50 protein-coding genes (2 of these 50 only partly in view) are annotated in these 55986 nt (G+C 73.6%); 33 read left to right on the plus strand and 17 right to left on the minus strand.

The genetic code is table 11. The annotated features are described in order from the left end of the window. Positions 1–752, minus strand: partial view of a helix-turn-helix domain-containing protein gene (locus tag ACIPSC_RS04735; protein WP_400822953.1) — the 5' portion only. 97 nt of this gene lie to the left of the window's left edge; the window shows 752 of its 849 coding nt (coding positions 1–752); the start codon lies at positions 750–752; the stop codon falls past the left edge of the window. A gap of 28 nt (positions 753–780) precedes the next feature. Further along, entirely contained in the window at positions 781–1305 is a 525-nt protein-coding gene (locus ACIPSC_RS04740; RefSeq protein ID WP_400822954.1) for a DUF6879 family protein, read from the minus strand. Between the two features lie 540 nt (positions 1306–1845). Between ACIPSC_RS04740 and ACIPSC_RS04745 the strand changes: the two genes are divergently transcribed. The 5 genes from ACIPSC_RS04745 to ACIPSC_RS04765 all read left to right on the plus strand — a co-directional run bounded on the left by ACIPSC_RS04745 (position 1846) and on the right by ACIPSC_RS04765 (position 6630). Continuing rightward, positions 1846–3234 (plus strand): efflux RND transporter periplasmic adaptor subunit, encoded by a 1389-nt coding sequence (locus ACIPSC_RS04745; protein WP_400822956.1) that lies wholly within the window; start codon positions 1846–1848, stop codon positions 3232–3234. Then, positions 3234–4070, plus strand: coding sequence for an ABC transporter ATP-binding protein (locus ACIPSC_RS04750; RefSeq protein ID WP_400822958.1), 837 nt, complete (start codon positions 3234–3236; stop codon positions 4068–4070). Before ACIPSC_RS04745 ends, ACIPSC_RS04750 begins: the two co-directional genes overlap by 1 nt. Continuing rightward, positions 4067–5278, plus strand: coding sequence for an ABC transporter permease (locus ACIPSC_RS04755; RefSeq protein WP_400822960.1), 1212 nt, complete (start codon positions 4067–4069; stop codon positions 5276–5278). The genes ACIPSC_RS04750 and ACIPSC_RS04755 overlap by 4 nt, the downstream gene beginning before the upstream one ends. Before the next feature lie 17 nt (positions 5279–5295). Continuing rightward, complete coding sequence (locus ACIPSC_RS04760; protein ID WP_400822963.1) at positions 5296–6006, plus strand: hypothetical protein; 711 nt, start codon at positions 5296–5298, stop codon at positions 6004–6006. Positions 6007–6204: 198 nt separating this feature from the next. Continuing rightward, complete coding sequence (locus ACIPSC_RS04765) at positions 6205–6630, plus strand: hypothetical protein (RefSeq protein ID WP_400822964.1); 426 nt, start codon at positions 6205–6207, stop codon at positions 6628–6630. A gap of 121 nt (positions 6631–6751) precedes the next feature. On the opposite strand, the gene ACIPSC_RS04770 is transcribed toward ACIPSC_RS04765, so the two are convergent. Together ACIPSC_RS04770 and ACIPSC_RS04775 are read right to left on the minus strand one after the other, a co-directional pair. Then, positions 6752–7399, minus strand: coding sequence for a response regulator (locus tag ACIPSC_RS04770; protein WP_400822966.1), 648 nt, complete (start codon positions 7397–7399; stop codon positions 6752–6754). Beyond that, the gene (locus ACIPSC_RS04775; protein ID WP_400822968.1) at positions 7384–8643 is read right to left on the minus strand and encodes a sensor histidine kinase; all 1260 of its coding nucleotides are present in this window, start codon (positions 8641–8643) and stop codon (positions 7384–7386) included. The genes ACIPSC_RS04770 and ACIPSC_RS04775 overlap by 16 nt, the downstream gene beginning before the upstream one ends. A gap of 280 nt (positions 8644–8923) precedes the next feature. On the opposite strand from ACIPSC_RS04775, the gene ACIPSC_RS04780 reads away from it, so the two are divergent. Then, entirely contained in the window at positions 8924–9700 is a 777-nt protein-coding gene (locus ACIPSC_RS04780; protein ID WP_400823349.1) for a response regulator transcription factor, read from the plus strand. Between the two features lie 12 nt (positions 9701–9712). After that, positions 9713–11209: a sensor histidine kinase gene (locus tag ACIPSC_RS04785; RefSeq protein ID WP_400822969.1), complete on the plus strand. Its 1497-nt coding sequence runs from the start codon at positions 9713–9715 to the stop codon at positions 11207–11209. 36 nt (positions 11210–11245) lie between these two features. Here ACIPSC_RS04785 and ACIPSC_RS04790 read toward each other — a convergent pair whose 3' ends face one another. Next, a complete protein-coding gene (locus tag ACIPSC_RS04790) occupies positions 11246–11821 on the minus strand; it encodes a TetR/AcrR family transcriptional regulator (protein WP_400822970.1) in 576 nt (191 codons plus the stop codon). 135 nt (positions 11822–11956) lie between these two features. Here ACIPSC_RS04790 and ACIPSC_RS04795 point away from each other — a divergent pair, with 135 nt between their 5' ends. Further along, the gene (locus ACIPSC_RS04795; protein ID WP_400822971.1) at positions 11957–12973 is read left to right on the plus strand and encodes an NADP-dependent oxidoreductase; all 1017 of its coding nucleotides are present in this window, start codon (positions 11957–11959) and stop codon (positions 12971–12973) included. A 45-nt stretch (positions 12974–13018) separates the two neighbouring features. Here the strand turns inward: ACIPSC_RS04795 and ACIPSC_RS04800 are convergent, their stop codons facing one another. After that, on the minus strand, positions 13019–13684 hold the full coding sequence (locus ACIPSC_RS04800; protein ID WP_400822972.1) for a DNA-binding response regulator: 666 nt from the start codon (positions 13682–13684) through the stop codon (positions 13019–13021). A 57-nt stretch (positions 13685–13741) separates the two neighbouring features. Between ACIPSC_RS04800 and ACIPSC_RS04805 the strand changes: the two genes are divergently transcribed. The 16 genes from ACIPSC_RS04805 (at position 13742) to ACIPSC_RS04880 (ending at position 37000) form a co-directional block, all read left to right on the plus strand. Continuing rightward, on the plus strand, positions 13742–14629 hold the full coding sequence (locus ACIPSC_RS04805; RefSeq protein ID WP_400822974.1) for an oxidoreductase: 888 nt from the start codon (positions 13742–13744) through the stop codon (positions 14627–14629). A 91-nt stretch (positions 14630–14720) separates the two neighbouring features. Beyond that, a complete protein-coding gene (locus ACIPSC_RS04810) occupies positions 14721–16088 on the plus strand; it encodes an oxygenase MpaB family protein (RefSeq protein WP_400822975.1) in 1368 nt (455 codons plus the stop codon). Positions 16089–16496: 408 nt separating this feature from the next. Next, complete coding sequence (locus tag ACIPSC_RS04815) at positions 16497–18041, plus strand: cytochrome ubiquinol oxidase subunit I (protein WP_400822976.1); 1545 nt, start codon at positions 16497–16499, stop codon at positions 18039–18041. A 22-nt stretch (positions 18042–18063) separates the two neighbouring features. After that, a complete protein-coding gene (gene cydB / locus ACIPSC_RS04820) occupies positions 18064–19089 on the plus strand; it encodes a cytochrome d ubiquinol oxidase subunit II (protein ID WP_400822978.1) in 1026 nt (341 codons plus the stop codon). 3 nt (positions 19090–19092) lie between these two features. Next, positions 19093–22680 (plus strand): thiol reductant ABC exporter subunit CydD, encoded by a 3588-nt coding sequence (cydD, locus tag ACIPSC_RS04825; RefSeq protein ID WP_400822980.1) that lies wholly within the window; start codon positions 19093–19095, stop codon positions 22678–22680. A gap of 70 nt (positions 22681–22750) precedes the next feature. Next, the gene (locus ACIPSC_RS04830; RefSeq protein WP_400822981.1) at positions 22751–24580 is read left to right on the plus strand and encodes a GAF domain-containing protein; all 1830 of its coding nucleotides are present in this window, start codon (positions 22751–22753) and stop codon (positions 24578–24580) included. A gap of 377 nt (positions 24581–24957) precedes the next feature. Beyond that, positions 24958–25257, plus strand: coding sequence for a hypothetical protein (locus tag ACIPSC_RS04835; RefSeq protein ID WP_400822983.1), 300 nt, complete (start codon positions 24958–24960; stop codon positions 25255–25257). After that, positions 25244–25645, plus strand: a complete 402-nt coding sequence (locus ACIPSC_RS04840) for a hypothetical protein (RefSeq protein ID WP_400822984.1) — start codon at positions 25244–25246, stop codon at positions 25643–25645. Before ACIPSC_RS04835 ends, ACIPSC_RS04840 begins: the two co-directional genes overlap by 14 nt. Positions 25646–26040: 395 nt before the next feature. Continuing rightward, positions 26041–27072 (plus strand): PstS family phosphate ABC transporter substrate-binding protein, encoded by a 1032-nt coding sequence (locus ACIPSC_RS04845; RefSeq protein WP_400822985.1) that lies wholly within the window; start codon positions 26041–26043, stop codon positions 27070–27072. 129 nt (positions 27073–27201) lie between these two features. Beyond that, a complete protein-coding gene (locus tag ACIPSC_RS04850; RefSeq protein WP_400822986.1) occupies positions 27202–27795 on the plus strand; it encodes a hypothetical protein in 594 nt (197 codons plus the stop codon). A 318-nt stretch (positions 27796–28113) separates the two neighbouring features. Continuing rightward, a complete protein-coding gene (locus ACIPSC_RS04855; protein WP_400822987.1) occupies positions 28114–30831 on the plus strand; it encodes a hypothetical protein in 2718 nt (905 codons plus the stop codon). Between the two features lie 129 nt (positions 30832–30960). Next, entirely contained in the window at positions 30961–31980 is a 1020-nt protein-coding gene (pstC, locus tag ACIPSC_RS04860; protein ID WP_400822988.1) for a phosphate ABC transporter permease subunit PstC, read from the plus strand. 58 nt (positions 31981–32038) lie between these two features. Then, positions 32039–33217 carry a phosphate ABC transporter permease PstA gene (gene pstA, locus ACIPSC_RS04865; RefSeq protein ID WP_400822990.1) on the plus strand — a complete coding sequence of 393 codons (1179 nt, stop codon included), beginning with the start codon at positions 32039–32041 and terminating at the stop codon, positions 33215–33217. A 38-nt stretch (positions 33218–33255) separates the two neighbouring features. Continuing rightward, positions 33256–35154: a substrate-binding domain-containing protein gene (locus tag ACIPSC_RS04870; protein ID WP_400822992.1), complete on the plus strand. Its 1899-nt coding sequence runs from the start codon at positions 33256–33258 to the stop codon at positions 35152–35154. Beyond that, positions 35151–36086, plus strand: a complete 936-nt coding sequence (locus tag ACIPSC_RS04875; protein WP_400822993.1) for a class E sortase — start codon at positions 35151–35153, stop codon at positions 36084–36086. The genes ACIPSC_RS04870 and ACIPSC_RS04875 overlap by 4 nt, the downstream gene beginning before the upstream one ends. 23 nt (positions 36087–36109) lie before the next feature. Next, positions 36110–37000, plus strand: a complete 891-nt coding sequence (locus ACIPSC_RS04880; RefSeq protein ID WP_400822995.1) for a phosphate ABC transporter ATP-binding protein — start codon at positions 36110–36112, stop codon at positions 36998–37000. Positions 37001–37031: 31 nt separating this feature from the next. On the opposite strand, the gene ACIPSC_RS04885 is transcribed toward ACIPSC_RS04880, so the two are convergent. The 3 genes from ACIPSC_RS04885 to ACIPSC_RS04895 form a co-directional block, all read right to left on the minus strand. Further along, positions 37032–37856 (minus strand): HAD family hydrolase, encoded by an 825-nt coding sequence (locus ACIPSC_RS04885; RefSeq protein ID WP_400822996.1) that lies wholly within the window; start codon positions 37854–37856, stop codon positions 37032–37034. 70 nt (positions 37857–37926) lie between these two features. Continuing rightward, the gene (locus ACIPSC_RS04890) at positions 37927–38937 is read right to left on the minus strand and encodes a hypothetical protein (protein WP_400822997.1); all 1011 of its coding nucleotides are present in this window, start codon (positions 38935–38937) and stop codon (positions 37927–37929) included. A 79-nt stretch (positions 38938–39016) separates the two neighbouring features. Next, positions 39017–39499 carry a hypothetical protein gene (locus ACIPSC_RS04895; protein ID WP_400822999.1) on the minus strand — a complete coding sequence of 161 codons (483 nt, stop codon included), beginning with the start codon at positions 39497–39499 and terminating at the stop codon, positions 39017–39019. Positions 39500–39646: 147 nt separating this feature from the next. On the opposite strand from ACIPSC_RS04895, the gene ACIPSC_RS04900 reads away from it, so the two are divergent. Next, on the plus strand, positions 39647–39841 hold the full coding sequence (locus ACIPSC_RS04900) for a hypothetical protein (RefSeq protein ID WP_400823001.1): 195 nt from the start codon (positions 39647–39649) through the stop codon (positions 39839–39841). 230 nt (positions 39842–40071) lie between these two features. Here ACIPSC_RS04900 and ACIPSC_RS04905 read toward each other — a convergent pair whose 3' ends face one another. Further along, entirely contained in the window at positions 40072–41346 is a 1275-nt protein-coding gene (locus ACIPSC_RS04905) for an Ig-like domain-containing protein (protein WP_400823003.1), read from the minus strand. Positions 41347–41444: 98 nt separating this feature from the next. Next, positions 41445–42086 carry a DUF4232 domain-containing protein gene (locus tag ACIPSC_RS04910; RefSeq protein ID WP_400823006.1) on the minus strand — a complete coding sequence of 214 codons (642 nt, stop codon included), beginning with the start codon at positions 42084–42086 and terminating at the stop codon, positions 41445–41447. Between the two features lie 192 nt (positions 42087–42278). Here ACIPSC_RS04910 and ACIPSC_RS04915 point away from each other — a divergent pair, with 192 nt between their 5' ends. The 3 genes from ACIPSC_RS04915 to ACIPSC_RS04925 all read left to right on the plus strand — a co-directional run bounded on the left by ACIPSC_RS04915 (position 42279) and on the right by ACIPSC_RS04925 (position 45454). Further along, entirely contained in the window at positions 42279–43517 is a 1239-nt protein-coding gene (locus ACIPSC_RS04915) for a helix-turn-helix domain-containing protein (RefSeq protein ID WP_400823009.1), read from the plus strand. Positions 43518–43645: 128 nt separating this feature from the next. Then, the gene (locus ACIPSC_RS04920) at positions 43646–44533 is read left to right on the plus strand and encodes an LLM class flavin-dependent oxidoreductase (protein WP_400823011.1); all 888 of its coding nucleotides are present in this window, start codon (positions 43646–43648) and stop codon (positions 44531–44533) included. 291 nt (positions 44534–44824) lie between these two features. Then, entirely contained in the window at positions 44825–45454 is a 630-nt protein-coding gene (locus ACIPSC_RS04925; protein ID WP_400823013.1) for a hypothetical protein, read from the plus strand. 152 nt (positions 45455–45606) lie between these two features. Here the strand turns inward: ACIPSC_RS04925 and ACIPSC_RS04930 are convergent, their stop codons facing one another. After that, positions 45607–46245 carry a flavin reductase family protein gene (locus ACIPSC_RS04930; protein WP_400823015.1) on the minus strand — a complete coding sequence of 213 codons (639 nt, stop codon included), beginning with the start codon at positions 46243–46245 and terminating at the stop codon, positions 45607–45609. A gap of 605 nt (positions 46246–46850) precedes the next feature. Here ACIPSC_RS04930 and ACIPSC_RS04935 point away from each other — a divergent pair. From ACIPSC_RS04935 to ACIPSC_RS04950, 4 genes are read left to right on the plus strand one after another with little or no spacing between them, the layout of a single operon-like run. Then, positions 46851–47588: a hypothetical protein gene (locus ACIPSC_RS04935; protein ID WP_400823016.1), complete on the plus strand. Its 738-nt coding sequence runs from the start codon at positions 46851–46853 to the stop codon at positions 47586–47588. Positions 47589–47640: 52 nt separating this feature from the next. Further along, entirely contained in the window at positions 47641–48558 is a 918-nt protein-coding gene (locus ACIPSC_RS04940) for a hypothetical protein (protein ID WP_400823018.1), read from the plus strand. Then, on the plus strand, positions 48555–49442 hold the full coding sequence (locus tag ACIPSC_RS04945; RefSeq protein WP_400823020.1) for a hypothetical protein: 888 nt from the start codon (positions 48555–48557) through the stop codon (positions 49440–49442). The genes ACIPSC_RS04940 and ACIPSC_RS04945 overlap by 4 nt, the downstream gene beginning before the upstream one ends. After that, positions 49439–50554 carry a hypothetical protein gene (locus ACIPSC_RS04950; RefSeq protein ID WP_400823022.1) on the plus strand — a complete coding sequence of 372 codons (1116 nt, stop codon included), beginning with the start codon at positions 49439–49441 and terminating at the stop codon, positions 50552–50554. Before ACIPSC_RS04945 ends, ACIPSC_RS04950 begins: the two co-directional genes overlap by 4 nt. A gap of 222 nt (positions 50555–50776) precedes the next feature. Here ACIPSC_RS04950 and ACIPSC_RS04955 read toward each other — a convergent pair whose 3' ends face one another. The 5 genes from ACIPSC_RS04955 to ACIPSC_RS04975 form a co-directional block, all read right to left on the minus strand. Then, positions 50777–51406 (minus strand): hypothetical protein, encoded by a 630-nt coding sequence (locus ACIPSC_RS04955; RefSeq protein ID WP_400823025.1) that lies wholly within the window; start codon positions 51404–51406, stop codon positions 50777–50779. Continuing rightward, positions 51403–51975: a hypothetical protein gene (locus ACIPSC_RS04960; protein WP_400823027.1), complete on the minus strand. Its 573-nt coding sequence runs from the start codon at positions 51973–51975 to the stop codon at positions 51403–51405. The genes ACIPSC_RS04955 and ACIPSC_RS04960 overlap by 4 nt, the downstream gene beginning before the upstream one ends. Positions 51976–52042: 67 nt before the next feature. Further along, complete coding sequence (locus ACIPSC_RS04965; RefSeq protein WP_400823029.1) at positions 52043–52759, minus strand: hypothetical protein; 717 nt, start codon at positions 52757–52759, stop codon at positions 52043–52045. Then, entirely contained in the window at positions 52756–55041 is a 2286-nt protein-coding gene (locus ACIPSC_RS04970; RefSeq protein WP_400823031.1) for a hypothetical protein, read from the minus strand. Before ACIPSC_RS04970 ends, ACIPSC_RS04965 begins: the two co-directional genes overlap by 4 nt. 14 nt (positions 55042–55055) lie before the next feature. Further along, on the minus strand, positions 55056–55487 hold the full coding sequence (locus tag ACIPSC_RS04975) for a hypothetical protein (protein WP_400823034.1): 432 nt from the start codon (positions 55485–55487) through the stop codon (positions 55056–55058). A gap of 191 nt (positions 55488–55678) precedes the next feature. Between ACIPSC_RS04975 and ACIPSC_RS04980 the strand changes: the two genes are divergently transcribed. Continuing rightward, positions 55679–55986, plus strand: partial view of an ABC transporter ATP-binding protein gene (locus tag ACIPSC_RS04980; RefSeq protein ID WP_400823036.1) — the 5' end (the start) only. Its footprint extends 685 nt past the window's final position; only the first 308 of its 993 coding nucleotides appear in the window; it begins with the start codon at positions 55679–55681; its stop codon lies off the right edge, out of view.

Below are 55986 nucleotides of genomic sequence, written 5' to 3' on the forward strand. Positions count from 1 at the left end.
CGGACCTCGGACGGAGCGGTGATCCTGACGCGGGCAGTCACCAGCTCGACTTCGACCAGTTGGTCATCGACGACGTGGAATGTCTCGACCGGCCACAGTGAGCGCTGGGCCGTGAAGGGGATGATGCCGAGGCTTACACGAGGCAACGACATGACCGAAAGCAGGTGCCGGAGTTGGGCGGCCATCACGGATGTCTCGGCGATGCGGAAACGGAGAACGGATTCCTCGACCAGGCACACGATGCGGTGACTGCCCTCGCGCATCGGTCGCGTGCTCTGCATTCGCTGTGCGACGGCCTGTTCCAGGTCGTCGGCTGAACTGGCCTCGTCAGCAAAGCGGGAGAGGATGGTGGCGGCGTAACCTCGGGTCTGGAACATCCCGGGGACGACGTCGGAGGAGTAGAAGCGCAGAAGCCGCGATTCCATGTAGGACCGGGTGTAGGACGCCTGGAGCTGCCGGAGTCCGGCACGCTGGAGGCGCTTCCACTCCATGTACATCGACGCGGCCGATCGCGAAGCGGCGATCAGTTCGGGGATCTGCGCCTCGGCGCCGCAAGCGGTGCACCAGGCCCGGATATCGGAGTCGGACGGGGCGGCTTCGGCCTTCTGCAGACGGGTGGTCTTGGCCGGATGCCAGCCGCAGCGAGCAGACAGCTCACGTCCTGTGAGTCCCGCGTCCTTTCGCATGTGCTGAAGTCGGTCGGCAAGGGCCTGCCGGGCAGCCTGTGCGGCGGAGAGCGGTGACGTCGACATGAGCTGTCTGCCGGACGGTCCTCAGGCCTCAGACGGCGAACCGGTCGTGCGGGACGGCACGTTCCCACACCGTTTCGAAGGCGGTGGACACCATTTTCACCGCGGCCGGATCCTCGGTGTACTCGTGGCCGGCCCAGTCGCCGTCACCGGTGAACCAGTGGAACAGGACCAGGCAGTCGTCAATCAGCCAGAGATCATTGCCTGGCAGCGCAATGTCGGAGGCGAGTCGGCGGGGCAGCCAGCGCACCTGTTCGCCGGCCGCGATATTCACCTGGGTCAGCGCGTGCTCCCACCTGATGTAGTCGGTCACTGGTTCGGACACGATCCGTGCGCGGCGGATGACCACACCCCGCCCCACCGTCTCCCGTACGAGCGGCACCCAGCCGGCCCAGCCGTCCGATTCCGGGTCGAGATCGACCTTGCCGGAACGCCTGAACTCCTCGAACTCCTCGGCCTCGTCGGCGACGCCGTAGGCGTCACGCATCTCCAGGTGCACAGCCGTCCGCTGTGCTCCCCTCAACAGGGCGGAGAAGTCCGGCACGTTCTGCGTCATCGCACGCCTTCCTCAAGATCGGGATCATCCGCACGGGGATGCGGACAACGGCTTCGTGGTTGGGAATGCCCCGATCATGTCCGGGTACCCACTCGGTCCCGCAGATTTGGGCTTCGAGCATGGCGTCCGCCTTCCACCCCTGGATGACGATCTCGCGTGTCTCATTCTCGATCCACACCGTCGGCGAGCCTCCCGACTTGGTCTCCGGGTCCATCCCGGCGAAGTCCAGCCCCATGGTGATCTCCTGAGTCCAGCCCGTTGCGGGTCGTTGCGGGTCCATACCGTGTCGCAGAGCCGGCGTAGCAGCAAGGGCGCATGGGAGCACTCCCGCACGTGTGGGCGCGGCAGGTGCGCCGGGCCTTCCGGATGGCTGGGGGTGGCTGGGAGGGGGCTGGGATTTCTGCCAACGGGGGGCCACCCCGGGGCCAAGGGGGGTGCTCGGGCGGGGTGGCTTGCGGCGTAATGACCGGATTCGGATGATCAGCTTTCTCCCAGCCGGGGCTCAGGAGTCCGCAAGAGGGCCCGGCGAAGCTGTGCGGCATGAAGGTGCTCCCGCGACGGCGTGGTGCCGTCCTCCTGAACTCCGCGCTCGGCGTGGCCCTGGTGGGCGCCGCTGCTCTGGCGTACACGACGCTGGACGGCGGTGCCGAGAAGGCCTCCACGAAGGCACAGGTCCGGACGGCGACGGTGGCCAAGGGCATGGTCCTGGCCACCGTGTCCGGAACCGGCACCCTGGCCTCGCCCACCGACGCGGCCCAGGACTTCACCACCGGCGGGAAGCTGACCGCGATCAAGGTGGCGGTGGGCGACACCGTCACCAAGGGCCAGGTGTTGGCGACGGTCGACACCACGACGGCCCAGCAGCAGGTGGACGCGGCGAAGGCGGCCCTCACCACGGCCAACGCCAATCTCGACAAGGCGGAGGCCGGGGTCACCACCACGACCACCCAGCAGATCCCGGGCACCGCCCAGCCGTCCGGCAGCGCGGGCGGCAACGGCGCCGGCGGCGCCGGAGGTGGGGAGCGCGGAGCGGGCGTGAGCAGTACGCCCGCTCCGCAGACCACCACGATCACCACCACCAAGGTGGACGACGCCGCCGTGGCCCAGGCCCAGCAGCAGGTCGCCACCGCGCAGACCAACCTCTCCAACGCCCAGGCCGCCCTCGCCGGCACCACGCTCACCGCCTCGGTGGACGGCACCGTGGCGTCGCTCACCGGCAAGGTCGGTGACACGGTGGGCGCGACCACCGGCAGCGGTTCGGCCACGGGGAAGTCCTCGGGCAGCAGCGCGGTCTCCGCCGCGCCGAGCGGCTTCATCGTGCTCACCAACCCGACCGGGATGCAGGTCACCGCCAACTTCTCCGAGCTGGACTCGCTCAAGCTGAAGAAGGGCGAGGCGGCCACCGTCACCCTGAACGCGCAGTCCGACACCAAGCTCAACGCCACCGTCCTGTCGGTCAGCCCGCTGCCGGTCGGCGGCGGCACCGGCGGCGCGGCCGCCGTCCAGTACGCGGCGACGCTGCAGATCACCGGGGACACCAGCAAGCTCCGCACCGGCCTCAGCGCGACCGTCTCGGTGGTCACCGGCGAGGCGGACGACGCCCTCTCGCTGCCCACCGCGGCGCTGGCCGGCACCGGCGCGAGCCGGACGGCGACCCTCGTCCACCCGGACGGCGCCACCGAGCGGGTCACCGTCGGCGTGGGCGTGGAGGGCGATTCCACCGTGCAGGTGGTCTCCGGCCTCAAGGAGGGCGACAAGGTCGAGCTCGCCACCACCAGCGGGAGCAACGGCTTCCCGAACGGCTCCTTCCCCGGCCTGAACGGCGGCCAGGGCGGCCAGGGCGGCCGCACCGGCGGCGGCGCGGGCGTGGCCGGTGTCGGCGGCGCGGGCGGCGGTGGCGGCGCGGGCCGGGCCGGCGGGAACCGCTGATGGCGCGCCAGACCGCCCCGGCGCGCCAGACCGCCCCCACCCCGCCCCCGGTGATCCAGGTCCGCCGCGTCATCAAGTCCTACGGTCACGGCGACGCCACCGTGCACGCCCTACGAGGCCCGGCCGACCCGGCCACCGGGGAGCCGCTCGGCGTCAGCCTGGACATCGCCCAGGGCGACTTCGTCGCGGTGATGGGCAGCTCGGGCTCCGGCAAGTCCACCCTGATGAACATCCTCGGCTGCCTGGACGTCCCCACCACCGGCCGCTACCTGCTGGACGGCATCGACGTCGGGCACCTGGACGAGCAGCAGCTCTCGCTGGTCCGCAACCGCAAGATCGGCTTCATCTTCCAGTCCTTCAACCTGATCCCCCGCACCACCGCGCTCGCCCAGGTCGAGCTGCCGCTCGCCTACGCGGGCGTCCGGGCCGCCGAGCGGCGCCGCCGCGCGGTGGCCGCGCTCTCCCTGGTCGGCCTCGCCGAACGCGCCGGGCACCGGCCGAACGAGCTCTCCGGCGGCCAGCAGCAGCGGGTGGCCGTCGCCCGGGCGCTGGTCACCGCCCCCGCGATGCTGCTGGCCGACGAGCCCACCGGCAACCTGGACAGCCGCTCCACCGAGGAGGTGCTGGCGATCATCGACGGCCTCAACGCCACCGGCCGCACGGTCGTCCTGATCACCCACGAGGACGAGGTCGCCCGGCACGCCAAGCGGGTCGTCCGGCTGGTCGACGGCGCGATCGTCGACGACGTCCGGCAGGCGCCGGTGGACGGGCCGCCGCCCGCCCTGGCCGCGGCGGCCGGAGCCCCGGCGGTCGGGGCCCGGGAGGTGACGGCGTGATCCTCTGGCAGATGCTCCGCTTCGCCGTCGGCGGCCTGGCCGCCAACAAGGTGCGCTCCGCCCTCACCATGCTCGGTGTGCTGATCGGCGTGGCCTCGGTGATCGTGCTGCTCGCCGTCGGCAACGGCTCCTCGGTCGCGGTCAAGGAGCAGATCACCTCGCTCGGCACCAACTCGCTGACGGTCAGCGCCGGTTCGTCCTTCGGTGGCGCGCGTACCGCCTCCACCGCGAAGAAGCTCACCGTCGCCGACGCCAAGGCGCTGGCGAGCGACCCGGACACGAGCGCGATCAGGTCCGTGGCACCGGTGGTCACCACCAGCGGCACCGCCCTGTACGGGGACATCTCCTACAGCCCCGGCTCGATCGTCGGCACCTACCCGGCGTACTTCGAGACCGCGAACCAGCGGATCGGCCACGGCGAGTACTTCTCCAACGACGACGTGCTCGGCTCCCGCAAGGTCGCCGTGCTCGGCGCCACCACCGCCAAGCAGCTGTTCGCCGCCGCCGACCCGGTGGGCAGGCAGATCACCGTCGGCGGCACCCCGCTCACCGTGGTCGGCGTGCTGCAGGCCAAGGGCGGCACCGGTTTCACCGACCCGGACGACGTGGTGATCGCACCGCTGCCGACCGTGCAGAACGCCTTCACCGGCTTCGGCTCGGTCAACCAGATCCTGGTGCAGGCCACCTCCGCCGAGACCACCACGGCCGCGCAGGCCGAGATCACCCGGGTGCTGCTCGGCACCCACGCGATCGCCGACCCGAGCAAGGCGGACTTCCGGATCAGCAACCAGGCCTCGCTGCTCACCGCCCGCGAGTCCACCACGAAGACCTTCACCGTGCTGCTCGGCGCGGTGGCCGCGATCTCGCTGCTGGTCGGCGGGATCGGCATCACCAACATCATGCTGGTCACCGTCACCGAGCGGACCAGGGAGATCGGCATCCGCAAGGCGCTCGGCGCCCCGCGCGCGGTGATCCTCGGGCAGTTCCTCACCGAGTCCACCCTGCTGTCGGTGCTCGGGGCGGGGCTCGGGGTGCTGGCCGGGATCGCCGGCTCGCACTTCAGTATCGTCGGCATCAAGCCGGTGGTGATCCCCGAGTCGGTGCTCGGCGCGTTCGGCATCGCCGTCGCGATCGGGCTGTTCTTCGGCAGCTACCCCGCCAACCGGGCCGCGTCGCTGCGCCCGATCGACGCCCTCCGGCACGAGTGATCAAGGACCCGCAGACGATGAGCAACGAGATCGAGCCGCGAAACGAGAGCGAGCCGCGCACCCCGGCCGAGCAGGTCGTCCTGCTCTCCACCGCGCCGGACGCCCGGGACGTCACGGCCGAGCTGGCGGCGCCCCCGCGCCGCCGACTGCCCTGGCTCACCCTGGTGCTGGCCGGAGCGGTCATCGCCACCGGGGCGTTCGCGGGCGGCGTCTGGTACCAGCAGGAGCACGGCTCGGGCGGCGGCAGCGGCAAGGCGACGGCCGCCGGCGGGCAGCAGCAGACCCGGGCGGGCGGCGGCGCCGGCGCCGGGGGCTCCGGCCAGAACGGCACCCGCCGCAACGGCCAGGGCGGTCAGGGCAACGGCCAGGGCGGCCAGGGCGGCCAGGGCAACGGCCAGGGCAGCGGCGGCCAAGGCGGCAACGGCCAAGGCGGCTTCACCCGCGGCACCGTCAAGGCCGTCGACGGCACCACCGTCTACCTCACCGACGCCAACGGCAAGACCGTCAAGATCACCACCGGCGACGCGACGAAGGTCCAGCTCAACAAGGAGGGCAAGGTCGCCGACCTGCAGCCCGGCCAGAGCGTGACCGTCGTCGGCACCCCCGACGCCAACGGTGGATTCGCGGCCAACCAGCTCGTCGAGGGCGGCACCGGGTTCGGCGGCGCGGGCGGCTTCGGCGGCTTCGGTGGAGGGGGTGGCGGCACCCGGAACCCGTCCAACGGCTGACCCCGCAGCCGTTCGGACGCCGCGCGAGGCCCTCGCCCCAGGTGGGCGGGGGTCTTCGCGTCTCTTCCTCCGGCCGTCGCCCGCCCGCCGCCGTACCGAGGAGTGGGTCCAGCCCCACCCCGCCGTACGGCCAGACCCGTGTCCGGCCGCCCGGGCGCTCCGTAGCGTCGAGGTCACAACGACTCGGAGGGGAAGAACATGGCAGCGACCACGGCGGCGGACCTCGGCGACTCCCGCGCCCAGGAGGCCTTCGGCACGGTGAGGAAGTGCATCACGCTCTTCGGCGCCGTCGGCGCGGTCGTCCTCGGGACGGTCGCCGTGATGGCCCTCACCGGCCACCGGACGACCTCGTTCATGTGGGCCCGGGCGGTGATCCTGCTCGCGGTCGCCCCGCTGGTCCACCGGATGGCCGTCCGCGCCGCTCAGGGGTCGGACAAGGCCTTCGACCGCCTGCGCACGCTCTCCACGATCATGCCGGTGGCCGTCATCGGCGTCGACCTGGTCCCCGGCCTCTGCCCGCCGTGGTACGCGGTGCTCCAGGGCCTGTCCGCCCTGGCCCTGGTCGGCGTCGCCGTGATCAGCCGCGGGCCCGCCCTGAGCTCCGCCTTCTCCGGGAAGGGGTGACGCGCGAGGGGCGCGTCCCGCAACCCGCACGGCGGTGGAAGCCGCCACCGGTGAACGGCCCTGCGCAGGCTCGGCGGAGCCTGCGCAGGGCTTCGCGCGTGCCCCGTACGCGATCCGGGCCTCAGGGCTGGTTGAGGTAGGCGAGGACGGCGCGGACCCGGCGGTTGGTGTCGTCGTCGCCGGCGATGCCGAGCTTGCCGAAGATCGAGGTCGTGTACTTGCTGATGGCGCTCTCGCTGAGGAACAGGCGCCGTCCGACGGCCTGGTTGGACAGCCCCTCGGCCATCAGACCCAGGACCGAGTACTCGCGCTCGGTGAGCTGCGCGAGGCCGCGCTCCGGCGGGCTGGTGGTGAGCAGCCTGGCGATGACGGCCGGGTCCATGGCGGTCCCGCCCGCCGCGACGCGCTCCAGCGAGCCGATGAAGTGGTCGGCGTCGAAGACGCTCTCCTTGAGCAGGTAGCCGACGCCGCCGGAGCCGTCGGCCAGCAACTCCCGGGCGTACAGCTGCTCGACGTGCTGGGAGAGGATCAGGATCGGGAGTCCGGGCAGCTCGGCGCGGGCTGCCAGGGCGGCCCGCAGGCCCTCGTCGGACTGCGTCGGCGGCATCCGGACGTCGACGACGGACACGTCCGGGCGCCAGGTGCGCAGCGCTTCGAGGGTCTCGGGCCCGGTGGCGGCGGTGGCCACCACCTGGTGCCCGCAGGCCTCGATCAGGCGGACCATCCCGTCACGCAGCAGGTAGAGGTCTTCGGCTACAAGGATTCGCATGGCACCGTCATCCTGGCACGGGTCGGGCCGCCCCGGGGGCTGGTGATCTCCAGGGTTCCGCGGAACGCGTCGAGGCGGCGGCGCAGCCCCGCGATGCCGCCGCCGGGCCGCTCCGTGAGTCCGCCCCGGCCGTCGTCCTCCACCTCGACGACGACCCCGAGCTCGTCCTGAGTGAGCGTCACGCGCGCCCGGGTCGCCCCGGCGTGCCGAACCGCGTTGGTCAGCAGCTCGGCGACGCCGAAGTAGACGGCGGACTCGATCGGTGCGTCCACCCGCAGCGGGGCCTCGGCACCGACCGTCACCGCGAGCGGCATGTCGAGGGCGAGGGCGCGCACGGCGTCCACCAGGCCGCGTTCGGTCAGGACCGGCGGGCTGATCCCGTGGATCAGCTCGCGCAGTTCGGCGAGCGAGGCGGTGGCGCCGGCCTGGGCGTCCCGCATCAGCGCCCGGGCCTGCTCGGGGTCGCGGTCCAGCAGCAGCTGCGCGGTGGTCAGGGAGAGCCCGAGCGCGACCAGGCGGGCCTGCGCCCCGTCGTGCAGGTCCCGCTCGATGCGGCGGATCTCGGCGGCCTGGGCGATCGTGGCGTCCGCCCGCTGGGCGGTGAGCTCCTCCACCCGCTCGGCCAGTGCCATCGCCGTGGAGGGGCGCAGGAAGCGGACGGCGACCGGCCGGACGGCCTGCCAGGCGTACGGGGCGCAGCCGACGGCCACGGCCAGGCCGACCGCCCCGACCAGGCGCGCGCCGGTGTCCGCCCGGCCCAGCCCGAGGACGGCGGTGGCCAGCCCCGCCGGCGGCAGGGCGGCGACGGGGCCCGCGGTGAACGCGGCGACGCCGACGAACCGCAGGTCGCGCCAGTTGGCCGGGTCGTGCCACCGGACGCGCCACCGCTGGTCCATCAGGGCGTCGCGCCGGGTGCGTTCGTAGTTGAAGCCGTTCCACCAGTACCCGGTGGACATCTGCCGCACCGGCGGCGCCTCGCGGTAGCCGGGCGGGACGACGGTGGCGCACCACCGGGCGACCAGGAACCGCACGGCCCGGCACACCGGGCGGCACAGCACGAGGGTGCCGGTGCCCACCAGCGCCAGCGGCAGCAGCCACGACCAGGGGTTGGCCGCCCCCCAGTGGACGCCAAGCGTCACGGCGCCCGCCCACACGGCCGGGACCAGCAGGGTGACGGCCGCGACGGCGCACCCCCGTAGGAACCCCGTGCCCGCGCCCGCCACCCAGGAGACCAGCCGTCCCATGACTTCCCCCACCTTCGGTACTCTCCCCACCTTCGGTCCGGTGCTCCCACTGTGCACCGGGCGGAGCCCGGAGCGGCCCCGGTCCGGCGAGGAGTGTGGCCGGACCCACCCACCGGGGCCCGTGCGCACACCACCGAACCCGCCTCGGTGGGCTCGTTCGCGCAAAACCGCCCGATAAGGTGTTAATCCAACATTCATCGATGGCGCATAGCCTCTGCGGGCTAGCCTCAAGCTGAATGCCATCGTCCGACCGGGAGGCGGAAGCCCCGTGCAAGGCACTGTGTCCACACCAGGCAGCTCCGCGGTGGCCGGCGGCCCGGGGGAGGCGTTCCTCCTCGTCGTCGACGACGAACCCAACATCCGCGAGCTGCTCTCCGCCTCGCTGCGGTTCTCCGGCTTCCGGGTCGCCTCCGCCGCCAGCGGCGCCGAGGCGCTCGAACTCATCGCCGCCGACCGCCCCGACCTGGTCGTCCTCGACGTGATGCTGCCCGACCTCGACGGGTTCACCGTGGTCGAGCGGCTGCGCGAGCAGACCAGCCGCGGCCAGATCGCCGGCCCCGCGCACGGCCACTCCGGCGACCACCTGCCGGTGCTCTTCCTCACCGCCAAGGACGGCGTCGGCGACAAGGTCCAGGGCCTCGCCGCCGGCGCGGACGACTACGTCACCAAGCCGTTCAGCCTGGAGGAGCTGATCGCCCGGATCCGCGCCATCCTGCGCCGGGCCGGCGGCCCCGCCGAGGACGGCCGGCTGGTCGTCGGCGACCTCACCCTCGACCCGATCGCCCACGAGGTCACCCGCGGCGGCACCCCGGTCTCGCTCTCCCCCACCGAGTTCAAGCTGCTGCACTACCTGATGGCCAACGTCGGCCGGGTGGTCTCCAAGGCGCAGATCCTCGACCACGTCTGGGCGTACGACTTCGGCGGCGACCTCTCCATCGTCGAGTCCTACATCTCCTACCTGCGCCGCAAGCTCGACTCCGGCCCGGCCCACGGCCCCAAGCTGATCCACACCGTGCGCGGGATCGGCTACGCGCTGCGCCGCCCGCCGCAGAACTGACGGGCCGCCCCGATGCTCACCCGGCTGTCGCTGCGCGCCCGGCTGCTCGTGCTCGCGCTCGCCCTGGTCACCACCGGGCTCGCGGTCAGCGACACCGTGGTGCTCGGCACCGTCCGGATGCAGCTGGTGCAGCGGCTCGACGAGCAGCTGCAGCGCTTCGGCGAGCCGCTGTCCAAACGCGCCCCGGGCCGGACCACCTGGCCCGAGAACAGGCAGCCGTCGGTCACCGGCAAGCGCGGCGCCCCCAACTACCTGGCGGCGCTGCCCAGCCAGTACCTGGTGCAGTACCTCTCGGCGGACGGCCGGGTGCAGCAGGTCGTCCGCCAGCCGGTCTCCGAGAACGACCCGGCGCCCCAGCTGGCCGGGCTCGACCCGGCCGCCACCTCCCCGGACACCCCCTTCGACCTGCCCGACCAGCGCGGCCGCAACTCCTGGCGGGTGGTGGTCCTGCCGCTCCAGCGGCCGGCCGCCCCGGCCAGCGTCTTCGCCACCCCGACACCCTCCGCCGCGTACCTGATGGTGGCCGTCTCGCGCGAGGACATCGACGCCACCGTGGCCCGGCTGCGCACCTCGTTCCTGGCGATCGGCGGCGCGGTGCTGGTGCTGATCGCGGCGCTCGGCTTCTTCGCCGTCCGGGCCGGGCTGCGGCCGCTGCGCCGGATCGAGGAGGGGGCCGAGCTGATCGCCTCCGGCGAGCTCTCGCACCGGATGCCCGCGCTCCCGCCGCGCACCGAGGTCGGCCGGCTCTCCATCGCGCTGAACGGCATGCTCACCCAGATCGAGGCCGCGTTCGCCGCCCGGGCCGAGTCCGAGGCGCGGATGCGTCGGTTCGTCGCCGACGCCTCGCACGAGCTGCGCACGCCGCTGGCCGGCATCCGCGGCTTCGCCGAGCTGTACCGGATGGGCGCGCTGCCCACCGAGGCGGACGTCCGGCGGACGATGGTCCGGATCGAGAACGAGGCCGTCCGGATGGGCGCCCTGGTCGAGGACCTGCTGGTGCTCGCGCGGATCGACGAGGAGCGCCCGCTCGACATCGCCCCGATGGACCTGCGCACCCTGGCCGCGGACGCCCTGCACGACCTCACCGCCCTGGACCCGTCCCGCCCGGTGGCCCTCACCGGCCCGGCCGGCGAGGGCGCGCCCGGCCCGGCGCCGGTCCTCGGGGACGAGGCGCGGCTGCGCCAGGTGGTCACCAACCTGGTCGGCAACGCCGTCAAGCACACCCCGCCCGGCACCGCGGTGCGGATCGGCGTCGGCACCGATCCGGACGGCCTCTGCCTGCTGGAGGTCGCCGACTCCGGCCCGGGGCTCACCGCCGAGCAGGCCGGGCTGGTCTTCCACCGCTTCTACCGCGTCGACGCCTCCCGCAGCCGCCACGACGGCGGCGGCGCCGGCCTGGGCCTCGCCATCGCCACCGCCCTCACCCACGCCCACGGCGGCACCCTCACCCTCCACACCGCTCCCGGCCGGGGTGCCACCTTCCGCGTGGAGCTGCCCCGCCAGCGCTGAGACCTGGGCCGAACACGTGGGCCGGCCGCACCGGCATCACGGTGCGCTCTCGATGCCGCTGCTCCCTTCGCCCGCCAGAATCGCGCTCGCGACGACAGTGAGCAGGTGATCGGCGCGTGGCGCGAGCGAGGGTTGATCGCCGAGCCACGCGAGCGCCGCCACCAGCGCAAACAGATCGGTGCCGTCGATGTCGGCCCGCGCCGCGCCCGCGGCCTGAGCACGGGCGAGGAGCTCCGTGCCGGCTGCGCGCATGGTGACGCACGAAGCATGGAGTGCGGACCCGGTGTCCGCGAGAGCAGCCGCCATCAGCGCTGTCACGCCCCGGTACTCGTGCGCGACCGTGACGCAGTCGCGCAGCCACGACAGGAGAGCGTCTTCGGGCGAGCTCGACCTCTTGAGCTCGCCCGCCCGTGCCGTCAGCCCGTCGAAGTTCGTGCGGAGCAGGGCGTCGAGCAGCGCCTCGCGGGTCGGGAAGTGACGGAGGAGCGTGGCGAGCCCCATGTCGGCCCTGCGCGCGATGTCGCGCAGCGACGCCTCGGCGCCCTGCTCGGCGATGACGGTGCCCGCGACTGCGAGCAGGTGGTCACGATTCTTCCTGGCGTCGGCCCGCATCTGCCTCTCCCGGCTATCCGGATCGGTGGTTCACTTGACCATCCGGATCAGTGGTCCATATATTCGGATCAGTGGTCCGGATAACCGGATCACTGATCCAGTCAGCGTACCCCCCGGAAGAGCAGGAGGAGAACGATGCCGACACGCACGATGAGGGCGATCCGGCTGCATGAGCACGGCGGCCCCGAGGTTCTGCGCTACGACGAGGTGCCGATGCCCGAGCCGGGACCGGGTGAGGTGCTCGTCCGTGTTCACGCGATCGGCATCAACCCTCCGGACTGGTACCTGCGCGACGGGCTGGGCAACATCCCTCCGGAGAAGCGGCCGCAGTTCGACCTGCCCGTGATCCCCGGAACGGACGTCTCGGGCGTCGTCGAGGCCGTCGCCGCGGATGTGGAGGGCTTCTCCGTCGGTGACGAGGTCTTCGGTCTGCTTCGTTTCCCGAGTTTCGACGGCAATGCCTATGCCCAGTACGTGGCCGCTCCCGCGTCGGACCTCGCGCCCAAGCCGGCCGGCATCGATCACGTGCACGCCGCCGGGGCGCCGATGTCCCTGCTGACGGCGTGGCAGTTCCTGATCGAGCTCGGACACGATCACCCCTCGCCCTTCCAGGCGGCGCGGCACCGTCCGGTGGCCCTCGACGCCGGCACGACGGTGCTCGTCAACGGCGCTGCGGGCGGTGTGGGGCACTTCGCACTGCAGTTGGCGAAGTGGAAGGGCGCACGGGTCATCGCGGTGGCATCGGGCGCGCATGAATCGTTCCTGCGCGAGTTGGGCGCCGACGAATTCATCGACTACACCAAGAGCCGTCCCGAGGAACTCGTGCGCGGCGTCGACCTCGTTCTCGACGCCGTCGGCGGACGCGACAGCAGCCGCTTCCTGCGTACGCTCAAGCGCGGCGGTGCCCTGTTCCCCGTGTTCTTCGGCGAATTCGACGAGGCGGAGACCGCAGAGCTGGGCGTCACGGTCTCGGGCACCCAGGTCCGCTCGCACGGCGCGCAGCTTGCCGAAGCGGGACACCTGCTCGACGCGGGCACGGTTCGCGTCGCGGTCGACAGTACGTTTCCGCTCGCGGACGCCCGGGCGGCGCACGAGCGCGCCTCCCGGGGGCACATCCAGGGCAAGATCGTGCTCACGGTCCCCCAGGAATGACCCCTTCCACCGTCGCCGGGGCCCCGGAGTCCCGTCGGCGGCGGGTCAGTGCGGGCCGTCGGGCTGGAGGTCCCGGGCGAGGAGCCCGGCCTGGAAGCGGGAGTTGGCGCCGAGTATGACCATCAGTTCGGCGACCCGCCGGCGGTACGTCCGCAGGGAGAGGCCGAGCAGCCGGGCCCCGGTCTCGTCGGTGTGCCCGGCGGCGAGGGCCTGGAGGATCTGCCGGGCCTGGTCGGTGAGCAGCGGCGGGGCCGCGGTGCAGTCGGCGAGGTCGGTGGCCGTCTCCCAGGTGGCGCGGAAGAGCGAGCGCACGCCCTCGACCACCTCTGGCGTCTGCACCACGGTGAAGGTGCGCACGCCGCGGACCGGGGCGCCGGCGAGGATCGCGGTCCGCCGGTCGATGATGATCGCCTCCCGGGCGAGCGGCCCGTCGGAGATCCGGACCTCGATGCCGGAGGCGGCGATCCGCAGCAGCCGCTTGTGCGACTCCGGGTCGGCGAGCGCGCGCCGCGTGTAGAGCTTGCGCATGGTGAGGCCGGGGACGACGTGGGGGCGCTTGCCCTCGCGGAAGGCGGCGTTGACCCCGGTCGACCAGGTCATCAGGTCGGCGGCGGCTACCAGGAACTCCTCGCGCGAGGCGACGAACAGGTGGCCGACCCGCTGGACGAGCTCCTGTTCTCCGTGCAGGGTGATGATCCGATCGGTACTCATGGCAGCAAACTGCCAGATCGGCGAGCGGGTTGGCGAGCCCACCGGAGGCTTGATGCCATGACGACCTCACCTCATGTCACCGCGTCCGGTTCCCTCCTCCTCGGCGGCGACCTCCAGGTCTCCCGGATGGGCTTCGGCGCGATGAAGCTGCCGATGCGGGACTGGCAGGGCCCGGCCTGCGACCCGGAGCAGAGCCGCGCGGTGCTGCGCCGGGCCGTGGAGCTCGGCATCGACCACATCGACACGGCCTGGTTCTACTTCTACAAGGACGTCTTCGCCAACGTCCTGATCCGTGAGGCCCTCCACCCCTACCCGGAGAACCTGGTGATCGCCACCAAGGTCGGTCCCGGCCGCTTCCCCGACGGCACCTGGATGAACCCGGCCGACCGCACCGGGGTGCGCGAGGCCGTCCACCGCAACCTGCGCGAGCTGGCCGTGGACCGGCTCGACCTCGTCTACCTGCGGCGGATGCCCACTCAGAGCTCGATCGCCGAGCCCTTCGCCGCGCTGGCCGAGCTGCAGGAGGAAGGGCTGATCCGGCACCTCGGCGTCAGCAACGTCAACGCGGCCCAGCTCGCCGAGGCGGAGGAGATCGCCCCGGTGGTCGCGGTGCAGAACAAGTTCAGCGTGCTGGAGCACAGCGCCGCCGACGCGGCGCTGGTCGAGGACTGCGCCGAGCGCGGCATCGGCTTCGTCCCCTTCTACCCGCTGGGCGGTACCGGCGTGCCGGACCACCCGGTGCTCCGGGCGGTCGCCGAGCGCCACGGCGCCACCCGGGCCCAGGTGATGCTGGCCTGGCTGCTGGCCGCCTCCCCGACCGTCCTGGCGATCCCGGGCACCTCCTCCCCGGCGCACCTGGAGGAGAACGTCGCCGCCGCCTCGGTCCGGCTCGGCGACGAGGACCTCGCGGAGCTCGGTGCAGTCGCCCGGGAGCTGGCAAAGTAGGACGATCACACTGATTCCGGCGGTGTTTCCGTCACCGACCCGCGGGGGAGGCCGGAGGCGGCGGAGCACAGCGGGACTCAAGGGGATGCGGATGCCGGTGTCGTCCAGGCGGGGTGCCTCCTTCCGGCGCGACCTCAGTGAGTGGCGGGTCGGGCTGGTCGCCTGGCGGCTACTGGTGCTGCAGGCCTCCCACCCGGTGGTCGCGGCGGGGATGGACGAGCACTCCACCTACCGCGGCCATCCGTGGCGCCGGATCGAGCACACCCTCGGCAGCGGCCGGCGGCTCTTCCAGGCCGACGAGGAGGCGCTGCACCGGGAGGTCGAGCGCCTCGCCCGGGCGCACCGGCGGATCCGCGGCACCGCCCCGGACGGCCGGTCGTACGACGCGCACGACCCCGGTACCCGGGCCTGGGTGCTGCTCACCCTGTTCGAATCCGTCGTGGCCATGCGCCGGTTGGGCGGCGACCGCTACACCGGCGCCGAACTGGAGGCGGTCTACGGGGAGTTCCGGCAGATCGCCGCCGTGTTCGGCCTCCCGGAGGACGCGGTGCCGAAGAGCGTCGCCGAACTGCCCCGCTACTTCGACCGGATGGTGCGCGAGGAGCTGGAGTTCACCGGCTCGGCACGCTACCTGCTGTACGACATCCTGCGCGAGGCGCCGCAGCCGCGCCGGCTCCGGTGGCTGGGGCCGGTCGGCTGGCGGCTGGTCCGGGCGGTCGCGGCCCGGGTGATCACCGCCCTCACCGTCGCCGACCTGCCGGCCGCCTACCGCGAGCGGTTCGGCCTGGCCCCCACCCGGCGGGCGGCCGTGCTCTCCGTGCTGCTGCACCGCGGCGGCCGGGCGGTGGCGGCGCGGCTGCCGGACCACCTCCGTTACCGATCGCCCGACCGCCGCCCCACCGTGCGCCGACCGCCCCGGCAGGACACCCGGCGGCCGCGGGTGGACCGGTTCTTCCACGAGGTCCTGGACCAGACCGGGGACGGCTACGTCACCGCCCGCGACCTCCAGGCCATGGCGCACAACGTCTGCTGGCAGCTGGAGCTCACCGAGGAGGGCGAGGCCGCGGTGTACGCCGGCTTCGAGGCCTGGTGGGAGCAGCTCCGCTCGACCATGGACACCGACGGCGACGGCCGGGTCGACCGGGCCGAGTTCGTCGCCGCCACCCTGGCGGGTTGCGACCGGGATCCGGACTACCTGGAGGCCGGCCTGCTCCGCGCCCTGCGCGCCGTCTTCACGGCTGCCGACACCGACGGCAGCGGTTACCTGGACGCCGACGAGTACCGGGCGCTGTTCGGCGGCCGCCGCGTCCACCCGGCCGAACTCTCGCACGGGTTCCGGCAGTTGGACGCGGACGGGGACGGCCGCATCACCGAGCGGGAGTTCCTGGCCGGCTTCGTGGAGTACTTCACCTCCCGGAGCCCGTCCGCGGCCGGCACCCACCTCCTCGGCCGCCCGTAGCGGCGCCGGGGCCGCCGGCCCGTAGCCGGGCCACCGCCCCGGCCGGCGCCACCGAACCGTCCTGCCGGTCGGCCCGTGCGGCCGTCCGGTAGGACGGTTTGGCCGATCCGGCGGCTGTCAAGCGACGGATTGGCCAAGATCATCCCCGGGTTCGCCCGCTCGTTCGTTGTGGGCGCCGGGTCGAGTTCGCAGACTGTGCGCACGGCATCGCTGCCGGTCAGTGGCCGGTTCAGTCCCACCCCGCCCGCAATCCACCCGTAAGCATGATGGATACTGGCCCTTGTGAACGTGTTCACGTTCACAAGCGGACAAGCTTGCGCTGATGAGCAGCGGTCTACGGCTAGAGATGACGTTTCTGAAGTTTGTCCGGTAAGTGACCTTCACCAGGTCGGTTGAAGAGAGGGCGACGTGGAACTGGCAATCGCTCACGAGACCATCGCGCGATGGCAATTCGGCATCACCACCGTCTACCACTTCCTCTTCGTCCCGCTCACCATCAGCCTCGCCGCCGTCGTGGCCGGGCTGGAGACCGCCTGGGTGCGGACGGACAAGGAGAAGTACTTCCACGCCACCAAGTTCTGGGGCAAGCTCTTCCTGATCAACATCGCGATGGGTGTCGTCACCGGCATCGTCCAGGAGTTCCAGTTCGGCATGAACTGGTCGGACTACTCCCGGTTCGTCGGCGACGTCTTCGGCGCCCCGCTCGCGATGGAGGCGCTGATCGCCTTCTTCTTCGAATCGACCTTCATCGGCCTGTGGATCTTCGGCTGGGACAAGCTGCCGAAGAAGCTGCACTGCGCCTGCATCTGGATGGTCTCGCTCGGCACGGTGCTCTCCGCCTACTTCATCCTGGCGGCGAACTCCTGGATGCAGCACCCGGTCGGCTACACCGTCGACCCGGCCACCGGGAAGGCGCAGCTCACCGACATCACCCGGGTCCTGTTCCAGGACACCACCGTGACCGTCGTGCTGCACACCCTGACCGCCGCCTTCCTCACCGGCGCCGCCTTCATGGTCGGCATCGCCTCCTTCCACCTCTGGAAGGCCAAGCGCAGGCCCGCCGGTGCGGACCCCAAGAAGGTCGCCGTGATGCGCACCTCGCTCCGGCTCGGCCTCGTCCTCGCGGTCGTCTTCGGCCTGGGCACCGCGCTCAGCGGCGACTCGCTGGCCAAGGTGATGTTCCGCCAGCAGCCGATGAAGATGGCCGCCGCCGAGGCCCTGTGGGACACCCAGGCCCCCGCGCCGTTCTCGGTCTTCGCGGTCGGCGACGTCGGCAAGGGCCACAACTCGGTGGAGCTGGAGGTCCCGGGGATACTCTCCTTCCTCGCCAACAGCGACTTCAGCTCGTCTGTCCCCGGCATCAACGACACCGCCGACGCCGAGGCCGCCAAGTACGGCGGCGACCCCAAGGACTACATCCCGAGCATCTTCGTCACCTACTGGGGCTTCCGCCTCATGATCGGCTTCGGGATGACCTCCTTCATGGCCGGCCTGGTCGGACTCTGGACCACCCGGAGGAAGTGGTTCCTGGCCCCGGGGTTCCGCACCGGCGACACCGAGGTGCCGCGGCTGATGCTGACCCCGAGCCGTGAGCTCGGCCCCTTCCTCACCAAGTGGAGCTGGCGGATCGGCATCCTCACCATGGGATTCCCGCTGATCGCCAACAGCTTCGGCTGGGTCTTCACCGAGATGGGCCGCCAGCCGTGGGCCGTCTTCGGACTGATGACCACCGCGAGCGCCGTCTCGCCGAACGTGGGCGTGGGCACCCAGATCGGCGCGCTGGCCACCTTCACCGCGCTGTACGCCGTCCTCGCCGTCATCGAGGTCCGGCTGCTGGTCAAGTACGCCAAGGCCGGCCCGGTCACGTCCGAGCAACCGCCGGCCGTGGACCCGACGTTGCGCGGCCCGTCCGCGGGCGACGACGCCGACAAGCCCCTCGCCTTCGCCTACTGACGACGGATAGGACCGATCGACCATGCAACTCCACGACGTCTGGTTCGTCCTGATCGCCGTCCTCTGGATCGGCTACTTCTTCCTGGAGGGCTTCGACTTCGGCATCGGCATCCTCACCAAGCCGCTGGCCCGCGACACCGCCGAGCGGCGCGTCCTGATCAACACGATCGGCCCGGTCTGGGACGGGAACGAGGTCTGGCTGCTCACCGCCGGCGGCGCCACCTTCGCCGCCTTCCCGGACTGGTACGCGACGCTGTTCAGCGGCTTCTACATCCCGCTGCTGCTGATCCTGGTCTGCCTGATCGTGCGCGGCGTCGCCTTCGAGTACCGGGCCAAGCGCCCGGAGCCGCGCTGGCAGCGGAACTGGGAGGAGGCCATCTTCTGGACCTCGCTGGTCCCGGCCTTCCTCTGGGGCGTGGCCTTCGCCAACATCGTCCGCGGCGTCGACATCGACGCGCAGAAGAACTACGTCGGCAGCTTCTGGGACCTGCTCAACCCCTACGCCCTGCTGGGCGGTCTGGTCACCCTGAGCCTCTTCACCTTCCACGGCGCGGTCTTCGCCGCGCTCAAGACGGTCGGTGACATCCGGGAGCGGGCGCGGGCCATGGCGCTCCGGCTCGGCCTGGTGACGGCGGTGCTGGCCGCGGTCTTCCTGCTCTGGACCCAGGCCGACAACGGCAACGGCCGGAGTCTGGTGGCGCTGGTGCTGGCCGTGCTCGCGCTGGCCGGTTCGCTGGCGGCCACCCGGACGGGCCGGGAGGGCTGGGCGTTCGTCCTCTCCGGGGCGACCGTGGTGGCCGCGGTCGCGATGCTCTTCCTCGCGCTCTTCCCGGACGTCATGCCGTCGACCCTGAACGACGGCTGGAGCCTGACGGTCGGCAACGCGGCGTCCTCGCCGTACACGCTGAAGCTGATGACCATCGTGGCCGCCGTCTTCACCCCGCTGGTGCTGCTCTACCAGGGCTGGACGTACTGGGTGTTCCGCCGGCGGATCGGCGTCCAGCACATCCCCGGGCACGCCCCGGCCGCCGCGACCGACCAGGGCTGAGCCGTGAAGCCGGTCGACCCCCGCCTGCTCGGGTACGCGCGCACCACCAGGGCCTTCCTCGCCGGATCGGTGCTGCTCGGCGCCGTGAACGCGGCCCTGGTGGTCGCCCAGGCGAGCCTGGTCGCCGAGATTGTGGTCCGCGGTTTCCAGCAGCGGGCCGCACTCGGCGAGCTCACCACCGCGCTGGTGCTGCTGGCGCTGACGGCGGTGGGGCGCGGGCTGGTCGGCTGGCTCACCGAGCTGATCGCCCACCGGTCGGTCGCCCGGGTGAAGTCCACCCTGCGGCGCCGGCTGCTCGACCACGCCACCGCGCTCGGCCCGGCCTACCTGGCGGGCCGGCGCACCGGCGAACTCACCACCCTCGCCACCCGCGGCGTCGACGCGCTGGACGACTACTTCGCCCGCTACCTGCCGCAGCTGGCGCTCGCGGTGGTCGTCCCGGTCGTCGTGCTGCTGCGGATCCTCGGCGCCGACCTCGCCTCGGCCGCGATCATCGCCGGGACGCTCCCGCTGATCCCGCTCTTCATGGTGCTGATCGGGATGGCCACCCAGTCCCGGATGGACCGGCAGTGGGCCACCCTCGCCCGGCTCTCGCACCACTTCCTGGACGTGGTCGCCGGGCTGCCGACGCTCAAGGTCTTCGGCCGGGCCCGGGCCCAGGCCGCGACCGTCGCCCGGATCACCGCCGACTACCGTCGGGCCACCCTGCGCACCCTGCGGATCGCCTTCATCTCCTCGTTCGCGCTGGAGCTGCTCTCCACGCTCTCCGTGGCGCTGGTCGCCGTCTCGATCGGCTTCCGGCTGGTGGACGGCTCGCTGGACCTGGAGACCGGGCTGCTGATCCTGATCCTGGCGCCCGAGGTCTACTTCCCGATCCGCCAGGTCGGCGCGCTCTACCACTCCAGCGTCGAGGGGCTGACCGCGGCCGACGAGCTCTTCCGGGTGCTGGAGACCCCGCTGCCGAAGGCCGGCACCGTGCCGGCCCCCACCCCGGCCGGCGCCACCGTCGAGGCCGCCGGCCTCACCGTCGCCTTCCCCGGCCGGGCCGCGCCCGCGCTGGCCGGCGCCGGACTGACGCTCCGTCCGGGGGAGACGGTCGCGCTCACCGGCCCGAGCGGGGCCGGCAAGTCCACCCTGCTCGGCGTCCTGCTCGGGCTCACCGCACCGGACGCCGGCAGCGTCCGGATCACCGCCGCCGACGGCCGGACGTACGACCTGGCCGAGCTGGAGCCGGACGGCTGGCGGTCCCGGATCGCCTGGGTGCCGCAGCACCCGCACCTGTTCGCCGGGACGGTCGCCGACAACGTCCGGCTCTACCGGCCGGACGCCGGCGAGGCGGAGCTGCACGCGGCGCTGCGGGCCGCGCACGCGCTCGACTTCGTGCGGGCGCTCCCGCAGGGGCCCGAGACCCTGCTCGGCGAGGACGGCGCCGGGATCTCGGCCGGCCAGCGGCAGCGGCTGGCGCTCGCCCGGGTGCTGCTCGCCGACGACCGGCCGCTGGTGCTGCTGGACGAGCCGACCGCCAACCTGGACGGCGAGTCGGAGGCGGCCGTGGTGGCGGCGGTCCGGGCGCTGGCGGCCGATCCGCGGCGGACCGTGCTGCTGGTCGCGCACCGGCCCGCGCTGCTCGCGGTCGCCGACCGGCGGGTGCGGCTGGAGGCGCCGGACGCCGTCGGGCCGGACGCAGCGGGCGGTGCGGTGCCGGGTGGCGCGGTGCCGGGCGGTGCGGTGCCGGTGCTCACCCACAGCGGGCGGCCGGTGCCCGCCCCGGCGGACGCCGACGCCGACGCCGACCCGGGCGACGGGCCGGCCGGGGAGCAGGGCGTGAAGCCCCGGCTGGCGCTCTCGGTACTGCTCGGCGCGCTCGCCCTCGGCTGCGCGGTCGCGCTGATGGCCACCTCCGGCTACCTGATCTCCCGCGCCTCCGAGATGCCGCCGGTGCTCTACCTGATGATGGCCGTCACCTCGGTGCGCGCCTTCGGCATCGGGCGGAGCGTCTTCCGCTACGCCGAGCGGCTGGTCTCGCACGACGCCGTGCTGCGCAGCCTCGGCACCCTCCGGGCCGCCGTCCACCGCCGGCTCACCGTGCTCGCCCCGGCCGGGCTGCCCGCCTTCCGGCGCGGGGACCTGCTCTCCCGGCTGGTCGCCGACGTCGACGCGGTGCAGGACCACTACCTGCGCTGGCGCCTGCCGGCCGCCGTGGCCGCCGTGGTGTCGCTGGGCTCCGCCGTCGCGCTGGGCGCCTTCCTGCCGGCCGCCGGCCTGGTGCTCGGCCTCGGCCTGCTGCTCGCCGGGGCGGCGGTGCCCGCGCTGACCGGGCGCTGGTCGGCCGGCGCCGAGCGGCGGCAGGCCCCGGCCCGCGGCCGGCTGGCCACCGCCGTGGTCGACACCTTCACCGGGACGGCCGAGCTCGCCGTCGCCGGGGCGCTGCCCCGCCGGCTGGCCGCCGTGCGCGCCGCCGACGCCGCGCTCACCGGGCTGGCCGCCCGCTCGGCGGCCACCGCGGCGCTCGGCACCGGTCTGATCACCCTGCTCACCGGGCTGACCGTGACCGCCGCCGCGGCGGTCGGCGTCCAGGGCGTCCACAGCGGAGCGCTGGCCCCGGTCTGCCTGGCGGTGGTGGTGCTCACCCCGCAGGCCGCCTTCGAGGCCGTCACCGGGATGCCGCTCGCCGTCCAGGCCCGCCGCCGCAGCCGGGCCGCCGCCGCGCGCCTCGACGAGGTGCTGAACGCGCCCGCGCCGGTCGCCGAGCCGGCCGAGCCGGAGGCGCTGCCCGAGCAGCCGCTGCCGATCGCGGTGCGCGGCCTGACCGTACGGCACCCGGGGCAGCCGGTGGACGCGCTGGCCGGCGTCGACCTCGACCTCGCCCCCGGGCGGCGGATCGCCGTCGTCGGGCCGTCCGGCTCCGGCAAGACCACGCTCGCCCAGGCCCTGCTGCGCTTCCTCGACCCGGTGGCGGGGAGCGTCACGCTCGCCGCCGGCCGTCCACAGGCTGTGGACAGCCGGGAGCTGGCGGGGGACGACGTCCGCCGGGTGATCGGACTCTGCGCGCAGGACGCCCACGTCTTCGACAGCTCGCTGCGGGAGAACCTGCGCCTGGCCAGGCCCGGCGCCGACGAGGCGCAGCTGCGCGCCGCGCTGGCCGCCGCCCGGCTGCTGGACTGGACCGACACCCTCCCGGCCGGGCTGGACACCATGGTCGGCGAGCACGGCGCCCGGCTCTCCGGCGGCCAGCGCCGGCGGCTCGCGCTGGCCCGGGCCCTGCTGGCCGACTTCCCGGTGCTGGTCCTGGACGAGCCGGCCGAGCACCTCGACCTGCCGACGGCCGACGCGCTCACCGCCGACCTGCTGGCCGCCACGGCCGGCCGGACCACCGTCCTGATCACCCACCGGCTGGCCGGTCTGGACGACGCCACCGTCGACGAGGTGCTGGTCCTGGACGGCGGCCGGGTGGTCGAGCGCGGCCGGTGGTCCGCGCTGGTCGCGGAGCCGGGCGGCCGGCTGCGGGCGATGTGGGAGCGCGAGCGGGAGGCGGACGGGTTCGCGGCGGCCGGTGCGGGGCAGGAGACGCCGGTGCCGGCCGGGCGCTGAGCCCCACTCGGCGGCACCGCTCCTGTCGCGCCGCCCTTCGGCCGAAAACCGTACAAACTACGCTCGTCTCATGGACCCCACGCCCGACCTGCCCGACGCCGCTCCGGACCCGACTCCCCATCGGGTGCCCGAGATCTCCTCGCTCGGGCTGGACACCCTGGTCACCGAGGTGGCGGAGCGGCTGCAGTCCGCGGCCGCCGTCACCGACCGGATGCAGCGGCTGCTGGAGGCCGTGGTTTCGGTCGGTTCCGGGCTCGACCTGCACGCCACGCTGCACCGGATCGCCTCCGGTGCGGCCGAGCTGGTCGACGCCCGGTACGCCGCCCTCGGGGTGATCGCCCCGGGCGGCCACGGCCTGGCCGACTTCATCCACGTCGGGGTCGACGACGGGACCGCCGCCGAGATCGGCGAGCTGCCGGCCGGCCGGGGCATCCTCGGCGCACTGATCGACCGGCCCGAGCCGCTGCGGCTCACCGAGCTCGGCGCCGACCCGCGCTCCTCCGGGTTCCCGCCGCACCACCCGCAGATGCGCACCTTCCTCGGCGAGCCGATCCGGATCCGCGACGAGGTCTTCGGCAACCTCTACCTCACCGAGAAGAAGGGCGGCGGCGCCTTCACCCCCGAGGACGAGCAGGTGGTGCACGCGCTCGCCGCCGCCGCCGGCGTGGCGATCGAGAACTCCCGGCTCTACGAGGAGGGCCGGCGCCGCGAGCGCTGGATCGCCGGCGCGGCGGCCGTCACCACGGCGCTGCTCTCCACCGACGGGGCGCAGGTCGCCCTGACCATCGCGGCCGAGCAGGTCCGGGAGCTGGCGGACGCCGCGCTCGGCATGATCCTGCTGCCGACCGGTGACGGTGACGGTGACGGTGGCGGCGACGGTGACGGGGGCGGGCAGATGCGGGTGGCCCACGCCTCCGGCGAGGCGGCCGAGTTCGTCCGGGGCGAGCTGCTGCCGAAGGACAGCTTCGCCGCGCGGCTGCTGCAGGGCGAGAGCGTCCACCTGGACGACATGTCCAGCGACCCGACCGTGGTGATGCGGCTGGCGCGCAGCTTCGGCCCGTCGATGGCGGTGCCGATGGTCGCCGCCGGGCGGGTGCTGGGCGGGCTCAGCGTCTGGCGTGCGCGCGGGGCGGTGGCGTTCACCGACGCGGAGAAGCAGCTCGCCGAGACCTTCGCCTCCCAGGCCGCGCTGGCCCTGCGGCTGGCCGAGGGACAGCGGGACCAGCAGCGGCTGGCCGTCTTCCAGGACCGTGACCGGATCGCCCGGGACCTCCACGACCTGGTGATCCAGCGGCTGTTCGCGACCGGGATGATGCTGGAGAGCGCGGCCCGGCGCGCCGTCGTGCCCGAGGTGAAGGTCGGCATCGGCAAGGCGGTGGACGAGCTGGACGCCACCATCCAGGAGGTCCGCACCACCATCTACGCCCTCCAGCACGACAACCACGGCGACGCGCCGGACACCCTGCGGACCAGGGTGCTGCGCGAGGGCAGCCAGGCCGCGGCGGCGCTCGGCTTCAAGCCCTCGGTGACCTTCATCGGCCCGGTCGAGAGCATGGTCGGCGAGAAGACCGGCCGCCAACTTCTGGCGGCACTACGGGAGATGCTCTCCAACACGGCCCGGCACGCGCGGGCCTCGCGGGTCGGCGTGGAGGTCGACGCGACCGTCCACCTGGACGACGTGGGCCGCCCGGTCGGCGGGGACCCGGAGTCGCTGGACCGCGGCGGCCGGCCGGGAGTGCTGCTCACCGTGACGGACGACGGCGTCGGCATCCCGCCGGACGGCCGGCGCAGCGGGCTGAGCAACCTGACCCGGCGCGCGGAGGTGCTCGGCGGCGACGCCTGGCACGAGCCGGGTCCGTACGGGAAGGGCACGCTGGTGCGCTGGACGGCCCGGCTCTGAGCCGGTCGGGCCGCCCGGCTCCGAGCCGCTCCGCAGGGGGCTTCCGGGGGCTCCGGTGGGCCCCGGGCGCTCGCACGTTCTCGAACGGACGGTGATGGAGTGGGGCGCGAGGGGAGTGAGTGGTGTGCAGTCGGTGAAAGTTTAACGAGAGAGAACTTTGCGGCCAACGGAGCAAGTTGTGCATTTCCTGCCCTTCCGGCGCGCTCGTGTGCACACATAGCTTTACTCCCGTTTCGGAGAGGTACCGGACTGGGGGGACAGTGGACGCGTCGGGCCGCGGTCACACCGCAGCAGGGGCAGGTCGAGGGGGGTTCCGGGCCGAACGGGCGCCGGACGGGCGCTACCGCTGGCAGCTCAAGGCGCCCAACGGCCGCGTGGTGGCGATCACTCCGGCCGCGTACGAGACGGCCGGCGAGGCCGAGCGCGGCTTCGACGGCTTACGCGCCGGCGCCGACACCCTGGTCGCCCGGATCACGCACGTCCGGGACGGCATCGGCTGGATCTGGGTCGTCCCCGGCTCGCGCACCCTCCCCGAGGTGCGCTCCAGCCGCGCGTACGAGCGGTACGCGACCTGCCAGAACGCCTTCCGACGGTTCGTGGTGCTGCTGGCGAAGCAGCCGGCTCTCGAACTCCCCGACCGAAAAGCGCCGTTGAGACGCTCCGATGCCGCCCGCTGAGCGCCGGGGCCCCCGTCTGCTGATCCTCCCCGCCGCCGACCGCTGCGTCGGCTGGACCTTGCGCGCCGCCAACGGCCGGCAGCTCGGAGCCGGTGTCCGCACCTACCGCAGCGAGGACGAACTCGCCGAGGCGGTCCGCGAATTGATCATCGAGCGGGCGGCCCTGCGGTGCACCGTGGGACAGTCCGAGGGGCGCCTGTGGGTGTGGACCGCGCACCTGCCCGTGCGCAGCACCCGTCCGGGCGCCGGCGAGGCCGTCGCGGTCGCCCGCAGCGCCCGCGGATACCTCCGGCGCGACCAGTGCCAGGCCGCCGTGGAGGCGTTCCTGACCGGTCTTCAGTGGATCGGCCAGGAGCTGCGGCGCAGCGGCGGCCGCCGGCCCTGGTGACCGGTCCGCACCGCGACCCGCACCGCCCCGCACCACCCCCGTCCGGCCACCCCGCGGCCGCCCGTCCGGCCACCCCGCCAGGCCGCCGCTTCCCTCCTCCCCGGTGAAGCGCAGGTTTCCGGCAACACCCCGAGCCGCCACCTGGAGAAGAACGTCACCGGCCTCCGACCTGCGGATTTCCCACCCGCCACGGCCGCCCTGACCAGTCACTAAACCTCTCCGAACCGATGAGTCGACATTCGCCGGCGGCCGCCGACCGCACTTCCGGCGGAACTGCCGCGGCAGACAGGATCAGCTCTGCCGGAGCGGCCGCCGCGGACGCGGCCACCGGCCCCGGGCCCCAACCAGGGCGCGGGTACAGCGATGCACGTCTCTCCCACCGGAGGAACAGGAACATGCGCAAGACCGCTGCCAAGCTGCTCGCCGTTGCCGCCATCGCCACTTCGGTCGCCACCGTCGCCGCCGGCACCGCCGTCGCCGACCCGGCCGTCACCCCGGCCGCCGCCGACATCGTCAGCGTGGGCTCCGACACGACCCAGTCCGTGTCGACCCAGTTCTCCACCGACTACAACGCCTACCTGACCAGCATCGGCGACACCACCTCGCCGCGGTACTACAGCTGGGACGCGACCGGTTCCGCCACCATCACCCCGAAGTCCGGCGCCTCCGCCATCACCCGTCCGAACGGCTCGGGCGCGGGCATCACCGAGCTGAACACGGCCGGCTCCAAGGTCGACGTGGCCCGCTCCTCGCGTGCCCCGAAGCCGACCGACCCGGCCTCCGACATCTTCGTCGCGTTCGCCAAGGACGCGGTGACCTGGTCGGCCAACAACGGCGGCCACGCGCCGGCCAGCCTGACCGCCGCCCAGCTCAAGGGCATCTACGACTGCTCCATCACCAACTGGACGCAGATCAGCGCCACCCTGCCGAACGCCACCATCAAGCCGTGGCTGCCGCAGGCCAACTCCGGCACCCGCGCCTTCTTCCTGACCGCGATCGGCAACCCGACCGTGGGCAGCTGCGTCCAGGACGGCCCGGAGGAGAACGAGGGCGTCGACTCCCGCCTGGCCGGCGCCGACGTCGTCTACCCGTACTCGGTCGCGGCCTACCTGAGCCAGACCGTCGGCGGCCACGGCACGCCCACCTCCAACCCGGGCAGCCTGACCCTGCGCAACGTCGGCACCCTGGTGCCGGTCAACACCACCACCAACACCATCAACGCGCCGTTCGCGGCCTCCGCCTTCGGCCGCGTGGTCTACAACGTGGTCCGCAACGCCGAGTGGACCGCGACCGACGCGCACGGCGCCGCGCTGCGCAACATCTTCGGCCCCTCGGGCTGGATCTGCGCCAACGGCACCAACGACATCAAGAGCTACGGCTTCCTGCCGCTCTCGGCTGCCGCCTGCGGCACCACCACCCACAGCTGATCACCCGCTGATCACGCCGCATCACCCGGCGGCCACGGGCTCCGGCCCGTGGCCGCCGGTCACATCCGGCGCCGCGCCGGAAGCTCTCGGCACCACGCACAACCTCCCACCTCTCCCAAGGAGTTCAGCATGTCCCGTACCCGCGCCCGCCTCGTCGCCGCCGGTGCCGCCGTCGTCCTCACCGTGACCGGCCTGAGCGGTGTGGCCGCCGCCGACACCGCCCCGGTGGCGCCGACCGGCAGCGCTGTGGTGCACGAGAGCACCGCGTTCCTGAAGGACGCGGCCCTCAGCGGTGTGGTGGTCATCCCGCTGCCGGCCGCCACGCCGTCGTACGACAGCACCACCGGCTTCTCCACCACCTTCCCGGTGACCGGTGGCGACGCCAACCTCCAGGGCTACTACGGCAACGTCGAGCTGGGCGGCAGCCTGCTCTTCATCAACGTCTTCACCGGCAAGAGCGCGCTCTTCAAGCAGCTCGCGTTCAGCGCGGACACCTTCCAGGTCACCGGTGTCCTGGCCGGCGGTGCCGCGCCGGTGGCGCTGCTCGACCCGGCCGGCATGACGGACATCACCCGCTCCGGCGCCACCCAGACGGTGACCTCCACCGACCTCAAGGTGGACGCCGAGGGTGCGCAGGTCCTGGACGGCAAGCTGAACACCTCCTTCTTCAAGGGCGGCCAGTCGGTCGGCGACTTCACGCTGACCTTCACCGCCGGCAGCTGACCGCTCCCGGCGGCCGGCACTTCGGCGGGTCCGCGCGACGGCGTGGGCCCGCCGTGCTGTGCGGAACTCCGTGCCGTCGGTGCGGAGTTCCGGGTGGGGTTCAGGGTGGTGTGCTGGGCGGGTGCTGGGCGGCTTTCGGTGCGGAGTTCCCAACTCCGCTACGGAGTCGCCACGTTGGGGTCTCGTACATCGACACGACCGGATCCGGCCATCTCCGGCTGGCCGAATGGATGCGAACCGGAGCCGTCGGCCCGCTCGCAGCCTGATCCCCTCTCGCGCCGCGCCACGGGCGGTGCGCTTCGTACGGAGGTGCCCGCAATGAGACTCCGACTCCTACCTGATCCGAGACGCGGGAGGTGGCGCCGGCGACTGCCGGCGATCACCCTCGTCTGGTCGGTGGTGGTGGCGCTCGGCGTGGCCCCCATCGGCCTTGGCGCGCTGCCGCAGGCGCAGGCGTCGGTGTCGTCGGCCGTGACGAAGCCCGGGCCGAAGGTGTGGGACCCGAACACCTGGACCGAGGGTCCCGAGGGCAGCGTGACGGTCGCCCAGACCAAGGACCTCTCCAACCAGGTGCTGCAGGTCTCCTGGAGCGGGTTCACCCCGACCCTCAACACCATGGGCGAGTCGGTGCCCGTCGTCACCAAGGGCGACAAGCAGGTCCTCTACGCGGTCCGGGTCTACCAGTGCCGCGGCCTGGACCCGAAGATCACCGACTGCTACGGCAGCACGCTGTACAACGCCGACCCCGCCAAGGGGTTCAACCAGGTGGCGCCGCCGCAGGGCACCACGACGCCGGACTTCCCCTCCAACATGGCGATCGCGCCCACCGGGGCGGACGGCTCGGGGGCGACCAGCATCGAGGTGTGGACCGCGACCCAGAGCCCCTCGCTCGGCTGTGACGCCACCCACCCGTGCTCCCTGGTGATCGAGCCGAACTACGGCGGCGACACCCAGGACCCGAACCAGGTGCGCAACGGCGCGGTCGACTGCACCGACCACCTCAGCGACATCGACGGCTTCTTCAACACCGCGAGCGACGGGGGGCTGGAGGCCTACGCGGCGTCCTGGGCCGGCAACCAGTACGCCGGGTTCCAGATCGGTGAGCAGTGCGCCTGGGAGAAGCGGACCGTCATGCCGCTGTACTTCGCGCCCACCGCGGCGGACTGCGAGAACCAGGCCGCGGTGTTCAAGTCGGCCGGCCTGGAGATGGCGAACCGCGCCGTCCAGCAGTGGCGGGCCGGGCTCTGCCTCGCCGACTCGCCGCTCTCCTTCCAGTACTCCGCCTCCGGCGGTGAGCCGCAGGCCCGGCAGGCCTTCCTGGGCGGCGCCGGCCTCGACGTCGCGCTGACCGCGCGGCCCGACACCGCGACCCCGGCCCGGCCCTACGTCTACGCGCCCCTGGCGACCAGCGGGGTCTCGGTGGTCTTCGTCGTCGACGACACCAGGACCGGCCGCCAGCTCCGGGACATGAAGCTGACGCCGCGTCTGGTGGCCAAGCTGCTCACCCAGTCGTACGCGCCGCCGGGCCTGCCGGTGGCCTCGGTGAGCGGCAACCCCAGCTGCATCTTCCAGGACCCGGAGTTCAAGCAGCTGAACCAGTTCTCCGAGGCGAGCGGCATGCAGTGGCCGTCCTCCTGCGCGCCGGCGGAGTTCGAGCCGACGATCGTCGGCGGCACCACCGACCTCGTGTACCAGCTGACCGCGTGGATCGCCGCCGACCCGGACGCCACCCGGTTCCTGGACGGCGAGGAGGACCCGTGGGGCATGCGGGTGAACACCTTCTACCAGCGCGGCGCCTTCTCCGGTTACCCGGTGGACGCCGTCCAGCCGCAGGACTTCTCCGGCCCGACCGGTGCCTCCGAGGCCGCCAGGAAGATGCGGCAGTACGAGTGGAACCCGGTGCTCGGCGGCCTCACCCAGGTCTTCCGGACGATCCAGGAGAACCGCTCCACCTGCCAGCTCTGGATGCCCGACGGGACCGGCAACCACCCGAAGTGCGATCCGATGGCCCGCGGTGACCGCAAGCTCTTCGCCATCATGGACAGCGCCCAGGCCAAGGCCTTCTCGCTCCCCGAGGCGGCCCTGAAGAACCCGGCCGGCGGCTTCGTCTCGCCGACCACCAACGGCTTCCAGGCGGCGGTGGGCGACATGACGACCGACGCCGCGACCGGCACCCAGCAGCTCCCGTACGGCGTGGCCGACACCGCGTTCTCCCGGGACGCGCAGGCCTACCCGCTGGCCACCGTCCAGTACGCGATGGTGCCCACCGGCGGGGTGTCCGGCGAGAAGGCGGCGGCGATCAGCCGCTTCCTCACCACGGTCGCCGGCAGCGGCCAGGTCTACGGGGTGGAGCCGGGCCGGCTCGCGCCGGGCTTCCTGAGCCTGACCGGGGCGCAGCGCCAGCAGGCCCTCGACGCCGCGAAGCACGTGGAGCTCCAGGACGGCAAGTGGCCCGGCAACCAGGTGCCCCCGCCGGCGCCGCCGACCGGCGGCGACGGTGGGACCACCGGTGGGACCACGGGTGGGACGACCGGCGGGACCGGCGGCACGAGCGGCGGCACGGCCACCGGCGGCGAGAGCGGGGCCGGGTCCGGCGCCGCGGGCACCGGCGGCGCGGCCCCGGTGTCCGACGGCACGACGGCCGGCGGCTCGGACGGCGGTTCCTCCTCCGGCAGCACCGGCAGCACCGGCGGCACCGGCGGCCTGGGCGTCGAGAGCGCCACCGGCGGTGCGACGGGCGGCACCGCCGGCACCGGCGCCGGCCCGGCGAACGGGACCCCGGCGCCGGCCGCCGCGAAGCCCACCGCCGCGCCGAGCGCCCAGGTCGGCCCGCTCGCGGCGGCCCCGGTGGCGGCCGGCAGCCCGGCGGCCGACCGGGCCGGCACGGCCCGCCTGCTGCTGCCGGTCGCGGTGATCGCGGGCCTGGTGCTGCTGATCGGCGGCCCGGCGGCGCTCCTCCTCGGCGGCACGCCCGCCGGCGAGCGGGCGATGGCCGCCACGGGCCGGGCCTGGGCGCGGCTGCGTCGCCGGCCCTGAGCCCGCAGCGGCAGTGACGACCCGGCGGGGCCGCCGTCCCCGGCCCCGCCGGGTCCCCCTCCCCGGGCGGACCGCCCGGGGACTCCCTGTACCGAGTACTTCCGTACCGAGCGCGCCGGAGAGCAGACCATGACAGCCGCCGCCGAGCCCGCGGCACCGTACGCCGGGGCTCCACGTCCACCCGATCCCGATGTCCCCCGCGTCATCACCGCCCCAGCCACCCCGGGAGACCGGGTGTTCCGCGGGGTGCTGCGGGTGGCCGGGCTCTCGGTCTTCGCGATCATGGGGCTGATCGCGTTCTTCCTGATCCTGCGCGGCGCGAGCGCGCTGAGCGAGGTCGGCTGGTCCTTCCTCACCGAGCAGAAGTGGCAGACCCAGGCGCACAACTTCGGCATCGCCGCGGTGCTCCCGAACGGCCTGCTGATCGCGGTGATCGCGCTGATCATCGCCGTCCCGGTGTCGCTCGCCACGGCGGTCTTCATCTCCGAGTACGCGCCCGCCCGGCTGCGCGCCACGCTGATCTCGCTGGTCGACCTGATGGCGGCGATCCCCAGCATCGTCTACGGCCTCTGGGGGCTGTTCTTCCTCCAGCCGCGGATCATCGGCTTCGTCCGCTGGACGGCCAACCACCTCGGGGACGCGATCCCCTTCCTCAAGGTGCGCACCGGCGACATCGGGACGTCGTACACGTCCTCGACCTTCATCGCCGGGGTGGTCGTCTCCCTGATGATCATCCCGATCGTCACCTCGCTCAGCCGGGAGGTGTTCTCGCAGGCCCCGCAGGGCGAGCGGGAGGGTGCCTACGCGCTGGGCTCCACCCGGTGGGGGATGGTCCGCACGGTGGTGCTGCCGTTCGGCCGCGGCGGGGTGATCGGCGCGGTGATGCTCGGCTTCGGCCGGGCGATGGGCGAGACCATCGCCGTCGCCCTGATCATCTCGCCGAACTTCAAGGCGATCACCCACGTGCTGGAGAACGGCGCCAACTCGATCTCGGCGCTGATCGCGCTGCGGTTCGGCGAGTCGGACGACCTCTCGCTCTCCGCGCTGATGGCGGCCGGGCTGGTGCTCTTCGGGCTCACCCTGCTGGTCAACCTGGCGGCCGGGTTCGTGATCAACCGGTCCCGCTCCGGCGCCTCCACGGCGGACTGACCGTGGCCCGCCCCGCCGCCCGCCGCCCGCTGCCGCCCCGCCGTGAAGGGACGTACCGATGACCACTCTCGACCTGCCGCCGGCCGCGGCCGCCGCACCGGCCGCCACCGCCGAACCGCCCCGCCCCGAGAAGCGGATCCGGCTCGGCGGCGTCACCGCCGAGGACGTGCTGACCGTGGCCGGTGCACTGACCGGCTCGCTGGCGCTGAACTGGATGCTCTACGAGCGGATCCTGCCGTTCAGCGGTGCGTTCGGCTTCCTGCTCTGCTGGTACGTCCTCTTCCTGCTCGGCTACTTCGCCATCGGCCGGCTGCAGTGGGGCCCGCTGATGGTCCGCGACCGCCTGGTCTCGGTGGTCGCCTGGAGCTCCGGCGTGCTGGTGGTCGGCCTGATCGCCGACCAGATCGGCTTCGTGCTGGCCCGCGGCCTGGACGCGGCCAAGCACCTCAACTTCTTCACCGAGTCGATGGACCACACGGCCGCGCTCTCCCCGATCACCTCGGGCGGTGCGCTCAACGCCATGGTCGGCTCGCTCGAACAGCTCGCCCTGACGACGCTGTTCGCCGTTCCGCTGGGCATCGCGGCGGCCGTCTTCATGTCCGAGGTCGGCGGCCGGATGGCCCGGCCGGTGCGGACGCTGGTCGAGGCGATGACGGCACTGCCGTCGATTGTCGCCGGGCTGTTCATCCTCGGCGTCGTGATCATCACCTTCGGCTTCGAGAAGAGCGGCCTCGCGGCCTCGCTCGCCTGCACCGTGATGACGATGCCGATCGTCACCCGGGCCGCCGAGGTGGTGATCCGGCTGGTGCCGGGCACCCTGCGGGAGGCCTCGTACGCACTCGGCGGCAGCCAGTGGCGCACGGTGTGGAACGTCGTGCTGCCCACCGCCCGGCCGGGTCTGGTGACCGCGGTGGTGCTCGGCATGGCGCGCGGCGTCGGGGAGACCTCCCCGGTGCTGCTGACCTCGGGCTTCACCTCGCAGTTCAACGCCGACCCGTTCAGCGAGCACCAGGTCTCGCTGCCGCTGTACATCTGGAACTACGTCAAGCAGCCCTACCCGGAGATGATCTCGCGCGCCTTCGCGGCCGGCCTGACCCTGATGGGCGTCGTCCTGATCCTGTTCGTCACCGCGCGCGTGGTCGGCGGCCGCCGCCCCGGCCAGTTGACCCGGCGGCAGGTGCGCCGGACCGACCGCTCGGCCCGTCTCGCCGAGGCCGCCGCCCTCGGGGCGCACTGATGTCCGACCCAACCACCCTCAGTACCAGAGGAGTTCCCATGTCGTGGGAGGCCGCAAGCCGCCCCGTGGCACGCCCGCTCGCCGTGCTGCTGTCCCTGATGCTCGCCGCGGGCTCCCTGCTGCTGGGGCAGAGCACCCCCGCGTTCGCGGCCACCGCGCTCAACGCCGACGGGTCCAGCTGGGCCGGCCCGGCCATCGACCAGTGGCGCCAGGACGTCGCGCCGCAGGGCATTCAGATCAACTTCAACCCGATCGGTTCGGCGGCCGGCCGCAACCAGTGGAGCATCGGCCAGGACGACTTCACCGCCTCCGACGTGCCGTTCCGTTCGAAGTCGGACACCGGGCTCGGCCAGGCCGGCCAGGCCGGGGGCGGCGGCAAGCCCGAGAACCCCCGCTACGGGTTCTCCTACGTGCCGATCACCGCCGGCGGGACGACCTTCATGTACAACCTGGTCGTCGCCGGCAAGCAGGTGCGCGACCTGCGGCTCTCCCCGCAGACGATCGTCGACATCTTCACCAACAGGATCACCAACTGGAACGACCCGAAGATCACCGCGGACTACGGCAAGGCCCTGCCCTCGCTGCCGATCACGCCGGTGGTCCGCTCCGACGGCTCCGGCGCCACCGCGCAGTTCACCCGCTGGATGAGCCACACCCACGGGGCCCAGTGGGAGGAGTACTGCAAGGGCGTCAACGGCGTCTCCTGCGGTGAGTACACCGAGTTCTTCCCGCCCTCCGGCCGGATGACCGCGCAGAACGGCTCCGACGTCGTCGCCGGCTACATCAAGGCGCCGTCCGGCCTCGGCACCATCGGCTACGACGAGTACGCCTTCGCCAAGCGCAGCAACTGGCCGGTCGTGAAGGTGCTCAACCCGGCCGGCTACTACTCGCTGCCGACCGCGTCCAACGTGGCCGTCGCGCTCACCGCCGCCAAGATCCGCGGGGTCGACGACGGCACGGCGCCCGACGACCCGGACTACCTGCAACAGAACCTCGACGGCGTCTACAGCATGAACGACCCGCGCTCCTACCCGCTGTCCAGCTACAGCTACGTGATCGTGCCGCGGGCCGGGGCCGCGCTGCCGCCGCCGCCGCGCTTCAACAACGACAAGGGCAGCGCGCTCAGCCGCTTCCTGGCCTACGTGCTCTGCGAGGGCCAGGGCGAGGCGGACGGCCTCGGCTACTCCCCGATCCCGCGCAACCTGGTCCGCGGCGGCCTGCTGCAGACCCAGCACATCCCCGGCAACGCCAGCCCGGTCGACCCCAACTCGCTCTCCAACTGCAACAACCCGACCTTCAACTCGGCCGGTGAGCTGACCGTCCTGAAGAACGCCCCGCAGCCCAGCCCGTGCGACAAGCAGGGTGCGCCGCTGGACTGCACCGTGCAGAACGGCCAGCCGGTGAAGAGCGGTTCGGGCTCCGGCGGCTCCGGTTCGGGCTCCGGCACCGGTGGCACCGGCGGCTCCGGCACCGGCGGGGCCGCGACCGGCGGCAGCGGCACGTCCGGCGCCGCGGGCTCCACCGGCGGCGGGCGGACGCCCGGGGCGACCGGCACCGGCAGCGGCTCCTCCGGCGGCGGGGCCGGCGGCACGGGCGGCAGCGGCGGCGCCGCGGGCGGCTCCTCCGGCGCCGGCGGGACCGGCACCGGCGACACCGGCCGGCCCGCGGCCGGCGGGGACGCCGGCGGTGCGGCGGGCGGCGGCGACCCGGCGGCCGAGGAGGTCGTCGACCCGCAGACCGGCCAGGTGGTCGCGCGCGGCCGCGGCGGCACGGGCGCCGGGGAGGTCCCGGCCAACGTGGTCGCGGTCGACGGGCGCCCCGAGGACTGGACGCTCTCCGTCCTCACCGCGATCGAACTGCTCGCCGTGGTGACCGTCCCGCCGCTGCTCGGCCGCCGTCTGCTGCGGCGCCGCAACTCCGCCGGCGGCCGGTCGTGACGGCCCCGGCGCTGGAGAAGCCGGCCGCCTCCGCGCAGTCCGCGCCGCCGGCGGGGCAGGGTGCGCAGCCGGCGCCCGCCCCCGAGCGCGGTGCGGCCGGGCGGCGGCCGGCCGGGGCGCCCGGACGGCGGCGGTTCCTCCAGGCGGCCTGGGCGGTCTCCCTGCTGGCCGCGCTGATCATGGGCTTCGTCGGCTACCTGTTCACGCTCTCGCACCTCCAGGAACGGCACTTCCAGTCCACCGCCCACAAGACCTTCCGGGACCAGCTGGCCCGGGCGGTCGCCCCGACCGGCGCCGCCGCGGACGGCGACCCGGTCGCACTGCTCGACATCCCGGCGATCGGCCTGCACCAGGCCGTCGTGGTGGAGGGCACCACCGGCCGGGACCTCATGCGCGGCCCCGGCCACCGCCGGGACACCGCGCTGCCGGGCCAGAGCGGGGTGGCGGTGGTCTTCGGCCGCGGGGCGACCTTCGGCGCGCCGTTCGCCGAGCTCACCGGGCTGCGGGTCGGCGACCGGATCGAGGCCACCACCGGCCAGGGGAAGTTCACCTACACCGTCAACGTGTACGGCGACGCCGACCATCCGATCAGCGACCCGGCCCGCAACCGCCTGGTGCTGGTCACCGGGGACTCCGACTGGATCCCCGGCTCCACGGTGATGGTCGGCGCCCGGCTGGAGGGCGAGCCGGAGGTCAACCCCGGCGGCCGGCCCGCCACCGTCCCGTACGACAAGGCGCTGGCCGCCGACAAGGGCGCGCTGGCCACGCTGCAGCTGTGGACGCTCGGGCTGCTCGGCGCGGTGCTCGCCGTCACCGTGCTGGCCCGGATCTGGCACCGCTCCGCGGCCTACCTCAGCCTCGCGCCGGTGGTCGGCGCGCTGCTCTGGGCGGTCTACGAGAACGCCGCCGCCCTGCTGCCCAACCTCTACTGAAGCGCGCCCGGAGGACCGTACCGATGACGGATGTACCGATGACCGACGCCCCGCTGCTCGACCGGTCCGGACCGGTCGACCCGGCGGCCGAGACCCTCACCCTGCCGCCGGTCCCGGCGGCGCCCGCGGACAGCGTCCCGCTGGCCGCGCTGGAGACCCGCGACGTCTCCGCCTGGTTCGGCCCCCGCAAGGTGCTGGAGCGGGTCTCGCTGGCCATGACCGCCGGGGAGGTGACCGCGCTGATCGGCCCCTCGGGCTGCGGCAAGTCCACCTACCTGCGGATCCTCAACCGGATGCACGAGATGGTGCGCGGCGCGGCGCTCTCCGGCGAGGTGCTGCTGGACGGCGACGACGTCTACCGGCCCGGCCGGCGGCCCGCGGAGGTGCGCCGCCGGATCGGGATGGTGTTCCAGCGGCCGAACCCGTTCCCGGCGATGTCCATCCAGGACAACGTCTCCAGCGGGCTGAAGCTGGCCGGCATCAAGGTGTCCCGGGAGGAGCGCGAGCACCTGGTGGAGACCAGCCTGCGCCGGGCCGGGCTCTGGGACGAGGTCTCCGGCCGGCTGCAGACCCCCGGCGGCTCGCTCTCCGGCGGCCAGCAGCAGCGGCTCTGCATCGCCCGCTCGCTGGCCGTCTCGCCGGACATCCTGCTGATGGACGAGCCGTGCTCGGCGCTCGACCCGACCTCGACCCGGCGGGTCGAGGAGACCATCGCCGAGCTGCGCGGGCGGCTGACCATCGTGATCGTCACCCACAACATGCAGCAGGCGCAGCGGGTCTCGCAGTCCTGCGCGTTCTTCCTGGCCAGCCACGACACCCCGGGCCGGATCGTCGAGGCCGGGCCGACCGAGCAGCTGTTCGGCGCCCCGCGCGACCGGCGGACCGCGGACTACGTCAGCGGCCGCTTCGGGTAACCGGGGCGGCGGCAGCGGGGCGGCTCCGGGGTCAGTGGCCGAGGAGCCGCTCCAGCACCGCCGCGACGCCGTCCTGCTCGTTGCTCACGGTGTGCAGCGGCACCGCCGCCAGCACCTGCGGGTGCGCGTTGGCGACGGCGTAGGCGGTGCCGGCCCAGGCCAGCATCTCCAGGTCGTTCGGCATGTCGCCGAAGGCCACCACCTCGCTCCGGTCGATCCCGCGCCCGGCGCACCAGCGGGCCAGCGTGCTGGCCTTGGTGACGCCGGGCGCGCTGATCTCCAGCAGCGGGACCGGCGCCGAGCGGGTGATCTCGGCCAGGTGGCCGGCCACCGCGCGGGCCTCGGTGAGCAGCTTGTCCGGGTCGAGGTCCGGGTGCTTGGCCAGCAGCTTGAACAGGCCCTTCACCGGCCCGCCGGTGCCGAGCAGCTCCTCCGCCGGGCCGACCGGGTGGCTCTCGTCCTCGCCCCACATCCGCAGCTCGTACCCGCGCTCGCGGGCGAACCCCGCCGGGTACTCGAAGGCGAACGCGGTACCGGGCAGCTTCGCCCGCAGCGCCGCCACCACGGCGAGCGCGGCCTCGGCGCCGAGCGGGGTGGACTCCAGCAGCTCGCCGCGCCGCACGTCCACCACGGCGCCGCCGTTGGAGCAGATCGCCACGCCGTGGCCGCCGATGTGCGCGCTCACCTGCTGCATCCAGCGCGGCGGCCGGCCGGTCACGAACACCACCTGGACGCCGGCCGCCTCGGCCGCCGCGAGGGCCGCGGCGGTGCGGGCGCTGACGGTGCCGCCGGCGCAGAGCAGGGTGCCGTCCAGGTCGGTGGCGATCAGGCGGGGGGCGGTGCGGGGTGTGGTCACCGGACCATCTTCGCCTACCGCCGCCGGGAGGTCACCGCCGCGACGGCGGCCTCCCGGCGGGGCTCCGGCGTCAGCCGACCTTGAGGGTCAGGCCCACGGTGTGCAGCTGCCCGCCGGTCTGGAACTGGAGGAACAGCCGCCAGTCGCCGCTCGCCGGCAGCTCGGCGTGGAACGGCAGGGTCGGGCCGCCGGTGGCGCCCGCCGCGGCCTTGGCCTCCGGGTGCAGGTGGGCGAAGGCCTGGTCCCCGGCGCGGAAGGCGGTCAGGTGGGCGAAGGTCTCCAGGTACGGCTGCAGGTCGGTGACCGGCTTGCCGTCCTTGCTGACGGTGACCTTCAGCTCGCCCGCCTTCCCGGCGACCGGGGCGCCCTCGACGGCGACGGTGTAGCCGTCGACGGTGGCCGTGCCGGTGGCGGCGGGCAGCTCCGCGGCCGCCGCCGCGCCCTCGCCGGGGACGGTCACCGTCCGGCTCAGCACCAGACCGGTGCCCCTGCCGGGGCCGCTGTCCGGCACGAAGGAGGCGAAGAGCCGCCAGCTGCCGGCGGTGAGGGCGGCCAGCGGGGCGGTCCAGGTGCCGTCGGCGGCCATCTCGGGGTGCAGGTGCTGGAAGCCGGTGAGGTCGGAGCGGATCGCGTAGAAGTGCATCCGCTTGGTCTGGTCCGGCTCGAAGGCGGTCAGTGGCTTGCCGTCCGGGCCGGTGACGGTGAACCGGTACTCGGCGGGCGCGCCGGCGGGCAGCGACTCGGTGGCCGAGGTCAGGCGGTAGCCGTTCCGCTCGGCCGCCAAGCCGGGGGCGTCCGCCGCGGGCGCGGCGGTGCCGGGTGCCGCGGTGGCCGTGGCCGTGGCGGCGTCGGCACCGGGCATTTGGTGGCCCTGGTGGCCGCCGGCGGGGGTGCCGGAGGCCGTGCCGGCGGCGCCGGTGGCCGTGGCGCCGGCCGCGCCGTGGTCCATGCCGCCCATCGCGTCGGAGCCGCAGGCGGTGAGGGTGAGCGCGAGGACGGCGGCCCCGGCGGCGAGCGCCAGCGAGCGGTTGCGGGTGCGGCGGGCTCGGGTGGTTCGGGTGGTTCGGGTGGTGAGGGACATCGGGTCGGTTCTCTTCCGGTGCGTTCGGACAGGACGCGGCACGCCCGGACCTCGTTCGGGGAGGTCCGCGCGGGCCCGGTCACGTCCGTGCGACGCACACCCGGAGCAGGAGTCGGCGGCCGGCCGCCGGCGGCGCCCGCGGGCCGTCGGTCCGCCGCCGGTACGGCAGGCCGAGGGCGGCGAACAGGGCGGCGGCCGGGGCGAGGGCCTGCGCGGTGGGCGGGGGGAGCTCGGCGGTGTCCCGGTCCCGGGCCGACACGCAGGACGCGGCCTGCTGCTCGCCGCCGGCCGTCCGCGGGCCGTCCAGGCGCGGGCCCGGAGCCGTGGGCGCTGCGGCGGCGTGCTGCGTGTCGAGCGGGTCGCCCCGGTCGGCGGCGGTGTGGTGCGGCGGTACCTGAAGGCGGGAGGCGGCCGCGGGGGAGGCCGGTTCGTGACAGCCGCCGGCCGAGGTCGGCGAGCCGTGCATCAGGAACAGTCCGGCCAGCAGGGCGCAGACGGCCAGCAGCCGGGCGGTCGTCCGCCCGCCGCCCCGCCCGCCGCTCCACCGTCCGCCTGCCGTCACGGGGAGACCATACCCCAGGCAGGTATCCACTCCTCGTAAGTTTCGGCCCCCGAGCCACCGGTTTCCGGCCGATTCGCCCTGGTGGCGGATCACGTCGGGTGCGGGTGGGCAGGAGGGGGAGCGGCCACCCCGACGGCAGGAAGAGCCATGCCACCTCGCCAGCTCCAGGTCCGCCCGCTCCAGGACGAGTGTTCCTTGACCACCCCGGGCCCCCGGGGCGCCTCGCGCGAGCCGGTACTGATCGGCGACATCCTCTTCGAGGCCCTCGCCGAGCTCGCCGGCCGCGGCACCGCCGAAGCGCCCCCGCCCTTCCCCGGCCAGCGCACCCGCGCCCACCCGTAGGGCTATCCGTTCGAACCGGTGTCGCTACCACCCGCCTATCCGCCCCCTATCCGCCCGTCCGCCGCCGCCCGCACCCACTCCCACCTGCACCGATGCCGGGTGTGCCGGTCGGAACGCACAACGGGGCGGCGGTCGCGGAATCCACCGCGACCGCCGCCTCCTCGCCGAGTCCCGTGGGGGTGGCGGCGTGTCCCACCGTCCGCCCCCGGTCCCTCACGGAGGGTGCGCAGCTACCACTGCGCCCAGGGGAGGTTCCAGCCACCCATGCCGTTGTCGGGGGCGACCGTCTTCTCCTTGGTGTTCACGACCTTCACGACGTCGCCGATGATCGAGTCGTTGTAGAACCGGCCGGCCACCGAGGTGTCGCTGCCCCCCTTCACGTCCTGCATCGAGACGCAGCCGTGGCTGGTGTTCGCCTTGCCGAACGGGGTGGGCCAGTAGTTGCCGTGCACGAAGGTGCCGGAGGTGGTCAGACGCATCGCGTGCGGGACGTCCTTGATGTCGTACTCGCCGCCGAGCCCGACGGTCCGCGAGTCCATCCGGGTGACCTTCAGCTTGGACATGATCACCATGACGCCGCCCCACGACGGGGTGGCATCCGCGCCCAGGGTGGCCGGCACCGTGGTGGTCTTGCCGTCCCGGACGATCGTCATCTGGTGTGACGCGGCGTCGGCCGTGGAGACCTGCGAGCGGCCGATGGTGAACGGCTCGTCCTTGTCCACGTCGCCGTAGACGCCCGGCGAGACCTCGACGTTCTTCAGCCGGTAGTGGACGGTCACCTTGGTGCCCGGCCTCCAGTAGTCGGCCGGGCGGAAGTCGATCCGGTCGTCGCCGAACCAGTGGCCCTTCACCTCGGTGCCGTTGTCGGTCTCGAAGGTGATGGCCTTGGCGACGGCGTCCTTGTTCTTGATGCCCTTGGTGAATTCCACCGAGACGATCATGCCGACACCGTAGGTGCCGTTGTCGGCGATGTTGTCGTTGGCGGACACCTTCCGGTCCGGCGTGAGCGTGGTGAACGAGGAGGTCGACGCGGCCACCAGGCCCTCGCCGTCCTTGGCCTGGGCGTTCACCTGGTAGTGGGTGCCGACCGCCAGCGGGCCGCTCGGCTTCCAGCCGGTGCCGTCGGGGGTGATCGCACCGGCCACCGGCTTGCCGTCCTTGTCGGTCACCTCGACCGTGGTGAGCTTGCCGTTCGCCACCGACACGTTCAGCGCGTTGGTCGGCGCGACGTCCTTGGCGCCGTCCTTCGGCTCGACGCTCACCACCGCCGTCGACGTCTTGGGCGCCGTGGCCTGGCCGGCGGCGGTCGCGGCCTGACCGGAGGCGGTCGTGGCGGCCGCATCGCCGGGCCTGCCCGCGTCGCCGCCTGTGCTGCTGCCGCCTGCGCCGCCGCCGCTGCAGGCCGCGGTCAGCAGCAGGACGCCGCCCGTCAGCATCGCCACCGCACCGTGGCGGAAACGGCTGGTCGTGTGGATCGCGGCTCCGGCCGCGCGAACTGTTGTCACGGTGATTCCTTGTGAATGACGGCCGGCCCGGGCGGGCCGGTGTGGCTGAGGGTCGGTCCGGGGCGGCGTCCCGCCGCTCCCGGGGGTCGTCCGGGCTGTCACCAGCTGAGGGCTTCGTCGAGCGACCGCTGCCAGTACGTGACCGTGAGGGAGTCGTCCACGTAGGCGCCCGTCGCCGGCAGCGGCGGATGCGCCGCCGCACCGACGCTCTCGTTGCCCGAGGGGCCGTGGAAGAGGACGGCCAGGGACGTCACGGTGTGGCCGTGCTCGGCACTGCCGTCGGCGGCGGCCAGCCGCACGGTGGCGTAGCCGGACTGCCCGGGCCTGAGCGTGACGACGGCCTGCGGGTGCGAGTCCTCGACGGCCGGTGGCACGGACTGGGCCTCGCCGAACCGGACGGCCGGATAGCCGTAGAGGTTGCAGCTGCCGGCGCCGGTGTTGGTGACCGTGAGCAGCATGTGGTTGACGGGGCGGTTCAGCGGGGCCGCGGTCGTCCTGGTGTCGGAGCCCTCGCAGGTGACCGGCCGCTCCTGGACGGCGGGCGTCCTCGGCGGCGCGGTGGTCTCCGCGGTGGCGGTCACGGTGGCGGAGGCCGGCCGGGCGGTGGCGACCGAACCCGGTGCGGCGGCCCCGGCGTCGGCTCCCGCGTCGTCGTTGCAGGCGGTCATGGAGACGGCGGCGAGGGCGACGGTCGCGGCGGCGGTGATCAGGCGGGTGCCGTACGGGCGGGCGGTGATCACGTGGTCGTGGCTCCTTCCGTTGTTCGGCGGGGCGTCGTGGTGATTGGATGACCGGAGTCTGGGGAGTGATCCGTCCCAGCCGCCACGGCTGCGGGCAGGACAGGGACGCTGGAACGAATGCACTGGCCCTGACCAGCGGGAACGGGCCATCCCTGGAACGCCGGAACGGGACGCCGAGGGAACGGGGAACGAGTGGTGGGGGCGACGGAACCCGACGGGACGGCGGACTTCGCGCGCCTGCTCCAGGACCTCAGGAGCCGCTCCGGGCTGAGCTACGGGTCGCTCGCCAAGCGGCTGCACATGAGCACGTCCACGCTGCACCGCTACTGCAACGGCACCGCGGTGCCCAACGAGTTCGCACCCGTGGAGCGGCTCGCCCGGGCCTGCCGGGCGACCCCGCAGGAGATGGTGGAACTGCACCGGCGCTGGATCCTGGCGGACGCCGCCCGGGGCCGGCGGGTGGCGCAGGGCACGGAGCCGGCACCGACGGCCGGTCCCGTCGGCCCGGCGGGTCCGACGGGGACCGGTGAGGGCGAGGCCGCCGAGCCGGCGGTCGAGGTGACCCCGGCGGTCGAGGTGACGCCGGCGGCTGCGCCGCCCCGACGCCGCCGCACCGCGCTGACCGCCTCGGCCGCGGCCCTCGCGCTGGCGGCGGCCGTGGTGCTGATCGTGCGCCTCTCGCCCGGGGGTGACGCGACAGACGGGCGTGACGCCGGTGGCCGGCGGGCGGCCGCCGCCACGGCGTCGGCCACGACGGGCTCCACGCAGCCGCCGGCCGCCCCCTCCTCCGCCCCTGCCACGGTCGCACCGGACGCCTCGGCCGAGGGTGGGCCCGCCCCGCTCACCGTCGGCGTCCGCCCGTACGTCTACGAGGACGCGTGCAGCCAGCACTTCCTCGTCCCGAGCGAACCGGCCCAGGTGGGCCCGCCCGCGAACGAGCACGACGCCCCCCGCTGGGCCGCCGCGTACGGCGCCGTCTCCTCCCGGGAGCAGCAAGTCGCGCTCACCGTCCAGGGCACCGGCGCGGACACGGTCGTCCTGGAGGCACTGCACGTGCGGATCGCCGCCCGGAACGCTCCGCTCGCCTGGAACGACTACGCGATGGGCGTCGGCTGTGGCGGCGGCGTCGAGACCAAGTCGTTCGACATCGACCTCGACAAGGGCAGTCCCACCGTCACCACCGCGAACGGCCAGCGCGGCTTCCCGTACAAGGTCAGCAAGTCCGACCCGGAGGTCTTCTACGTCACCGCGCACACCCGGGCGCACGACGTCCGCTGGGACCTCTCGCTGGACTGGTCGAGCGGCGGCCGCCGCGGCACCGTGCACATCGACAACGGCAGCACCCCGTTCCGCACCAGCGCCGACGCCGGCCGCCCCGGCTACGACTACCCCCTGGACGGCGGCCAGTGGATCAAGCGGGAGTTCGGCTAGGCCGCGGGCCCGGTCCCTCGCCGGGCGGTCGGTGAGGGCGGGCGGAGCCGTGCCCGACCGCGGCCACGGAAGACCCGTACCGCGGTACGCGACCGACTGCCCGGCATCCGGAACGTAGGGTCGCAGGTATGCGACTGAGTACCGTGATCCTCCCCATCCACCGGTGGAGCGAGGGGCAGAAGATCTGGCGGCAGGCCGAGGACCTCGGCTTCCACGCCGCGTACACGTACGACCACCTGTCCTGGCGGTCGTTCCGGGACGAGCCGTGGTTCGGGGCGGTCCCGACGCTGACGGCCGCGGCTGCCGCGACCGAGCGGATCCGGCTGGGCACCCTGGTGACCTCGCCGAACTTCCGCCACCCGGTGACGCTCGCGAAGGAGCTGGTCTCCGTCGACGACGTGTCGGGCGGGCGGCTGACCGTGGGGATCGGGGCCGGCGGGACGGGCTTCGACGCGACGGCGATGGGCCAGGAGGCGTGGTCGCCCAGGGAGCGGGCGGACCGGTTCGGGGAGTTCCTGCCGCTGCTGGACAAGCTGCTGCGGCAGGACGCGACCACCGAGACCGGCACCTACTACTCGGCCGTCGAGGCGCGGAACATCCCCGGCTGCGTGCAGACGCCGCGGGTGCCGTTCTATGTGGCCGCGACCGGCCCGCGCGGGCTGAAGCTGGCCGCCGAGTACGGGCAGGGCTGGGTGACGTACGGCGATCCGAAGGGGCCCGCGGACGTTCCGGTGGAGCAGGCGCCCTCGGTGATCAAGAGCCAGATCGGGAAGCTGGCGGCCGCCTGCGAGGCGACCGGCCGGGACGTGGCGACGCTGGAGAAGGTGCTGCTCCAGGGCTCGACCGCGGAGAAGCCGCTGGCGTCGCTGGACGCCTTCGTCGACTGGGCCGGTACGTACCGGGAGCTGGGCATCACCGAGCTGGTGATCCACTGGCCGGTGCCGGACTCGATCTTCGCCAACGACCTCGCCGTCTTCGAGCGGATCGCCACCGAGGGCCTGGCACAGCTGGGCTGACCGGGGGCCGGGCCCGGGAGGGTGTCGGCGGCAGGCGCCAGGTCCTGTCCGGTCGATCTTGTCGGATCAGCGCGCGGCTCCCCCAGCCTTCGGCCGGGAGGTACCCCCATTACGCGCCCGGCTGGGCGTGCGCCCGGATTGCCCTCGTACTGGACGTACTTGGGCGATTCGGGCGTGCGGCCAGGCGGGATGCCCGGCGTCGTGCGCCTGGCAAGATCGGCCGGACAGGGCCTAGTCTGTCCGCCGCACCTCACCATCTGATCATGCGTCACCAACGGGGGTTCCTTCGTCATGCCTGCTTTCCGGAGAATGCTCGGCGCCGGTCTGGCCGCCACCGCCGCGCTGGCCGCGCTGACCGCCTGCGGTCCCGACAACTCCTCGGACCAGGCCGGGGGCGGCGGCGCCGACAAGCCCGCGGCCACGACCCCGGCCACGGCTGCGCCGACCGGTGCCGCCCCGACGGGCAAGCCGGGCGCGACGGGCACCGCCAAGCCCGGCGGCACAGCCAAGCCCAGCGGGACGGGCAAGCCCTCGGGCGGCGCGAGCGACGAGCCGGAGGGCTTCTGCGACGCCGCGCCGCTGCCCGCCGGGCAGAAGTGGATCTACCCGGTGAAGGGGACCAGCACCACCACGCTGGTCTACAAGGACACCAAGACCGCCTGCGGCGTCAACGACGTGGTCTTCGAGCCGACCGGCGCCGACAAGACCGCGCCGTTCGCGCCCGCCGTCAAGGGCCACCTCAACTCGGTGATGGTCCCGTCGAAGGACGTCAACCTCGCCGACCTGGTGAAGCACATCAGCGAGTGCCTCGCCGACCCGACCAGCAGCAAGGGCTTCTACCCCTGCTCGGGCGGAGACTACAAGGTCGCGATCGACTCCTCGGGCAAGGTCGTCGAGCTCACTGAGCGCGCCCACTCCTGATCCGCGGCAGGGGGGCGGCTGGTGCGTCCGCCCGGCCGGCGCGTCCGGTCACCGGAACGCACGGGCCGCCCTCCGCCCCTGGCGGCGGTGATTCCGCGATCATTCCGTCTCCATGGTCACGAGATGCCGGCGGGTGACCGCAGGGCGCCGGGTCAGGCATCGGCCGAGCGGAGCTGGTGCGGCATGTTCCAGCCCTCGGCGAGCCTCGACGGGTGAATGTTGTGCCCACCGCCGAAGAACTCGCAGAACTTCATGATCAGTGGGTCCCAGCCGAGCGGGTCCACGTGATGTGTCCCCGGGATGATCAGTTCCTCCTCGACATGGGCGCGGAGAACCTCGACCTCGAACGCGGTGGCGTGTGAATCGGGACCGCCGAAGGGGTGGGCCGAGACGACGCGGCACTCCAGCTGGACCGGGCATTCCGCGACCCGGGGCGCCCGGACCAGGTGCGATGCCTGCTCGGTCAGCTGCGCGGCCGAGAACTTGTCCGGCTCGTACCGGTAGCCCTGCTCCACCTTGTAGTCCGGCATGGCCGACTTCCCGGTGGTGAGTGCGATCCGATCAACGGCATCGACCATCGCCGACGACGGCAGGTTGAGTACACACTCACCCTCCCGCAGCAGGTTCGCGGTGGTCTGGGCGTTGTTGCCGAGACCGAGCATGCAGGACTGGCCCAACCACCACGCCGAGGACATCGGCGCGAGGTTCGCAGTGCCGTCCTCGTTGAGCGAGCTGATCAGCACCACCGGAGTGCCGAAGTACAGAACCCTGAGGCCTGGGACGACGTGCATGCGCTGTGCCTTTCGCGGAGGGCAACCGGACAGGACCGCGATCAGGAACGCGAGCCGTCGCCGACTCTTTCGCGACAAGGCCACTGGCGCTGGCGGAAATCCGGCATCGCACTCCCGCCCGGGTGGGACCCACCGCCGACGGCAGCCTGGATCCGCTGCTGAGGCACGGCCGGGGCGGCGGTGAGCAGCCGTGGGAGAACCCGGAACGAGGCGGGCCGGCAGAAGGTGCCGATCCGCCCATTGCGGTTCGATCACGGCGTGTCCGATTAGTTGATCATTGTGGCGGAGTGCGGTGATTGATTTTGTTGGCAGTGGTGCGGACCGGCTCTCATAATTCCAGCTGAGACGCGTGACGGTCGGCCCGAAGAGCCACGGGGGGTGGCCCGCGAGGGGCCCGCGCGCGACATTCCACATGCCTCCGGGGGAGTTCCTTGTCCGCGCCCGAAAACGTTCCGTCCGTCGCCGGTCCGGCGACGGTAGAGGCGTCAGAAACCCAGGCCGTTCCGGCCGTTCCCGCTGCGACGGCTCACCCCGCCCCGCCGGCCGACCTCACCCCGCCGGCCGGCCCCGCCGCGCCGGCGCGCAGGCTGCCGCGTGCGGTCGGCGTGGCCCTCGCCACCGCGGGCCTGCTCGCCGTCACCGTGACCAGCGCCGTCGTCACCGTGGCCGTCGGCAAGCCGGACCCCCGGCCAGCCGCGGTCGCCGCACCGGCCGCCGTGCCGACCACCGCCACGTCGAGCCCGAGCCCGTCCGCCCCGGCCTCCGCCCCGGCGACGCCGAGCGCCGCGCCGACCACGGCCCCGCCCGCCCCCGAGCCCAAGCCGACGAGCACGGTCAAGGGCACCGTCAAGGGCGGCAAGCACGACGGCGACCTGCGCTACTTCCTGCTCCCGATCCCGGACGGCGGAGAGTCGTACGGGCCGGTCGACGGCATGACGATGGACGACGAAGCGGTGGCCGACATCTTCGGCAACCAGGACGGCATCATGCGGATCCTCGGCAGCTACGGCTACAAGGACGCCGCGACCCGGACGTACCGCACCGCCGACGGCAAGGCCGAGGTCACCGTCACCCTGATGCGGTTCGCCACGACCGGTGGGGCGAGCGACTTCGCCAAGAACCACACCATGAAGCTGGACCCGATCGACATCGACGGGGACCCCGCCGCGCACGGCTACCTGGACAGGCCCAAGCAGCAGGCCTACACCGGCTCGATGGCCGGCATCTCCAGCCAGGGCGACGTGCAGTACACGATCGACGTCGACGTGAAGGGCACCCCGGACAAGGCCCTGCTGAGCGAACTGATGAAGCGCCAGCGCGAGTGGCTGTCCAACGGCGGCTGAGCCCGCCGCCGTCCCGTCCCACGTCACCCTTCCTGCCTCCTGGAGCCACTCCGTGACCACCGAATCCGTGGAGCCGTCGGCCGCCGACGCGCCCGCGCAGGCCGCGCCCGTCGCGCCGCCCGAGCCCGTGGAGCCGGCCGCGCCGGCCGCACCTGCGCCCCTCGCCGTACCCGCGCCCGCCGCCGCACCTGCGCCCGCCGGGCCGCCCGCTGTCGCCGAAGCGCTTGCCCTCCCGCCCGCCGAGCCGCCCGTGTTCGTGCCGGCCGCCGCCCCGCTGCCCGCGAGCCGGCCCCGCCGACCGCGCCCGGTGCTGCTGCTGGTCTCCGGGCTGCTGCTCGGGGCCGTGGTCGGCGGTGCCGTCGGCTACGCGGTCCAGGCCGGCCGCCCGCCGACGCCGCTGCCGCCGATCCAGGTCGCCCTGCCGTCGTACCCGGCCGCCGTGGTGGACCCGAGTGCGGCCGCGGCGGCGGCGCCGAAGCCGCTCGCCGTCGACGGCGACCTGCGGAAGCTGCTGGTGTCGGCCCCGGCCGGCGCCACCGCGTGGGCCGACTATCCGGACACCCCGACCTGGATCACCGTCGGCGAACTCGCCGAGCGCAGCGGCCGGTCGGCGGAGGTCTTCAAGACCCTGAACGCCAAGGAGTTCCGGCGGGCCGTCGAGGTCGACTGGAAGCAGGACGGGCTGAAGGTCCGGATCTCGCTGATCCAGTTCTCGGCCGACCGCGCCGCCGAGGCGAAGTCCCGGGCCACCAGCTACAACCTCAAGCCGTTCGCGGACGACGCCAACGGCGGCTACCAGGTCGACTCCGAGGCCTCGTACTGGGCCGAGACCACCGAGAAGTACTACCTCGGCACGGCGCACGCGCAGCGCGGCACCGTGGTGATGGAGATCAAGGTCTTCGGCACGGAGCCGGTGAACCCCGATGTCGTGAAGGGCATCGCCAAGCAGCAGTGGGAGCGGCTGGTATGACCGACAGCACCGTGACCGGGGCGGCCTCCCCGGAGCCGACCCCGGCCGTCGACGCCGCACCGGCCCCCGTCCCCGCAGTTCCGGCCGCCGAGCCGTTCCCCGGCGCGCCCGCGCCCGCGCCCGCACCCGCCGCCGCCCCGGCCGCCGCCGGCCGCCGGCTCCTCCGGGTCACCGGCGCGGTCGTCGCAGCCGCCCTGGTCGGCGTGGTGATCGGCATCGGCGTCATCAAGACCCGGTACGACGACCCCGCGCCCGCCGCCACCGTCGCAGCGCCGACGGCCGCGCCCGCGCCGACCGCCAGCGCGACCCCCTTCGGCGCCAAGTCCAACGGCAACCACTTCGGCTCGCTGCGCGACCTGCTGCTGCCCGTGCCGGTCGGCTACGCGCTCGGCCCGGACGAGGGCGGCTACGGCAACGACGTCGAGCTGGGCGCCGACCTGCTCTCCGCCGAGCTGGACGACGGGCTCCAGCAGATCCCCAAGGACAAGCGGGACAAGCTCCGCCAGTACTGGGAGGGCCTGCACGTCAAGGCCACCGGCGTGCGCACCTACAAGGCCAAGGGCGACGACCTGGTCGTCGGGATGAAGCTGCGTCAGTTCAACCAGCAGGAGGTGCAGAAGCAGAACGAGTACACGGCCGTCTTCACGGGCGACACCGGCCTCTTCCGCATCGGCCCGACGATCCCCGGGCACCCCGAGGCGCACTGCTACCTGATGCCGGCTCCGCCGTCCGCGCCGATCGACTACCTGGAGTGCTCGGCGGCCGAGGGCGACCTTCTCGTGATCATGAACGCCGAGGGCGTGGCACCGCTGCCCAAGGACAGGATCGTCGCCCTCTTCACCCAGCAGCTCGACCGCCTCGCCAGCCCGGGAGCGTCCGCATGACCGACCACGCCACCCCGCACGACCCCGCGGCCACCCCCACCGAGGCACCGCCGGCCGCCGCGCCCACCGAGGCCCCCGCGGCCCCGGCCGCCCCGTTCGCGCCGCCGACCCCCGAGGCCCCGCCCGGCGGCGCCCCGGCGGCGCCCGAGCACAACCCCTGGGGTGCCCCGGATGCCGCGGCGTTCCCGCCGCCGGCCCCCCAGCAGAGCCCCGAGGAGCTGGCGGCCCGCCGGACCCGCCGGCGCCGGGCGGCGGTGCGCTGGAGCGCGGCCGTCCTGGTGTTCGCCCTGGCCGGTACCGGCGCCGCGCTGGGCGTCACCGCGCCGGACCGCACCGATCTGCCCGGCCTGGCCACCAAGAACGACGGCCGCTACACCTTCCCGGCGCTGGTGCTGCCGCCGCTGCCCTCCGGCAAGGCCGCGCCGCGCGAAAGCAAGAGCCGGCACGCCGCCGACCTGCGGTTCCTGCTCCTGCCCGCGCCCAAGGAGGCGGGCGGTTCGCTCGCCCCGGTGGTCTTCCCGTCCCCGACCGCCCCGGCGTCGGCCGACCCGAGCACCTCCGCTGCCCCCTCGGCGAGCCCGTCGGGGACGCCCTCCGCCACCGCGTCGGCGAGCCCGGCCGGCTCCCCCTCCACCTCCGCCTCCGGCGCCGCGACGGCGGCCCCGGCGGCGGCGTGGGTGCCCTGCGACGCGATCGCCGACGAGCAGAAGGAGGCCGGCAAGCTGCGCACCCTGCTGCTGCAGGACGCCTGCCGCGCGGCCACCGTCCGCGAGTGGACCGCGGCCGACGGCACCCGCACCCAGATCCGGCTGCTCGGCTTCGGCTCCTCCGCCGAGGCGTGGGACGTCTTCGCCGACCTGCGCGCCAACGCCGATCCGAAGGACGTCCCGGGGCTGCGGATCGGCTCCGTCGAGGGCTGGGACACCGTCTCCGGCGTCGACCTCGCCACCAAGGAGACTCCGGCCGGCGCCCCCACGGCCGGTCCCACCGGCCGGGTGGCCTACCTGTCGGCCGGCGACGTCCTCGGCGTCGTCACCATGACCAACCCCAAGGGCGTCCCCACGGCCGCTTTCCGCCAGGTCGTCACCCTCCAGTCCGACCTGCTGGCCTGACGTACGCTCCGGGCCGGCCGCCGCGCCGTACGACGCGGCGGCCCGCCGGAGTCAGGCCCTAGGCCCTGTCCGGCCGATCTTGCCGGGCGCACGACGCCGGGCATCCCGCCTGGACGCACGCCCGAATCGCCCAAGTACGTCCAGTACGAGGACGATCCGGTCGCACGCCCAGCCGGGCGCCCAACGTCGCGCGCTGATCCGACAAGATCGACCGGACAGGACCTAGCCGAGCCGCACCGGCGTGCTCGGCCAGTCGACCGGGCCGGTGCAGCCCAGGACCTGCTCCGCCGCCTGCCGGGTGAGCACCACGGCGAGGTCGGCCATCTCCTGCTCGCCGGGCCCCTCCACGGGGTGCCCGTTCCGCGGCCCGACCTTCACCGTGGCCACGAAGTACGCGGGGCGCTCCGTCCCGTCCCCCGGCGCCTTGACCGTGCAGTCGAAGCGGATCACGGCCGCGCGCCGGTCGGAGCCGCCGGTCTCGAACCGCCGCGCCCCCGCCGGGAGGGCCCGCGCCAGGGCGTTGGCGCGCTCCTCGGCCGAGCGGGACGCCTCGACCTCGAAGGAGAGCGCGTGCTCCCCCGGCCCGGCGGCGAAGCAGCGCAGCCGGGGCGGCCTGCCGTCCTCGGCCGGCCAGTGGTCGGTCTCCACCTGCACCGTGCGGACCGGGCCGAGCAGCCGGCCGACCCGCTCGTCCGCGAGGACGCCCCGGCACTCGCCGTGGGTCAGCGCCACCATGGGCGGTCGGTCCGCGGCGGCCAGGTACGCGTGCCAGCCGGCCAGGCCGCCGCCGAGCAGGGCGAGGACACCCGCGGCGACGCCGGCCCGCCGGACCGTGGTCGGGGACGCCTTCACGCGCACACCGCCTTCAGGTAGCGGTCGAACAGGTCCCGGGCGACGGATTCGTAGTCCGCCCGGTCGGCGTCCGGCTGCCCGGTCCGTGCGGCCTCGCCGGGGGCGACCTCCAGCACCACGTGCCGGAACCGCGGGTCCGTGCCGGGGCAGTACTCGGCCGCCGCGGCGCCGGTGGGCCAGGACGCCGAGCGCGAGCCGGTGCCGAAGGTGTGCAGCGCGGACGCCGGGGCGCCGCCGTCCGGGAGGGCGTCGATCGTGCCCTCCTTCGGGGTGGCCGTCACGGTGAGCGCCAATCGGCCGTCCACCCGGATCGAGCAGCCCTTCGGCCGGTCGTCGGCGCGCACCCAGCGGAAGGCGCGCTCCTCGGTGTCCTGCGCGCCGTCCGGCAGCAGCCGTCCGAGCGGCGTCCCGGTCCCGGTGGGCAGGTCGCAGAGCTGCGCCGCCCGGCCGGTCGGCTCGGCCGGCCGGTGGTCGTGCCAGTCCACGTACCCGAGCACGCCGGTGCCGACCGCGGCGAGCCCGAGGGCGCCGAGCAGCAGGCGGCTCCGCGGCCGCGGGGTGGTGGTCACGCCCGCCCCGGTACGGGCCGACGGGTCGTCCCGGCGCTGCGGCCCGGAGCCCCGCCGCCCCGGCCGGTCACCCGGCGGTCCCGGACGGGCTCGCGGCGGCGGAGGCCGCGGTGAGCACCGGGTCGCCGGCGGGCCAGGCCACCGGGGCGGTGCAGCCGAGCGTGCCCCGGGCGGCCCGCCGGGCGCTGTCGGTGGCGAGCCCGGCCCAGGCCTGGGCGGTCCACTTCGCGGCGGGCGACTTCGGCGCCTCGCCGGACGTCCAGGACGGCGCGGCCTGGACGGTGAAGTAGAGCGGCTTGCCGGACTTCGCGAACGTGCCGTCGCACCGGAAGGTCAACCGGGCGCCCCACCGGGTGACCTGGCTGCGGTCGCCGAGGCCGAGCGAGTACACCGGCTCGCCGGGTTGCGGGTCGGGCCCCTTGACGGCGCCTTCCGGGGTCTCGCTGCCGGTCAGCCGGACGCTGAGCCCGAGGCCCTGCTTGGCCTCGGCCGTGCAGTCCAGCAGCTGGAGCCCGGCCTGCTTGGTCGCGTCGAGCTGCTTGTCGAGCCGGTACGCCGGCGCGGCGTCCTCCAGCAGCGCGCCGGCGCGGTCGGTGCCGACCACCCCGTCGCAGGCCGTGCTCCCGCCGCTGCCCTGGCCGCTCGCCGCAGCGGTCGCCCCGCCGGTCGCGCCACCGGTCGCCTCGGCGCCCCCGGCGGAGCCGTCGCTGCCGCACCCGGCCAGGCCGAGCACTGCGGCCAGCGCGAGGCCGGCCACCGCCGCCCGGGTTCCCGCCGTGGTCATCCGGAGACCTTCCCGTTGGAGCTCTGGCTGCCGCCGGAGCCGTCGGTGTACCCGTCCAGCGCCCGGTCGCCGGCGCTGTCCGCCAGCCGCCGGATGTCCTCGGGGCTCAGCTTGGTGCCGTTGGCGGCGTCGATGACGGCCTGCTTGGCGCCGAGCGCGGCGCCCTCCCGGCCCTCGGCGACGAAGTCGCGGCCCTCCTGGCGGCCGTCCTCGGTGGTGTCGCGCTGGTTGGCCTCGACCACGCTGTCGGTGATCTCCTCGACCAGGAAGTTGGCCACCTCGCCCGCGACCGGGACCTTCTCGGTGACGGCGCCGATGGTGGTGGTGAAGGCCGTCTTGGCGTAGCCGGCGTTCTTCTCCAGCGCCTCGTTGTACTCCTTGTCGGAGGTGGCGTGCTCCTGGTGGACCTCGTTGATCCGGGCCTCGTTGAGGATGCCGCTGATGACGCCGCCGGCCCGCGAGGTGGAGTCGATGTCCGCCTCCAGCCGGGAGAAGTCGACCCCGTTCTCGATGTGGCCGCGGACCAGCGCGGTGGAGTACGCCTGGTTGGCGTTGGCCACGGCGCCGTAGGCGTCCGGGTCGCGGCCGAGCGCGTCCAGCAGGCCGCGGGTCGGGGACTCCTTGAGGTTGGCCGCGGCGCCGTTGACCGGCAGGTCGTCCTTGTGCGGGGAGAGGGCGCGCTGGACGTCGCCGATGTAGTCGGCGCTCATGTGCCCGAGGCTGTCCCGGAGCGGGGCGAACTTGGCGTCCTCGCCCTTGAGGTCGTCGAGCACACCGCCGTTGCCGTGGGTGCCGAAGGTCTGGACGACCTTGTTCATGACGTCGGCCTGCTCGGCGGTGTGCTTGGGCGGCGTGCCCGAGTGGTCGTCGTAGGGCCGCCCGGTGGTGGCCGCCTCCAGCGCGTGGCCGAGCGCGTCGGGGCCGCTCTTCATGCCGGCCTGGCGCAGCTCGTTCTTCTGCGACACGGTGTCCGGCGTGTACTCCTTGTCGTGCGTGAAGTAGTTCAGGTAGTCCCCCGGCTTGACCTTGCCGTTGGGGTTGACGGTGCCGTCGGTGTTGTACGCGGTCGGCGCGTCGTGGAAGAACTTGGTGGCGGCCTCGGGGCTGTGACCCAGCGCCTCCAGCACGGCCGTGGTCGGCTCGAAGCCCGAACCGCCGTCCGCGCCCAGCAGGTTGTAGCCGCGCCGGTCGCTGCGCGGGCCGTACACCGGGGCCGGCCAGTACTTCTCGTCGGTGTCGAGCTGGGTGATGTGCTCGGCGATCGGATTGAGGAAGTGCGGGTCGTAGTTGCCGGTGCGCAGGATGCCGGAGAGCACCTGGTAGCCGTAGGGCGCGTAGTCCATGCCGCTCTGCCGGTACGGCTTGTCCCAGAGCGGCTCGGCGCCGGCCTTGCGGAGGTCGGCGGCCCACTGGTCGGGCAGGTGCGGCACGTTGCCGGGGCGGGTGGCGGTGGCCAGGTTGAGGCCGAGGTTCTTCTGCAGCTCCTGGTACTGCTTCCACCGGGCGTCGCTGGCGCCGTTGAACTGCTGCTCCTCGCCGACCATGCTGTTCCAGGCCTGCAGCGTCCCCTTCGGGCCGAGGTCCTGGTAGAAGCGGGTGGAGAACAGCGGGTCGTTCTGGTTGGCGGCCAGCAGCGAGTTCAGCTCGGTGAGTTCGGCGTCGGTGATCTTGCCGCCCTTGCCCGCGAGCTGGGCCGCGCGGATGCCGTCCGCGTCCGACCCGGCGCCGACCGCCTTGGCGTTGAAGGACTTCACGCTGTCGGTGGTGGTGTCCGAGCGCAGCGCCCAGGCGGCGCGCTCGTCGGCCGCGGTGGCCTCCTGGACGGCCGCGTCGATCGCCTTGCGGGCCCCCTCGGCCTTGCCCCGGTACTCGGCCTGGTAGGCCTGGTTGGCCTCCGGGTCGTGCCGGGTCGCGTTGTCGGCCGGCGGCCAGGAGACGGTGCCGTCGCCGGTGACGGTGAGCCCGCCCGCCCGGGCGTCGGCCACCGCCTTGTCGAGCTTGCCCTTGGCGCTCTGGAAGTCGTTGCCGGCGTCCCTGAGGACGGAGGCGATCGCGGTCGCCTGGGTGACGGCCGCGGTGAGCTGCTCGTTGACGCGCTGCAGCTTGGGCCGGGCCGCGTCGGCCGAGGGCCCGGTCCAGTTGGCGGAGTTGACCTTGCCGATCACCTCGCCGTCCCAGTCCCGGTCCATCGCCTGCAGCTTCTTGACCACGTCGTCCCAGGCGGTGGCGGCGGTGCCCAGGACGTCCAGCTTGGCGGTGCTCAGTTCGTGGAAGTCGACCATGTCGTCCGTCCCCCTCAGGCCTTCATGTCGTGCTTGACCGCGGTCTCGTTGTTCCGGTAGTTCGCCGCGGTCTGCCGCAGCGCCTGGGTGATCTCGCCGATCGTGGTGTTCAGCGCGGCGATCTGCTGGTCCCAGGTGGAGCGGGTGTCGCCGGCGGCCTTGCCGGTGCTCCAGTTGGACAGCGAGGTGGCGACCGTGGAGGTCTCGTCGTCCGCCGCGAGGCCGTCTCCGCCCACCCGGCCGTGGATCTGGTCGGACGCGTTGGCGGCGCCGTCCAGGGCGGCGTGGTCGACCGTGACGGTCCCGCCGCCGTCGCCGGGCGCGTTGGAGGAGTTGAGCCTGGTGCGGGCGGTCTCCTGGGCCTGGGCCTTGGTGGTCAGGTTCCCCGAGGCGTCGTACGCCCAGGGGTTCATCATCCGGTCGAACTCGGTTGCGCGGTCGGTCATCCCTCTTCGCTCCTCCCCCGTCCGGGCGTGTCGCCCGGTAGGCCCCCGTCAAGAATCCGACAAGAGTACAAGGGGAGATCGTTTCTGCCGACCCCTAGGGGACTGCTGGTCCGGCGTCATACCGCAGCACCAGGGCGGGTCGTCATTCCAGCTCATGACCCCCACAGGAAGCGCACACTACGTTTGTGGACGTGTCCACTGTCATCAAGACGGACGGCCTCACCAAGAGGTTCCCCCGGGTCACCGCCCTCGACCGGCTCACCGTTGAGGTGGGTCCCGGGGTGGTCGGCCTGGTCGGTGCGAACGGCGCGGGCAAGTCCACACTCATCAAGATCCTGCTGGGGCTGGCCCCGGCCACCTCGGGCAGCGGGCAGGTCCTCGGGCTGGACGTCGCCACCGAGGGGTCGCGGATCCGCGAGCAGGTCGGCTACATGCCCGAGCACGACTGCCTGCCGCCGGACGTCTCGGCGACCGAGTTCGTGGTCCACATGGCCCGGAT

This window comes from Kitasatospora sp. NPDC090091 (genome assembly GCF_044747365.1).
In the GTDB taxonomy this organism is placed as follows: Bacteria; Actinomycetota; Actinomycetes; order Streptomycetales; family Streptomycetaceae; genus Kitasatospora.

What these genes read in the sequence shown, in the direction of transcription:
- ACIPSC_RS04850 (WP_400822986.1), top strand. Translation starts at nt 27,202, where the DNA reads ATGTCCCGTACCCGCGCCCGCCTCGTCGCCGCCGGTGCCGCCGTCGTC.
- ACIPSC_RS04800 (WP_400822972.1), bottom strand. Translation starts at nt 13,684, where the DNA reads ATGAGTACCGATCGGATCATCACCCTGCACGGAGAACAGGAGCTCGTC.
- ACIPSC_RS04750 (WP_400822958.1), top strand. Translation starts at nt 3,234, where the DNA reads ATGGCGCGCCAGACCGCCCCGGCGCGCCAGACCGCCCCCACCCCGCCC.
- ACIPSC_RS04855 (WP_400822987.1), top strand. Translation starts at nt 28,114, where the DNA reads ATGAGACTCCGACTCCTACCTGATCCGAGACGCGGGAGGTGGCGCCGG.
- ACIPSC_RS04840 (WP_400822984.1), top strand. Translation starts at nt 25,244, where the DNA reads ATGCCGCCCGCTGAGCGCCGGGGCCCCCGTCTGCTGATCCTCCCCGCC.
- ACIPSC_RS04745 (WP_400822956.1), top strand. Translation starts at nt 1,846, where the DNA reads ATGAAGGTGCTCCCGCGACGGCGTGGTGCCGTCCTCCTGAACTCCGCG.
- ACIPSC_RS04770 (WP_400822966.1), bottom strand. Translation starts at nt 7,399, where the DNA reads ATGCGAATCCTTGTAGCCGAAGACCTCTACCTGCTGCGTGACGGGATG.
- pstA (WP_400822990.1), top strand. Translation starts at nt 32,039, where the DNA reads ATGACCACTCTCGACCTGCCGCCGGCCGCGGCCGCCGCACCGGCCGCC.
- ACIPSC_RS04965 (WP_400823029.1), bottom strand. Translation starts at nt 52,759, where the DNA reads ATGACCACGGCGGGAACCCGGGCGGCGGTGGCCGGCCTCGCGCTGGCC.
- ACIPSC_RS04795 (WP_400822971.1), top strand. Translation starts at nt 11,957, where the DNA reads ATGCCGACACGCACGATGAGGGCGATCCGGCTGCATGAGCACGGCGGC.
- ACIPSC_RS04925 (WP_400823013.1), top strand. Translation starts at nt 44,825, where the DNA reads ATGCCTGCTTTCCGGAGAATGCTCGGCGCCGGTCTGGCCGCCACCGCC.
- ACIPSC_RS04890 (WP_400822997.1), bottom strand. Translation starts at nt 38,937, where the DNA reads ATGTCCCTCACCACCCGAACCACCCGAACCACCCGAGCCCGCCGCACC.
- ACIPSC_RS04740 (WP_400822954.1), bottom strand. Translation starts at nt 1,305, where the DNA reads ATGACGCAGAACGTGCCGGACTTCTCCGCCCTGTTGAGGGGAGCACAG.
- ACIPSC_RS04765 (WP_400822964.1), top strand. Translation starts at nt 6,205, where the DNA reads ATGGCAGCGACCACGGCGGCGGACCTCGGCGACTCCCGCGCCCAGGAG.
- ACIPSC_RS04845 (WP_400822985.1), top strand. Translation starts at nt 26,041, where the DNA reads ATGCGCAAGACCGCTGCCAAGCTGCTCGCCGTTGCCGCCATCGCCACT.
- ACIPSC_RS04970 (WP_400823031.1), bottom strand. Translation starts at nt 55,041, where the DNA reads ATGGTCGACTTCCACGAACTGAGCACCGCCAAGCTGGACGTCCTGGGC.
- ACIPSC_RS04930 (WP_400823015.1), bottom strand. Translation starts at nt 46,245, where the DNA reads ATGCACGTCGTCCCAGGCCTCAGGGTTCTGTACTTCGGCACTCCGGTG.
- ACIPSC_RS04790 (WP_400822970.1), bottom strand. Translation starts at nt 11,821, where the DNA reads ATGCGGGCCGACGCCAGGAAGAATCGTGACCACCTGCTCGCAGTCGCG.
- ACIPSC_RS04950 (WP_400823022.1), top strand. Translation starts at nt 49,439, where the DNA reads ATGACCGACCACGCCACCCCGCACGACCCCGCGGCCACCCCCACCGAG.
- ACIPSC_RS04785 (WP_400822969.1), top strand. Translation starts at nt 9,713, where the DNA reads ATGCTCACCCGGCTGTCGCTGCGCGCCCGGCTGCTCGTGCTCGCGCTC.
- ACIPSC_RS04760 (WP_400822963.1), top strand. Translation starts at nt 5,296, where the DNA reads ATGAGCAACGAGATCGAGCCGCGAAACGAGAGCGAGCCGCGCACCCCG.
- ACIPSC_RS04920 (WP_400823011.1), top strand. Translation starts at nt 43,646, where the DNA reads ATGCGACTGAGTACCGTGATCCTCCCCATCCACCGGTGGAGCGAGGGG.
- ACIPSC_RS04870 (WP_400822992.1), top strand. Translation starts at nt 33,256, where the DNA reads ATGTCGTGGGAGGCCGCAAGCCGCCCCGTGGCACGCCCGCTCGCCGTG.
- ACIPSC_RS04775 (WP_400822968.1), bottom strand. Translation starts at nt 8,643, where the DNA reads ATGGGACGGCTGGTCTCCTGGGTGGCGGGCGCGGGCACGGGGTTCCTA.
- ACIPSC_RS04880 (WP_400822995.1), top strand. Translation starts at nt 36,110, where the DNA reads ATGACGGATGTACCGATGACCGACGCCCCGCTGCTCGACCGGTCCGGA.
- ACIPSC_RS04805 (WP_400822974.1), top strand. Translation starts at nt 13,742, where the DNA reads ATGACGACCTCACCTCATGTCACCGCGTCCGGTTCCCTCCTCCTCGGC.
- ACIPSC_RS04975 (WP_400823034.1), bottom strand. Translation starts at nt 55,487, where the DNA reads ATGACCGACCGCGCAACCGAGTTCGACCGGATGATGAACCCCTGGGCG.
- ACIPSC_RS04900 (WP_400823001.1), top strand. Translation starts at nt 39,647, where the DNA reads ATGCCACCTCGCCAGCTCCAGGTCCGCCCGCTCCAGGACGAGTGTTCC.
- pstC (WP_400822988.1), top strand. Translation starts at nt 30,961, where the DNA reads ATGACAGCCGCCGCCGAGCCCGCGGCACCGTACGCCGGGGCTCCACGT.
- cydB (WP_400822978.1), top strand. Translation starts at nt 18,064, where the DNA reads ATGCAACTCCACGACGTCTGGTTCGTCCTGATCGCCGTCCTCTGGATC.
- ACIPSC_RS04945 (WP_400823020.1), top strand. Translation starts at nt 48,555, where the DNA reads ATGACCGACAGCACCGTGACCGGGGCGGCCTCCCCGGAGCCGACCCCG.
- ACIPSC_RS04830 (WP_400822981.1), top strand. Translation starts at nt 22,751, where the DNA reads ATGGACCCCACGCCCGACCTGCCCGACGCCGCTCCGGACCCGACTCCC.
- ACIPSC_RS04810 (WP_400822975.1), top strand. Translation starts at nt 14,721, where the DNA reads ATGCCGGTGTCGTCCAGGCGGGGTGCCTCCTTCCGGCGCGACCTCAGT.